Source organism: Streptomyces sp. NPDC058051, from assembly GCF_042885475.1.
GTDB lineage: Bacteria > Actinomycetota > Actinomycetes > Streptomycetales > Streptomycetaceae > Streptomyces.
This window is the reverse complement of the sequence record NZ_JBHVRW010000001.1, coordinates 634,388-690,616: the sequence shown is the minus strand read 5'-3', so window position 1 is coordinate 690,616 and position 56,229 is coordinate 634,388. Positions and strand designations below refer to the sequence as shown.

Below are 56,229 nucleotides of genomic sequence, written 5' to 3'. Positions count from 1 at the left end.
TGCTGACGGCCAGCGAGATGGCCGCGTCGGCACCCCCGAGCCGATGCGTCTCCTCGGCCACGTCCTGGACACGGGCGTCGATGACGTGGTCGGCGCCCAGTTCGCGGGCGAGGGCCAGCTTCTCGTCGGTGACGTCGACCGCGATCGTCTCGGCACCGAAGATCCGCGCATACTGCAGGGCGAGATGTCCCAGACCCCCGATGCCGGAGACGAGCGCGCGCGTGCCCGGGCGCGCGCCGGACAGTTTCACGGCCTTGTACGTGGTGACGCCGGCGCAGGACAGCGGTGCCGCGTCCAGTGGGTCGACACCGTCGGGCACCGGCACCACGTAGGTTCCGTGGGCGAGTGCGTACTCGGCATGGCTGCCGTCCACGGAGTAGCCGCTGTTCTGCTGCTCCAGGCAGAGCGTCTCCCAGCCTGAGACGCAGTAGTCGCAGTGTCCGCATGCCTCGCCGAGCCAGGGGATGGACACCCGGTCCCCGACCGCGAGACGTGTGACGTGTTCTCCGACGGCTTCGACGATGCCGATGCCCTCGTGTCCCGGCACGAACGGCGGGCTCGGCTTGACCGGCCAGTCACCTTGTGCGGCGTGAATGTCGGTGTGGCACAGACCGGAGGTCTCCATGCGCACGAGCACCTGGTGTCCGGCCGGCGTCGGCACCGGCCGCTCCTCGACCACGAGAGGCTCGGTGAAGCTGCGGACAACGGCGGCTTTCATGGATGACTCCTCCGCTTCGATCGGGCACGTCGGGCTGATCGGTCACCCCCGATGACACCTGAGGTGACAGAAGCCTCGAAACAGACTATTTCGAATGGCCGGATTCCGCTCCTTTGTGCGGCGTGTCCCGTGCCCGCTCCCGCCCCGTGTCCCGTGCCCTGTGTCCCGTGCCCGTTCCCGCCCCGTGTCCCGTGCCCGTGCCGCGTGTGCCGCATCCCGTGCCTCGCGCCCGGTTCCCACGCCTACGCCTGCACCGGCACCGGCACCTGCGCCCACTCACCGATGCCCGGTCGCCGGTCGCACGACCTGCGCGTGCGGCTACCCGCCCGCCCAGTCGCGCATGGCGGCCCGCGAGGAGAACGCGGCCACGTCCTTGTCGAGCGGATGGTCGGTGTACTGATGAATGCGCCAGGAAGCCTTGATCCTGGGCTCACCCGCGGTCACGTAATCAGCTATCCACAGACCGTCCCCCGCATAGGACGTGGTGTCGTGATGCAGCCAGAAATAGCGGTTGCAGTACAGCAGAACCCTGTTGTGGGGCCTCAGTCGCTTGACCTCGCGGATGAACTGGTCCTTCTCCGCATTGCTCGCGCGCGTGCCTTCCCCGTTCTCCTCCCAGTCCACAGCGAGCAGATCCCCCGCCTTCTCCGGGGCCTTGCTGACGAAGTACTTCGCCTGTGCCTGGATGTTGCCCGGCCAGAGGAAGTGGTAGAAGCCGACCACGCATTCCGCGTCCCTGGCTCGTTTGACCTGCGAGTCCAGATGCGGATTGACATACGAACGGCCCTCGGTCGCCTTGATGAAGACGAAGTCCAGTCCGGTCGTGTCGAAGGACGCCTGATGGGAGCTGACATCGACGCCATGCAGCATGGCACCGCCTCCAATGTGCTCGTTGATCCCTTTCTCTTTCTGTACGTGCCCGCAGTTGCCCGGTCCCATCCTCCGGGTGAACGGACGAATCGTTTTGCCATTACTCGGAATAGTCATCCACCGTGGGCAGTTGACGGAGCGACGAGAGCACGGCACGTACGACTGTCATCATCGAAGGGGCAGATCCATGAGAATCGGCATCGTCGGAGCGGGCAACATCGGCGGCAACCTCACGCGGCGCCTGACCGCGTTGGGCCATGACGTATCCGTCGCCAACTCGCGCGGCCCGCAGACCCTCACCGCACTCGCCGAGGAGACCGGGGCGACTCCGGTCACCGCCGCGGAGGCTGCTCGGGGAGCCCAGGTCGTTGTCGTCACCGTCCCGCTGAAGGCCGTACCCGCTCTGCCCTCCGGGTTCCTCGACGAGGCCGCGGAGGGTGCCGTTGTCATCGACACGGGCAACTACTACCCACAGCAGCGCGACGGTCGGATCGCCGCGATCGAGGACGGTCTGGCCGAGAGCCGGTGGACCGAGGGGCAGATCGGCCACCCGGTGGTCAAGGCGTTCAACGACACGTACGCGCAGGACATCCTCGACAACAGCCTCCCGAAGGGCACCCCCGGTCGTCAGGCCCTGCCTGTGGCCGGTGACGACGCCGCGGCCAAGCAGGTCGTACGCGACCTCATCGACGAACTCGGATTCGACACCGTGGACGCGGGTGGCATCGACGAGTCCTGGCGGCAGCAGCCCGGCACTCCCGTCTACAGCCTCCGGGGCGATGTCGAAGCCATTGCCAAGGCGCTCGCCGAAGCGTCTCCCGAGCGCACGGCGGAGTGGCGCGCCTGACGGACCGGGGCGTCGACAGCGGAAGGTTCACCGTGTCGCGGTGGCCGCCTGGGCCGGACCGTCGAGAAATCGCGGTCCGGCCCAGGCGGCCTTCGGCTCCGGCCCGCAGGCCACGCCTTTCATCCGCCGAGGTCGGTCGGTGTCGCGGGCGGCCCTCTCCACGGACCGCGGCTGCGTGAGGTCGACCTCGGCCAGAGCGTCGCGCGGATGCCGGATGCCGGATGCCAGATGCCAGATGCCAGATGCCGGCAAGTAAGCAAGGACGTCGTCTGCCGTGGTGCAGTCGCCGCGCGGAATCCGACGAGCGGATCGGTGCTACCGGACGTCTTCCGGTCGGGCCGGGAGGCTGTCCATGAACGAGCTGACGGAGAAGACTGCCCGCCCGGGGCCGGGCAGGCCGTAACCGGGAGGCGAGCTGAGCCCGTACTCCTCCATGGTCGCGCGATAGGCGTCCAGCAGGCGGATGTGGTACTCCAGCGGCGCCCCGTTCGGGTTGGTCTTCCCGAGCGGGGTGGTGGGCTCGGGGCACCAGGTGGTGAACCGAGGCGTGATGCCGTGCGACATGAAGTAGCGCAGGCCCTCGGTCGTCGATTCGATGGCCTCCTTCACCGTGGTGAAGCCGAAGGGCTCGGCCATCTCCACGCCCGCGACGAAATTGGGGATGACATTGCGGGGGCCGAAGACCTCCGCGGAGTCCAGGATGCGACGGTGCCACTCGTCGCGGCCCACGTAGCGCTCCTTGCCGGGGCAGTAGAGCTCGAACAGCCGGCGGTCCCACACCTCGTAGTTGGGGTGGTAGATCTGGACGCCGTAGTCGTGGAAACGCTGCACATCGGCCTTCGGCAGGGCCTGGGCCACGACCTTCCCGATCCAGCGACCGGGGAAGCGCTCCTCGATGGCCTTGGCGTACTGCCCGTAGAAATCGGCCTCGTCGCGGCCGCCGATGTGGGAGGTGATGGCACCGCCGGTGAGGGTGTAGGCGGTGGACGTCTTCGCGGTGTCGTACCTGTCGATGATGGCCAGCGCCTCCAGGACCTCCTCGACCGGCTTCACACCCGTGTACGGACGCCCGGCCGCCTTGTGCTGGCGCCAGTTGTGGTTGATGTCGCAGTACTGGCATTCCTCCTTCGCCCCGAAGTACTGGCAGACCCGGAAGACCGTGAGATAGATGAGATAGCCCCACTGGATGGTGGGTGCCACTTCCATCACGGACTTGCCGTTCTCCAGGGTGTGCCGGTAGTAGTCCGGCATGGGCGGCAGACCGACGTCGGAGATCCGCCTGCCGTCGAGGTACAGCCCGAGCACGCCGTCGTGGTCGGCCGCGACACGGTACGGAGACGCCGGGTTGACCCGCACCGACACGACGGTCCTGCGCAGTTCGTACGGACCTCCGGTGAGCACGATCTCCTCCGGGGGACGGCGGAGTGCGGCGGCGCCCAGCTCGGGAAGGGTTCCGTGGTCGAACGAGAAGATGAAGTACGACTTCGGCTTGACGTCACCTCCCTCGTTGTCACTGAGCGCGGACTCGTCGAACGCCATGCCGCCACGCAGCAGATCCTCCTTGATGACGGCTTCCCGGGGCACGTGCGGGAATCGCTCCATGAGGCTCTCGACCAGGCGGGTGCGGCTCCCGTCGGCGCGACTGTGGTCGGTGCGGCTGTGGTCGGTACTGCTGGACATGTGCGGGACTCCTCGGTCCGGTCGTCGACGGCGTTCCGGGAACGCCACCCTGGCCAACGAACCAAGGGCGTCGGCGGTGCCCGGCCGCACCGGCCGTTCACTCCGGTGCCAGGGTGCGTGGCCGCGCTGCCCGTGCCACGGTCCGTGCGGAGACTCACTTCCAGTGCGTGGGGCGGGTGAAAGAAGGCGGGAGTTTCGTCGCCGCGTCGCCCCTCGCGGCGTTGAGCTGGGCCTGGACGAGGAAAAGGCTTCCTGTCAGGTCCGCGCCTGCCAGGTCGGCGTCCCGGAAATCGGCCCCGATCACATCGGCCAGACGCAGATCGGCGCCCTTGAGATCCGCTGCTATGAGGTACGCGCCCCTCAGATCGGCCCCCCGCAGATCGGCGCCCCTCAGCCTGGCTCCGATGAGATCGGCGCCGCGATGGTCGCGCTTCTTCCCTCGGGGCGCCGTCGCTCGTACGAGTTCGCTGGTACGGAGCAGGAGGGCGGCCACGTCGTCGCGATGCGCGGCCACGTCCAGGTCCGTGAACGCGTGTGCCGGCAGACGGGTGAGGCGATCCGTTTCGTCGCGGGAGCTACGGATCTCGCCGTGCAGGGAGCGCGCCGGTTCCAGGGACAGTGCTTCGGTGAGGTACCAGAGCAGTTCGTGGAGCTGTCGCATGACCGGGAACACCTGGAACATCTGCCGGGCGGTGTGCGGGGCCCGACGCCAGTCCTGCCCGTCGAAGGTCTCGTGAGAGACCTTCTGGCCGGCTCCGAAGCAGTCGTACACGGTGCAGCCGGGGAATCCCCGGGTCCGCAGCTCGGTGTGGACGGCACAGCGGAAGTCCTCCCGCAGATTGCGGCAGGGCTCACCGGCACCCTTGTTGATCGCGAAGTCCGCGGACCGGGTCAGCGAAAGTGCGACGCAGCACAGTCCGAAACAGTTCGCGCAGTCGGCGCGCAGCGAGGCACGGTCGGTACCGGGTCCTAGGACGTGGTCGGGCACGGTGCGTGGATCCTCTGCGGTACGAAGCTGTCGGGCTGTCGGGCTGTCGGGCTGTCGGGCTGTCGGGCTGTCGGGCTGTCGGGCTGTCGGGCTGTCGGGCTGTCGGGCTGTCGGGCTGTCGGGCTGTCAACCCTATCGGGGCGCGTCACCCGTACGCGCCGATTTCGTGATCGCTCCAGGACGCCGCAGCCGCCGTAACGTCCGTTTCGCCCTGTTCCCTTGGCGAAAAGAGCGCCTCTTCATGCGTGTACGTACATCGTCTGCCGCCTCGTCCTCCTCCGGGTTCCCACAGGCCCGGCTCATTCGCAGGCTGGTCGTCGCCGTTCTCCTTCCGCTGCTCACCGTGGCGGGCGGCGCCCTGTTCGCGCCCGGGACGGCGATCGCCACCCCCGCCGCCGGGCTGCCGGGCACCATCGCGCATGCGGCCGTGTCCGGTCCGGACACCCCGTGCGCCAGCAGCGATCCGGTGGTCTGCTCGATCCGCGAGATGAATCCGCAGGAGTGGGCGGAAGCGCGCGAGGTACGGATCCGCTATCACCAACTGCTCGACTCCATGGAGCGCGTCGAGGACCGGATGCGCGCCGAAGGCCGTTCCGACGAGGAGATCGCCCGCGTGCTGGTCACCCTGCGCAACGAGGCCAAGGACATCACTCGCGCGGGTATGTCTCCGGAGGCCGTGCAGGCTCTGGAGGAACGCAACATGGCGAAGTACGGCAATCCGCTGGGCCCGACGGCCGACCAGCAGTTCGCCAAGTACGGCAGCTGGGCGGCGGTCGTCGACGCGGCGACCCGCAGCAATGCCGCGATCGACCGGGAACTGGGCCTGGAGCCGCGTCACTGATGTCCCCGACAGTGCTGCAGGACTACGACCGCCATGGCGCGGTGTGGGCGCTGGATCCGGCGTCCGGGCTGCTCACCCCGGCCTCCGGTCGTTGCCACGGTTTCGTCCACGTGCTGCCGCACAGCACCGGCACCGTTGCCGCCCTGTACGCGGACGATTCGGTGCTCTGGCTGCAGTACGGCGAACGCCGGTGGGACTGTGAAGAGGTGACCGTCCAGCATGTACAGCAGCCGGACGGCACCCGCGCCGTCACGGTCGACAGTCCCCCCGACGAGCCGTGGCAGGCGCACCTGCCCCCGCCGGACACCGGTCCGTTCGATCCGGCCTACGACTGGACGGACACCCTCGCGGACGACTTCTTCCTCTGGGTCGGCGAGCGACTGGCCGACGCGCCGCGGCGGGCCCTCCTGCGCGCCCACTTCCTCCGGGGCTTCGACCCTGTGTGACGACGCGGCCGGCGGACCGCACGCCCACCGGGCCGGGGGGTCCGAGGCGGTCCGTAAGGCATGCGCGCAATGATGGTGGTTATTACATCTTTGTTGGAGGTGGCCATGGACGCGACGCATGCACCGGTGGACGGCATCCCTGCCCGGCGGGTGCTCACGGATCCGGCCGGCCTTGCCCGGTATCAGCACGACGAGGCCGAATGGGCTCCCTACGGAACGCCGCTGGCCGTGGTGCGTCCGCAGAGCGCCGAAGAGGTGCGGGACGTGGTCCGGCACTGTGTGGCCCATCGCATTCCGCTGGTGCCGCGCGGTGCGGGCACCGGCCTGTCAGGTGGGGCGAACGCCGTCGACGGGGCGATTGTCCTGTCGTTCGAGGACATGAACCGCATCGTCCACATCGACAGCGCGGAGCGGCTGGCCGTCGTCCAGCCCGGAGTGGTCAACGATGATCTGCGGGCGGCCTGCGCGGAGCACGGACTCTGGTACCCGCCGGACCCGGCGAGCTCGCCCTGGTCGACGATCGGCGGGAACGTCGCGACCAACGCCGGCGGCATGTGCTGCGTCAAGTACGGCGTGACACGCGACTACGTGCTCGCTCTCGACGTGGTCAACGGGCTCGGCGAGGTCGTGTCTCTCGGCCGGCGCACTGCCAAGGGCGTCGCGGGATACGACCTGGCAGGACTGATGGTCGGGTCCGAGGGCACCCTTGGCGTGATCACGGAGATCACCGTGCGGCTGCGCCCGGCGCGGCCGCAGGAGCGGACCGTGGCGGGGTACTTCTCGTCCGTGGTCGCGGCCGGAGAGGCGGTGAGCGCCGTGACCGCGTCGGGCGTGATCCCCTCGGCGCTCGAACTGGTCGACCGTCACTGCCTCGCCGCCGTCGACGCATGGAAGAAGATGGGGCTTTCCGCCGACGCGGACGTGGTGCTGCTCGGCCGGGTGGACACGCCTGGTGCCGAGGGGGACGCCGAGGCCGAACTCGTGCGGGACTGCTTCGAACAGGCGGGCGCGACGTGGGCGGCGGTCTCCACGGATCAGCAGGAGGCCGATGCGCTGTTCCAGGCGCGGCGGCTGGCCTACCCGGCGCTGGAACGACTCGGTCCGGTGCTGACCGAGGACGTCTGCGTGCCGCGGACCGCGGTTCCCGAAATGCTGGCCAGGATCGAGAAGACGGCGGCCCGGCACGACATTCTGGTGGCCAATATCGCCCATGCCGGTGACGGCAACCTGCACCCGCTGATCATCACCCCACCGGGTGACGAAGCCGCTCGTGCGCGCGCCCAGTCGGCCTTCGAGGACATCCTCGACGACGCGATCTCCCTCGGCGGTACCGTGACCGGCGAGCACGGGGTGGGGCTGCTGAAGATGCGCGGCATGAACAAGGAACTGGGTTCCGCGGTGCTGGACATGCATCACGCGGTGAAAGCGGCGCTGGACCCGCACGGCATCCTCAACCCGGGCAAGGTACTCGGCCGGTCGCCGGCCGGTGGGGAGAGCGCTCCGAAGGCGTGACCAGGAAGCGGGGTGCGGTCGGTCCGCCCCACCTGTCCGTGGCGGTCGATGCCCTGTGCCCGGGTCTTTGCCCTGTGCCCGGGTCTTTGCCCTGTGCCCGGGTCTTTGCCCTGTGCCCGGGTCGTTGTCAGTGGGACGACGCACACTGGCAGCAGTACGGCACGGGCGGAGGGGACGCTGATGGACACCGAGCGCGAGTCCGGGTTCGAACCGGCCACCGGGGACGGTCCGGCGCCCCCGGCGGCGGACGGGCAGCGTGCCGCCTCGGTTCGGACGGCGTTCGAGGGGATGCTGCAGATCCGGCGGCTGACGAACACCGGGCACGCGACACCGGAGCGCGTGCCCGCCCCGTGGGAGAGGCATCGTCCGGTGCGGGCCGTCGCCCTGGCCCTGGAGGCGTCGGGCGTGACCGCTTCGGCCGTGGAGGGGTCCGGCCTGCGTACGGCGACCGGATACCGCGTGGCGCAGGGCGAGGCGTCGGTCAGCGTCAGGGTGGAGTGGGTCGGTCCGCCGGGGAGCGGGGCCGCACGTGCGGAGGAGGACGAGCTGGCCCGGTGCGCGGCTGTGCTGCGGGAGTGGGGCTGGACGGTGCTGGCCTACCGCGGACCGCGTCGCAGACGATTCCTTGAGGTCGAGCCACCGGCCGGTGCCCGACAGCCGAACGGAGGCCGGTGATCTCGCACGCGCCGCTGTGCGGGAGCGTTGTCAGACCCATGGGCGATGCTGGTGGATCCGACACCTCTGACCGGGAGATGCTGAGATGCGCAACGACGAACTCGCCGCGGCCCAGGCGTACGTCCGACTGCTGGAGGCCACTCGCGCCGCGCTCGCAGAACCTGATGACGGCCCCTTGTACGTACCGCTCCTCGCCTCACCGATGGCGGAGGCCGATGGCGCGCTGGAGCGGGCGGGGTTCTGTGGCAACGAATCCCGGTTCTTCGCTCTCGTGTGCGCGCTCCAGCCGAGCATGTCCGGCAGCGGTCACTGAACGAGCCTGTGGAGCGGCACCGGTTGCGGTGTGTTCCCTCGCCGGGCGGCCTGGTGGAGCGTCCCCGCCCAGCGGTCTGTGGGCGGACGGGCGGGCAGGCTGCAAGGCCGCTGTCATCGCGCCGGTCCTCTTCACCTCGTCGCTCCGATGCGTCACCATGCACTGGACGAGCCGGCGCACCGAGCGCTCTCAGGGCGACCCGGAGCGCTCCCGGTGTCTGTCGGCCCGCACGGAAGTCGCGCACGCCCCGCAGCCATCCCCCCTCCCTCGACACCTCGCCCCGGCGGGTGCATTGATTCACCCGGGAAGTAATTCATCACCGGACGACGCGACCTCCGCATGACCAGGAAGCTTTGGCCAGAGCTGACCCGTGATCGAATGAAACGATTCACACCCGTCCGGACACCCCCCGGTGAATGACGAAGGAAGGAAACCCATGACCGATCTCTCCCCCGCCGTGCTCGACAGCGCGCTCACCCGCCGTATCACGCGTCGCCGTACCCGGGTCGGTCTGGTCTCCGGTGGACTCGGCGCGTACTGGCCGCAGTTCCCCGGCCTTCTCGACCAGTTACGGGAATCCGCGCGCTTCGTGACCGCCCGGTTCGAGGAGATGGACTGCGAGGTCGTCGACGCCGGCTTCATCTCCGACCCGCAGGAGGCCGCCGGCGCGGCCGAGCGCCTGCGAAGCGCGGACTGCGACATCGTGGTCACCTTCCTGACGACGTACCTCACCGCCTCGATGGTCCTGCCGATCGCCCAGCGCACCCACACACCGATACTCGTCATCGATCTCCAGCCGACGGAGGCGATGGACCACCCGAACACCGACACCGGCACGTGGCTGGCGTACTGCGGGCAGTGCCCGCTGCCGGAGGTCGCCAATGCGTTCCGGCGCAGCGGCATTCCCTTCCGCTCCGTCTCCGGCCATCTGCGCGACGAGAACGCGTGGAACCGGATCCGCCGCTGGATCTCCGCCGCACAGGTGCGCGGCGCGCTGCGCCACGGCCGGCACGGGTTGATGGGCCACCTCTACCCCGGGATGCTCGACGTATCCACCGATATGACGCTGGTCTCCTCCCAGTTCGGCGGGCATGTGGAGGTGATCGAATTCGACGACCTGCGGGTCCGGGTAGCGGCCGTGACGGACGAGGAGACCGCCGGACGTGTCGCACTCGCGCGTACGCTCTTCACTCTCGACTCCTCCGTCGACGAGGACGATCTCGCCTGGGCCGCCCGTGTGTCGGTCGGGCTGGAACGCCTCGTCGAGGACTTCCGGCTCGACAGCCTCGCCTACTACCACCGGGGGCTGGAGGGCGAGGTCCACGAGCGGCTCGGCGCGGGCATGATCCTCGGTGCGTCGCTGCTGACCGCCCGCGGCATCCCCATGGCCGGGGAGTACGAGCTGCGCACCAGCCTCGCCATGCTGATCGCCGACACCATCGGCGCCGGCGGCTCGTTCACCGAGTTCCAGGCTCTCAACTTCCGCGACCGGGTCGTGGAGATGGGCCACGACGGCCCTGCCCACCTCGCGATCAGCGCACGGGATCCCCTGCTGCGCGGACTGGGCGTGTACCACGGAAAACGCGGCTGGGGCGTCAGTGTCGAGTTCGACGTCAGGCATGGTCCGGTCACCACGTTCGGCCTCGGTCAGGAAGCGGATGGCACCTTCACGTTCATCGCATCCGAGGGAGAAGTCGTCCCGGGGCCCCTGTTGGAGATCGGCAACACCACCTCGCGTGTCGACTTCGGCTTCGACCCCGGCGAGTGGACCGACGCCTGGTCGGCGACCGGCGTCGGTCACCACTGGACTCTCTGCACCGGCCACCGCGCCAAGGACTTCAAGGCGGCAGCGGACCTGCTCCGGATCCCGTTCCGTGCCGTCACCGGCCCCGACGACCTCTGAATCGGCCGGGGATTCCGGTCCGCCCGACTCCGTCCGGATCCCCTTCCCGTCCCCCTCCCCCTCCTCGTCCTCGTCTTCGTCCCGTTCCCGTTCCCGTTCCCGTTCCCGTCAGTCAGTCAGTCAGTCGGGAGACGGGAGCGAGGCCGAGTTCCCGGTCGCCCAGCGGTGCGAAGAAGCGCGCCACGTCGGCGTCGGTGACCTCGGCCAGATCCGCCGGAATCCACCGCGGGCTGCGGTCCTTGTCGATGATCTGGGCCCGCACACCTTCCACCAGGTCGGGCCTGGTGAAGGCGGTGCACGAAGTCCGGTACTCCTGATCGAGCGCCGCCTCCAGGCTGTCGAGCCGTCGGGATCTGCGCAGGGCGGCGAGCGTCACCTTGAGGGCGGTGGGCGACTGGGCGGCGATCGTCTCGGCTGCCTGCTTGGCCGCCGGCACACCGCTGTCGTCGAGACGGTCGAGGATCTCCTCGACGGAGTCGGCCCGGTAGCAGGAATCGATCCACTCGCGGTGCGCCGCCAGTGCACCGCTCGGCGCGGGTGAGGAGTGGCGCCGTACCGTCTCCTCGATCTCGGCAGCCGTACCGCAGCCCGCGAGCGCGGTGGTGAGCTCGGCGAGGCGCTGCGACGGCACGAAGTGGTCGGCGAGCCCGCACAGCAGGGCGTCGGCCGCGCCGACCGCGTCCGCCGTCAGTGCCAGGTGGGTGCCGAGCTCGCCGGGCGCGGATCCGAGCAGGTACGTCCCGCCCACGTCAGGGACGAAACCGATGCCGGTCTCGGGCATGGCGACACGGGAGCGTTCGGTGACCACGCGCACGTCGCCGTGGGCCGAGACGCCGACGCCCCCGCCCATCACGATGCCGTCCATGATCGCGACATACGGCTTGGGAAATCGGGCGATTCGCGCGTTGAGCCGGTACTCGTCACGCCAGAAGTCCATGGATGCACTGCCGCCCGCGCGGGCGTCGTCATGGATCCAACGGATGTCGCCGCCTGCGCAGAGGCCGCGCTCTCCGGCTCCCGTGATCAGGACCGCGGTGACGGCGTCGTCGGCCGCGGCCTCGGCCAGCGCCTCGTCGATGCGAAGCACCATGGCGTGGTTGAGCGCGTTGAGGGCGCGCGGGCGGTTGAGCGTGATGTGACGGACGCGCCCCTCGGTGTGCAGCAGGACGGATTCGTCGTGGTTCATGGTTGCGCTCCGGTCAGCCCCTGTGCCGTATCGCCCGCCGGTCACGGACGAACTTCCGCCGCCATTCTGCGGGGCGCGCCCCGGGCTCGGGCAGCAGGGGTGCCGAGGCGGGGCGGATCGGCGCTCGGCCCCGCCTTCTGCCGGGTGTCATCTGTGGCGGCCTGCCGGAACCGGTTCGACAATTGATACATCGAGACGGGGTGCACTGCAGCCCCGCCGCCCACGCCGGACGATCTCCGACGGAGCAGGAATGACCGATCACGACCAGCAGCGAGGCGCCCCCTCCCTGCCCCGCCCGCTGATCGACGTGCCCCATGGCGGCGAGACAGCGACGGCGCAGCGACTCGCCCTGAATCGGACCGGCAGTTTCGCGTGGGATCTGGACGCCCACACGCTGGACATCGACGACGCGGGCCTGCTGGTCCTCGGGCTGGATCCGTCGACTTTCGACTCACGTCCCGAGGCACTGCTGAAGCGGCTGGAGCCCGTGGAGCGCGCCCGGCTGCACGAGGCGATCGACGAGGCGATCAGGGATGGCCACAGCTCGTACAGCGTTCATCTCAGCGTGCCGGTCGACGAACGCCCGGACCAGTGGACCCATCTCCAGGCACGGATTCTGCGCGACGACGACGGACGGGCGCGCCAGGTGGTCGGGGTGGTCCGGGACGCGACGGCGGAAGTCGTTCACTCGTCCTTCATGCTGAACACGGAAAGACGTCGGCAGCGCCACACCAGCATCGTTGAACAAACGACGAGTGCGTTGTCCCGTGCGGTGACCGTGGACGATGTGACCGCGGCGCTCACCGGGCCGGGTGGAGTGGAACGGCTCGGCGCGGACGGCCTCGCGCTCGCTCTGGTCGACGACGCCTCACTGAGCCTCATCGCCCTCGGCGGCAATCCGCTGGAGGCACTCGACGAGCTCGGATCTGCGGGCCTTGACCGGAACTATCCCCTGGCCGACACACTTCTCAGCGGGCGCCCCCGGTTCCTGTCCTCGGTCCCGGAACTCATCCGCCGCTACCCTGCGCTGGCCCGCTACGCGGGACGGCTGGAGTTCAGCGCGGCCGCCTATCTGCCGCTCATCGCCCAGGCGCGCACCCTCGGCACCCTGGCCCTCTTCTACCGTGGGGACACGGCTTTCGACGCTGATGAGCGCAACCTCTGCCTTGGCCTGGCCGCCATCGTGGCCCAGTCCCTCCAGCGGGCGAAGCTCTTCGACGAGGAGCGCGAATTCGCCACCGGTCTCCAGGCGACCATGCTGCCGCGGCGGATCCAGGAGGTCGAAGGCGGCGAGCTGGCCGTGCGCTATCACGCGGCGTGGAGCGGACGCCAGGTCGGGGGTGACTGGTACGACGTGATCCCGCTGCCGATGAACCGCTTCGGCATCGTCGTGGGCGATGTGCAGGGCCATGACACGCATGCCGCCGCCATCATGGGCCAGTTGCGGATCGCCCTGCGCGCCTACGCAGGCGAGGGACACCCCCCGTCGACCGTGCTGGCGCGGGCCTCGCGCTTCCTCGCCGAACTGGACACGGAACGGTTCGCGACGTGCACGTACGCTCAGGTCGATCTCGCCTCCGGGACGGTGCGTGCGGTGCGCGCCGGGCACTTCGGGCCTCTGATCCGGCACATGGACGGCCGGGTCGGCAACCCTCAGGTGCGGGGTGGCCTGCCGCTGGGCATTTCGACCGACTTCGAGAACGAGGAGTTTCCGGAGACCCGTCTCGACCTGCTCCCGGGCGAAACTCTTGTCCTGTACACCGACGGACTGGTGGAAGAGCCGGGGGCCGATGTGGACACGGGGGTGCAGACTCTGATCGACGAGATCGGCGCGGGGCCCGCAGGTGCTGAGGACCTCGCCGATCATCTGTCGAACCGGCTCTGGGAGCGCTGGGGCTCGGGGGACGATGTCGCACTCCTGGTGCTGCGACGCAGCCCTGAATCCGGTTCCCCCCGGGCTCCGCGGCTGCATCAGTACATCCATCAGGCGGACCCTGAGGGGCTGTCCGACGCACGTACCATCGTTCGCCAGGCCCTGACCGACTGGGACTTGGCCGATTTCGCCGACGACGCCGAACTGGTGACCGACGAACTGTTGGTGAATGTGCTTCTGCATACGGAAGGCGGGGCGATTCTCACGCTGGAAATGCTGCCGGAGCCCGTCCGCCGGGTCCGGCTGTCGGTGCAGGATCTCTCCAGTGTCTGGCCGAGACGCCGCAACCCGGGTGAGACCGCGACCTCGGGCCGAGGACTGCTGCTCCTGGACGCCGTCGCCGGCCGCTGGGGCATCGAGCCCCGCGGTGAGGGGAAGGCCGTCTGGTGCGAGATCGGGCCGCCTGCGCCGTCCTGCTCCGCTCCCCCTCCACCCCCGGAGCGGAAGAAGCCGCAGCAGGCGTGAGAAGCACGGAGGGGGTGTCGCCCCCAGCGGTGCGGCACCCCCTCGACGGGTAGTCCTGACACGTTGTTGTGCCAGGACCACCGCGCCACGTCAGTGCTGTGCGGTACGACGCTTGCGCACGGACCACATGATGCCGCCGCCGGCCAGCAGAACGGCGACAGCCGCCCCGCCGATGATCGGGGTGGCGGACGAGGAGCCCGTCTCGGCGAGGTCAGGCGAGCTGGGGCTCGGAGTGGCCGCGGCGGGCGCGGACTCCGAAGCCGCCTCACTGGGCGTCGCGTCCTCGGCGGGCGCCTCCGACGAGGGCGCCGAAGACGGCGTTTCCTCGGACGGCTCGGGCGACGGGGTGGTGCTCTCGCACACCGGCGCCTTCTTGGTCTCGTCGCGCGAGAAGTTGTCGCCGTCCCCGGCCTTGACGACGAGGCGAACCGTCAGTTCCTTGTCGTGCTGGGGAAGTTCGAGCTTCTTGTGGAACTCCTTGCCGAAGTTCTCGGCGGGCAGGAGGTCCTGGCCGTCGACAGTCACGGTCACCTGGTTGGTGACGTTGCTGTTGTAGGCGGTCAGATCGAGGCTCACCTCGGTGCAGGTCACGGCCCAGGTGGGGGTGTGAGCTGCGGCCGTGCCGGCGGAGAGGACCGTGCCGGTCAGGCCGACCACCGCTGCGGCCGCGAGCGTTCCCGCGGCGCGCAGCGATCTCCTGGGTATGGTCATGAAATTCTTCCTCCGCATAGGTTTCGTCGCCTGGATGGCGGTGGGGCGCAGATTACTGCGCCTCACAACTACGCGCGCAACCGCCCCACGAAACATAGAAGTCACAACGGAACCCACATCACCACTGGTTGGGACATGGCGGACAGGTCGGACTCTCACAGGGGGCGATACATGATGTGCAGTCCGACGAATCCGTGTTTCGGATGCTCGAACCCCTCGGGAAGGGTTCCCAGGACTTCGAATCCGAGCGAGCGGTAGAGCCGGACAGCGTGGGTGTTCGTCTCCACCACGGCGTTGAACTGCATCGCCCGGAACCCCGACGAACGAGCCCAGTCCAGCGTGTACGCGCACAGCGCCCTGCCCACGCCCTGCCCCGAATGCCGGGGGTCGACCATGTAGCTGGCACTGGCGATGTGTGAGCCGTTGCCCAGGTGGTTGTTGTTCATCTTCGCCGTGCCGAGGACGATTCCCTCGTCGTCGACCGCGACCACCGTGCGATTCGGTGACGTGAGGAGCCACCAGGAGCGGGCATCGTCCTCCCCGAGGTGGAGCGGGTAGGTGAAGGTCTCGCCCGCGGCGACGATCTCGTGGAAGAACGGCCAGATGGCGGGCCAGTCTTCAGCAGTGGCTTCCCTGATCAGCATGTCGGCCAGGATGACGGCACGGGCCTCCCCCGCACGAGCTGTTTACCGACGGGGCCGCCGGGAGGAGCGCCTCCGCAGACCGAGCCGGGCGAGCAGCCCGACCGCGGCTTCGGGCGCCGCTGTCGGCACAGGCCGAGGACCGGGTGCCGGATCATGCACCGGGGCCCCATCCCGTACGGGCACGAAGGCTGGCGCGGCCTCGGGCACCGCGGCGGAACCGAACCCCTGGACAGGGCCGCGGTCCTGGGCGGACACGGAGGACCCACCAGGACCGGGAACCGGCGGGGACTCGCGCCCCGCATCCCGTTCGGCCTCGGATTCCTGCCCGGCCCCGCCTCCGGCATCGGTGCGCGGGCGCGGCTCGTCGCCCGGACGCGGGGCCGGCCTGGTCTCCCGCGCGGTGTCCAGCGCCGTGATCAGGCCGACCCTCCGCCACAGCATCTCGTCCGGCTCGTCGGCCCGCATCAGTCGCTCAGCGGTCTCTCTGGCCGTGGCCGATCCCGTTGGCCCGAAGGCCGGTTCGGGCCGGATCCTGGCGAGGTGGACGCGCTCGTACGGATCGTCGACCACTTCTGCCAACTGCACCGGATCCAGCGTCTCCGCGAGTACCGCCGCGCGGGCCCAGGGGTCCTCCGTGAGGCTCAGCAGCCGTTCGACCCGGCGCGAGCGCCAGGCACGCGCACGGCTGTCGGCGCCTCCCTCCAATCGGCTGCGCACCCAGGCCGGGCTCCTGCCCACCAGGAGCTCGGGTTCCCGGGCGGCGAACCCGGACAGCTCCTGCGCGAGATACAGCCACACCACCGCTCGGTACCGGTTGAGGTAGAAGGTGATCGGTGTGAGGCACCCCGCCCGGGCCAGCTTGGTGAAGCGGTCCGGACTGATCCCGAGCAGGACGGCTCCTTCCGCCGTGCCGACCGTGCGCACCCGCTCCCGCAGCGTCTCCGGGAACCCGCCTTGCGTCCTCAGCCGGTCGAGCTCCTCCCGGCACACCCTCGGCCTGCCGCTGCCCGGCTGCACCACCACGTGGACCAGACCTACATGCACGGCGATGGCGAACTCGCCTCGTTTCAGGCGCAGTTCCTGTGCTGCCGTGCCGACGGCCATGGTGTCGGCCGCCTGCGGGCGCACAGCTCCGGTCACAGTCATGATGTTCTCCCCCGCGAGATTCGATTACTCTCTGTGAACACCGTAATGCGGGAGAGCCCTCGCCCGCCCGGCCTGTGGAAAACTTCCACGACCGGGACGGGACGAGTCAGGCCACGTCACGTCAGGTGATTTCCCCTTCGCTCTCCACCGCGCGCGCAGCGACGCCGAGATGCTCTCCGACCCGGTTCACGAGCAGCGTCATCTCGTACGCGACGTGACCGACGTCGGCCTCGGCCGCACTCAGTACGCACAGGCAGCTGCCGTCCCCCGCGGCCGTCACGAAGAGGAGTGCCTCGTCGAACTCCACCATGGTCTGCCGCGCCCTGCCCGCCCGGAAGTGACGTCCCGATCCACGGGCGAGGCTGTGCAGTCCGGACGAGACCGCGGCAAGATGCTCCGCGTCCTCGCGCGCCAGACTCGTGCTCGCTCCGGTCACCAGTCCGTCGTTGGACAGCACCAACGCGTGGTGGATGTGCTCGACCCTGCTCGTGAGGTCGTCAAGGAGCCAGTCGAGTTCCTTGTTCAGCGCCATGTCCCCGCTCCTCCCCGCTCATACGTTCCCCGTGCCCCACGTTTCGCGTAAGCCTCGCGCACTGGTCACGTACGGGCAAGCACTCCTCGGTCATGTGGCCGGGTCACGGCCCTTCGGCGTCTCCTGGACACGCACCGCCGTGCGCGTCTGCCGCGCCCGATGGTGTGCGCACAGGTCGCCCGTGAGGCCATGGGCCCGTGGAGGGCTGCGCTCCGGCGCCTACACTGGGTACTTCGGGTGCGAGAAACGGCCCATGCGGACAGGGAGAGCGAGAGTGTCGACAGCTGCCGACGACGGAATCGGGGATCCGCCCGCGGAGGTACTGGCGGAGGCCGCTGCTGCGTTCGGTCTGCTGGCGACGCCGGCGCGGCTGCACATCGTGTGGGCCCTGTCGCAGGGCGAAAGCGATGTGACCGGGCTCGCGGACCGGGTGGGCGGCACCCTTCCTTCGGTGAGCCAGCATCTGACAAAGCTGAAACTGGCCGGTCTCGTGAGGTCCCGCCGCGAAGGCCGCCGGCAGGTGTACCTGGTCGACGATCCCGACGTGGTGACCGTCGTCCGGCTGATGGTCGGCCAGCTCGCCGCACGCGCCGGACACGCTCCGGCGCACCCCGTACGCCTCCATGAGCTCGGTGCCTGAGAGCAGTGCCGCCGCAGGTACCGGCAGCACCGATCCCGACCCGTCGCCCACCGCCGTCGTCATACCGCTGGGAGGCGCGGCGGCCGGCCTGAGCGCGGCGTCCGAGACCGGTCCGCACGCTTCACCGGGTGTGCCGCCGACCTCCTTGCAGGTGCTCCGCTCGTTGGACAGCGGGCCGCGCGGGCTGCTGGAGGCACAGGCGGAGGAACGACTTGCGCGGCTCGGCGAGAACACGCTGCCCGCCTGGCGACGCGTCTCCTGGCCCCGCCGCTTCCTGCGCAGTCTCCGGGATCCGTTCACGACGGTGCTCCTGTGTCTGAGTCTGGTATCGGCAACGGTGGCCTCCTGGGGCACGGCGTCCGTGACACTGGTGCTCGTGGTCGTCAGCTGTCTGTTGCGTTCCACGGAGGAACACCGGGCCGACCGTTCGACGGCCGCGCTCCGGCAGCTGGTGGCGACGACCGCTACCGTGCTGCGCCGCACCGGCCCGGACGCCGCGCCGCGTGCGCGCGAGGTGCCGGTCGGCGAGCTGGTGCCGGGCGATGTGATCAGACTCGGCCCGGGAGACCTCGTGCCCGCCGATGTGCGCCTGCTGCGCGCGAGCGGCCTGTCCGTACATCAGTCGGCTCTCACGGGTGAGACGGCGCCCGTCGCCAAAGAGCCCGTCGATACTCCGGGTCAGCACGGCACCGCCGACGTCGGGGCCGGCCCGTTCGGGCGGCCCGAGCTGTGTTTCCAGGGCAGCAGCGTGGCGTCGGGCAGCGGCACCGCGGTGGTGACGGCCACGGGTGCCGACACCCGGTTCGCCGCCGCGTACGACAGCTCGGCGCGCCACCGGGGCGCGAGCGCCTTCGACCGTTCGGTACAGGGGATCTCCTGGACTCTGATCCGGTTCATGCTGCTCACCCCGCCCCTGGTGCTGATGGCCAACGCGGCGCTGCGCGGCCGCGGCCTGGAGACGCTGCCGTTCGCCGTCGCGGTGGCGGTCGGGCTGACCCCGGAGATGCTGCCGGTGATCGTCACCACGGCACTGGCCAGAGGTGCCTCACTGCTTGCCCGGGACCACGGGGTGATCGTCAAAAGGCTGCCCGCTCTGCACGACCTCGGCGCGATCGATGTGCTGTGTCTGGACAAGACCGGAACCCTCACACAGGACCGTCCGGTCGTCGACCGGACGCTGAACTCGATGGGCCGAGCCGATCCGGAAGCACTGCGCTGGGCCGCGGTCAACGCCCTGTGGACGCTGCAGCTCGCCGATCTGCCCGCCGCCGACGCACTCGACGAAGCGGTTCTGGACGCCGCCGAGGAGCGGGACGAGGCGCTGTCCTCGTACGAGGGAGTGGCCGCCCTGCCGTTCGACCCGGTGCGGCGCCTCTCCACCGCGGTCGTCCGCACCCCCGGAAGGCTCGGCGTCCACACCCTCGTCACGAAGGGCGCGGTCGAGGCGGTACTGGACCGGTGCACCATGGACGATGCCGAACGCGACCGTCTGCGAGCCCTGGCCGCCCGCGAGGCCACCCACGGTCTGCGGCTGCTCGCAGTGGCCCGGACCGAGCGGCCCGCCCGGCTCGGTGCGTATACGACGGCCGACGAGCGGGGGATGGCATTCCTCGGTTTCGTCGCTCTGCGGGACGCTCTCACGCCGAGCGCCGCGCAGGCACTGACCGTGCTGGAGGACCGGGGCGTCCCCGTGAAGGTTCTCACCGGCGACGATCCGGGGACCGTCGCCCGCGCCTGCCGGGATCTGGGCCTCGATCCGGGCGACGTGGTCTCCGCGGATCGGATCGACGCGCTGTCGGACGGACAGCTCGCACAGGTCGCGGACCGGACGACCGTCTTCGCCCGCTGCACGCCCGAGCACAAGGCCCGGATCGTCTCCGCGCTGCGTACCTCCGGACACACCACCGGGTTCCTCGGCGACGGCGTCAACGACCTGCCTGCGATGCACGCGGCCGATGTGGGCATCTGCCCGCGCAACGCGGTCGACGTGGCGCGGGAGACGGCCGACGTGGTGCTCGCGGAGAAGGACCTCGCGGCCATCGAGCACGCGATCACGGCAGGCCGGCGGTCCAGCGGCAACATCGCCACATATCTGCGCATCACGCTCTCGTCGAACCTCGGCAACGTCATCGCGATGCTCGCCGCAGGGCTGATGCTGCCGTTCCTGCCGATGCTCCCGGCACAGGTCCTGGTGCAGAACCTGTGCTTCGACGTGGCGCAGCTCGCTTTCGCGTTCGACCGGCCGGCGGCTGCGGTGCTGCGGCGGCCCACGGTACTGCGCCCGCGCGACTTCCTCCGCTTCATCACGGGGTTCGGTCTGCTGAACGCCGCGGCGGACCTGGCGACGTTCGCCGTGCTGGCCTGCGCATTGCACGGGTCGGCGACGTCGGTCGGGCAGGAGGCCTTCCACTCCGGCTGGTTCACCGAGAACCTGCTCACCCAGGCTCTGGTGATGCTGCTGCTCCGCACGGGCCGCAGCACCGCCGAGGGGCACAGTGGCGGTCCACTGCGGGCGGCCGCGTCCGGTCTGGCGGTGGTCGGCCTGCTCCTGCCACTCACCCCGCTCGGTTCGCTGCTCGGCATGAGCACGCTGCCACCGCTCTATTACCTGTTGCTTGCGACGGTGCTCGCCCTGTACGCATACGGGCTGAAGGCTGCCCGTGCCCGCTACGAACGGAAGTGGAGATCCTCATGACCCCGTCGCGCGCCGTCCAGGCGGATTCCGCCACCGGTACCGTCGTCGACCAGGGGCAGGGGATACGTGCCCGCCGCGCCACTGACGACGACGTGCCCGCGCTGGTACGGCTGCGGGGTCTGATGCTGGCCGACATGGGGATGGAGACGGGCGGCCCGGACGCCCCGTGGCGGGCGGCCTGCGCGCAGTGGTTCACCGAGCGGCTGCACCGCCCCGCCACGTTCGCCGCGTTCCTGGTCGACGATCCGGAGCTCGGCACCGTGTCCAGTGCGGTCGGGACCTGTGAGGTGCGTGCGCCCGGTCCGTCGAATCCCGCCGGACTGCACGGGCATGTGTCCAATGTCAGTACCGATCCCCGTCGGCGCCGCCGTGGGCATGCCCGTGTCTGTCTCGATGCCCTGCTGACCTGGTTCCGCGAGGAGGCCCACGTCATGGTGGTCGATCTGAACGCCACCGTGGACGGCGCCGCGCTGTACGAGTCGTACGGCTTCGCAGCCCCCCGCCATCCGGCGCTTCAGCTCCGGACGGAGCGTACGCAGCGCTGAACACCGCCTCCCGTCCGGGCGCGGATCAGCCGTACGAGAGGTCCGCGCACGGGTCGTCGTCCGCCGACCGCGCGCCGTCGGCGACGGTGGACGGCACGGCTGAGGGGGCCGGGGTGTCGGGTGCCATCGACGGGTTCTGGGCGTAGGAACTGCCGAGGATCACCCGGACTCCGGCGGTGTCGGACGCCACTGCCCGAGCTCCGGCGAACAGTCGGGCGGTGGTCTCGGCCTTGTCGCGCAGCCCCGGTCCGTACTCGATGACGGTCGAGGCCTGGTCCTGGCTGCTCGCCGTGGCCGTGGTGGTGACAGTGAAGCCCCGGGCGCGCAGCAGTTCGGTCGCTCGGGCCGCCAGCCCCGTGACCGTGGTGCCGTTGTACACGGCGACGCTGATGCCCGCGCCGGAGACCGGGGCGGGGGCGGAGGGCGAGGCCGGGTCGCTCGCCCTCGCGTCGCCCTCGGTCGTTCCCTTGCCGCTGGCGTCCTGGCCGTCGACCGTGCGGTCGGCCTTCAGCGCGGCCCAGAGCGCGCCGGCGTCCGGTTCGACGATGGCGACGCGCGAGCCCTCGTAACGCCAGGGAACAGTGACGAACTTGGTGTTGTGCAGGTCGATGTTCTTCATCGACAGGGCGAACGAGAGGAGCTTGTCGGCCGAACCGAGCCCGGGGTCGACGGTCATCGCGTCGGTGGCCGCGTCGGCGAGGGGCAGCAGTTTCGTGGGGTTCAGCCCCCGGGACTTGACCTTCTTGATGAGCGCGGCCACGAATGCCTGCTGGCGCTTGATGCGCCCTATGTCCGAGCCGTCACCGATGCCGTGCCGGAGCCGGACGTAGTCGAGTGCCCGCTGCCCGGAGACGGTCTGCGGGCCCTTCGCGAAGATCCGGGCGCCTCGTGTGGGCCGCTTCGGGCTGAGGTCGCGCTGGTAGATGTCCTGGGGCAGACACACCGTGACCCCTCCGACGGCCGAGGTCAGGGCGGAGAATCCGGCGAAGTCGACGACGACGGTGTGGTCGACGCGCAGGCCAGTGAGCTGTTCGACGGTGTTCTGGGTGCAGGCCGGGTTTCCCTCGGCTGTCTCCCCGACCGAGAACGCCCCGTTGAACATCGCGTTGCGCTGCGGAGCGGTCCACTGTCCGTCCGGCATCTTGCAGGCCGGAATGTCCACCAGGGAGTCACGGGGGATGGACACGGCGACCGCGTGTTTGTGGTCGGCGTACACGTGGAGAAGGAACGCGGTGTCGGAGCGCCCCACCGCACCGGTGCCGCCACCCAGCTCGCTGTTGCTTCCCGAGCGCGAGTCCGATCCGATGACCAGGACGTTCTGTCCCTTCGACGAGCCTGGTGGCCGGTCACCGGAGATTCCGTCCGCGCTGAAGGTGTCGATGCTGCCGTTCAGCTTGAGGTAGACCCACCCGACGCCCGCGACGAGCAGCACGAGGAACGACAGCCCGAACACGGCTGTCCGCCGCAGTCGGCCGCCCCTTCGCCTGCTCGCTGCCGTCTTGTGACTTCCTGCCATCGGCCACCCCGTCCGTCCGTCTTCCACGATGGAAGACGTGCTCCGCCACCTCATGGTTGTACAGTTGCGCAATGTAGCAAGTATCGCTGTTCGAGTGGATCACCGGACCTGCCCACAGCCAGCCTGAAGCACGGTCTGCGGACGCCGAGCGGAAACACCGATCAAAACACCGAAATGAAGGGCGGGACTACATGTTGCGCAACGGCCTGGAGCCCTGGCACCTGCTGATCGTGGCGATTGTGGTGATCGTGCTGTTCGGCTCGAAGAAGCTGCCGGACACGGCCCGCGCCCTGGGCAAGTCCCTGCGGATCCTGAAGAGCGAGACGAAGGCACTGAAGGAGACGGACGTGAGCCCCGGTACCGAACCGACTCACGCGCGTGAGACACAGGCCCACTTGTAGGCGCCGCAGCCCTCGCCCTTCACTTCAAGGATTGCGCAAGCATGGGAACCATGGGCGAGGCGCCGTCGTTCACCCGGGTAGCGGCCGTTGACGCGCTGCTCACCGATTCGCTGAACCACAGGATCAATGGAGGAAAGTTCATGGGTGTGACCCTGGCCAAGGGCGGCAACGTCTCCTTGTCGAAGGAGGCGCCCGGCCTGACCGCGGTAACGGTCGGCCTGGGCTGGGACGTCCGGACGACGACAGGCGCGGATCATGACCTGGACGCGAGCGCGCTGCTGTGCTCGGAGGCCGGCAAGGTCCTCTCCGACCTGCACTTCGTCTTCTACAACAACCTGACGAGCCCTGACGGTTCGGTCCAGCACACCGGCGACAACCTGACCGGTGAGGGCGAGGGGGACGACGAATCCATCAATGTGGACCTGGCGGTCGTCCCGGCGGATGTCGCCAAGATCGTCTTCCCGGTCTCCATTCATGACGCGCAGAGCCGCGGTCAGAGTTTCGGCCAGGTCCGCAACGCGTTCATCCGCGTGGTGAACCGGGCGAACGGCATCGAGCTGGCCCGTTACGACCTCAGCGAGGACGCCTCGACCGAGACCGCCATGGTCTTCGGCGAGCTGTACCGGCACGGCGCGGAGTGGAAGTTCCGTGCGGTCGGACAGGGTTACGCCTCCGGCCTGGCCGGTATCGCGTCCGACTACGGGGTCAACGTCTGACCCCGAAAATCCGTACGGGCGTTGAGCTCGGGCTCTCTCCCCTGCCCCCATGCGACAGGGGAGAGAACCGCCCCGCGGGCAGCCCGGCCCTGTCGGCGAAACACCCCTACAGAGCGCTCAACCCGCTGATCCCCTCGCGACGGATGCGTGCCGTCCGACAGTTGTACAGACGTACGGGGCAGCTGACGCGCGCCCGGTCGACGCGACGTTGTCCGGCAGCGGCGTCGATGGGGGCGCAGCTCACTCCGTGCACGGGCCGCTACTCAGCTCCCTCCGTGCCCGGGTAGCGGCTCAGCTCTGTTCCACTCCGGTGGCGCGTACGCGATCATGCCTGTATGACCGACCACCCCACCCACGTCCAGGACTTCTTCACGGCCCGTGCCGCGGACTGGGACAGCAGGTTTCCCGACGACGGGCCCGCCTACGCCGCCGCCGTCGATTCCCTCGCGCTGCGCTCCGGCGACGCGGTACTTGACGCCGGCTGCGGCACCGGACGGGCACTGCCCGCCCTGCGCGCTGCCGTGGGGCCGCGGGGAACGGTCCTGGGTGCGGATCTCACAGCGGCCATGCTGGAGTCGGCGGTACGGGCCGGACGAGACCGGAGCGGATCGCTGCTCCTCACCGATGTCGCCCGTCTGCCCCTGCGGTCGCGGTCGCTCGACGCGGTGTTCGCGGCCGGGCTGATCTCCCATCTGTCGCGTCCCGGACCGGACCTGGCGGAGCTGGCCCGAGTGGTGCGGCCCGGGGGGCGGCTGGCCGTCTTCCATCCGATCGGGCGCGCCGCCCTGGCCGCGCGCCACGGCCGCCATCTCACGGACGACGACCTGCGGGCCGAGAACAACCTCCGTCCGCTGCTCGCACGTTCGGGCTGGCGGCTCGACGCGTACACCGATGAGGACAACCGCTTCCTCGCCCTGGCCGTACGGGTGCCCTGACCAGCCGTCCCTCTCCCCGTCGCGCTCAGTCGGCCGGAGCGTCGGGGCGCGGTCGGTGCGGAACCGGGCAGCCGCGGATGCCCGGAGTGGGGAACGTACCGAGTGCGGATATCTCGTAGCCGTCCGGATACCCCTTGATCTCCGGGTTCTGCCGTGCATAGTGCGGTGTCGGGCGCGGCGGCAGCAGTCGCACGGCTCGTGCTCTCAGACGCAGAGCACCGCGGGTGAGGTGACGGGCGACGGAGCCGGGGCGTTCGTATCGGAAGGCACCCAGCAGTGTGTCGTCGAGGAGAGCGAGGGCAACCTTCCGCGCGACGGGAGCGAAAGGGCGCGGATACCAGGAGCCCATCAGGTCGAGGGTGGCATCGGAGACACGCCGGCCCCCCTCGTCCCAGCCGAAGTGCTCGGCCTCGTAGCTGTCGAGGGTGCGTTCGAAGTCCTCGTACGTCTCCGGCAGGTCCTTGATACCCATGTGCGCGCCCAGGGTCCGGTAATAGGCGGCGCACGCCCGTAATTCGTGGTCGGACAGTCTGCGCCAGCCGTAGCTGTCGAGCCAACGCTTCGGCGTGACGACGAAGGTGCACAGCACATAGCGCATGTCGTCGTTACTGATGTCGTAGCTGCGATGCATCTGATTGATCCGGCGGACGGCCGTACGCCCCGGGTCGCTCTCGAAGCCGTGCTCCACCACCGTGTCGAGAAGCAGGGCGGTGTCGTCGTACCGCTTCTGCGAACGCTCCGTGAGTTCGGCTGTCTCCGCCAGGAGCCGGCCGATGCTGGGCACGGCGTAGGTGCGGTACAGGGCCAGTTCGAGAGCGCGGGTGATGTCCCAGGGGAACTCGTAGGTGGCCGTGATCCGGTAGATCCGCAGAAAGTCCCGTTCCGGATCGAGACGCTGAATCTCCCTCAGCCTGTCGTACCGTCTCACCGCGCTTCCCCCTTGCCTCGGCCGGACTTCCACTCTACGGCTGCGGGGAAGACCGTCAGTGCGTGAGCGTACGTCGCGCTCTCGTGGTTCCTTCTGAAGGGCGGTCTCGCCCTCATCACGCGGGCCCGGACGCGTCGCGTCGGACAGTCGCGCGGACACCGCTCGGCCTGCCCGCCGACTGACAAGTACTGACAAGTGGTGTCTGCGCGGACGGTGGCCCCACGTCCTGGGCCTGTCCGGTCCCGGAGGCGTCCACGGTCGGGGGATCGTCTCCCCTTGTCAGGGCCTCGACGAGTGGGTTACCGACTCGTTAGGGTGCGCCGACGGACAACCATGCCGGACGAGGAGGGTGCTGTGGCCGGGACGAGCGACGCGGTCGCCGACGACGACGCGCTGTATGTGCTGACCGCGGTGCTGCTGACACCGGCGCAGTTCCCGAGTGTGCTCGGTGACGACTACCCCGCCGCGTGCGGGGCGCTCGCCCTCGAACCGTACGCCGAGGGGTACGGGCTGGTCCTCGGCCAGGACGGCAGCGGTGCGCGGTGGACCGTCGTCGTCGAGGACGTGTCGCTGGTCGCCGTCGCGATCGCGGCCTGGGACTGCGGAATGGAGTACGACCTCTCCCCCGACGACCGCTCGGTGGTCTGCGCGTTGCCCGGCTGGCCCCTCGCGGTGGGGGTCGCCGCTCCGGGTGTGGCCGCCCCGCACGATCCGCTGCCCGACCCGGAGGCCGAGGGCATCGACCGGGCGCCGCTGGCCCCTCCCGACACGGAAGCGTGGGGGCCCGCCCAACGACGCATGGGTGCGGACGAAATAGCACACCAGTGGGCGGCCTGGCGCGAGCAGATCGACGACGAGACGGCCTTCGTCGGTCCGGGCAGCATGCAGGGCGCCCGGGGCGGGACCGGCGACGGCATCGTCACGGCCGAGAAGGGCGAGGCGGGCGACGGGACCGGGACCGCCGACGAGAACGGCGGGGCGGGCGACGGGACCGCGGACGAGGGTGGGCTCAGGGCCGGAGCCGAGAGCGCGCCTGGGGCCGGCGGCGAGGTCGAATCCGGCTCCGCGGCGGCCGGACATGCGGACGGAAACGCGGCGGCCGGACATGCGGACGGAAACGCGGCGGCCGGACGTGCGAACGGGGACGGGGCGGCCGGTGTCGGCGGCGAAGCCACGAGCCATGGGCCCGACGCCCTCCCCGGGAACCCCGCGGCACAATCACCCTCCGGGGCGCACCCCGGCGTACGGCGGGCGCTCTCGGAAGCCCGTGCCTATGTGGACACCGCGCCGCCGCCCGGGCGTGTCAGGTCCTCCTTCGCCACCGGCGACGCCCGCATGCTGCGTGCCGACGGCCCCGGCTGGTCACTGGTCGCCAGGACGGACGACATCGCCTTCGTTCTGCTGGACGAGGAACCGGGCGAGGTGTTGCCGGTCGGGCGCGGCAAGGAACTGCCCGGCTTGCTGAAGGCGCTGAACGAGCTGGCCGTACGACCGGTCTGACCGAGACTCCCGGAGCGGTGCTTGACCGTGACTCCCGCGTGCGCGTCTCCCCCACGCCGACCCCGGCCGGCGGGGGGACGCTCTTCCGGTTCGGTGGGTGAACGCATAGGCCTCGTTCCTGCTCGCCGTCCGCACTCCCTCGCTCCCGGGAATCCCCGTCGGCACTCCCCCGCTCCCGGGAACTCCTGCCGGCTCTCGCTCCCGGGAATCCCCTCGGCGCCGCCGCCATACGGTCAGCGGCCACCTATTTCCTTGCGGGTGATCCGACGGAGCCTGCGGCGCTGCCCCGGGTCCAGCAGCAGATAGGCCACCGCCGGCACTCCGACCAGGACCAGCAACGACAGCCAGAAGCCGATGATCGGCATGAGGATGATCGCCACGACGACTCCCCCGATGGCGATCTTTGCACTGTTCGACATCGTCCACGCCTCCTTCGCGGCCCGAAGCCGCTCCTGTTGTGAGAACGCCTGCGCCCGCCCGTCGGTTCCAGCCGGCACCAGGCTTCGTCCGGTCCAGGACGCCTCGTACGTCCGCAGGCGTCCTGGTCCGGTCGACCGACGTGCTCGTCCGGTCCACAGACGTGCTCGTCCGGAGGGCCGGCGTCCTCGTCCGTCTTCGGATGCTCTCGTCCCGACGGCCGACGTCCTCACCTCAGAGGTTCGCCGACTTTGTGCATGTGCTGCAGTGCTTGCCGGTAGGACTCGATCAGTCCGGTCTCCGTGTACGGCATGCCGAGCGCTTCGCAGTGGGCACGCACCATGGGCTGTGCCAGGCGCAGATGCGGGCGCGGCATGCTGGGGAAGAGATGGTGTTCGATCTGGTAATTGAGTCCGCCGAGGAACCAGTCGGTGAGGACGCCGCCGCGTACGTTGCGCGAGGTGAGGACCTGGCGCCGGAGGTGACCCCAGCGCTCGCCGTCGGGGTCGGGCATTTCCATGCCCTTGTGGTTCGGCGCGAAGGCCAGGCCCAGGTGGAGACCGAACAGCGCATGGTGCACCAGCCCGAAGACGACGGCCTTCCCCGGAGACATGACAGTGAGCAGCAGCGTCGCGTAGAGGCCGAGGTGGGCGACGAGGAGCAGTGCCGAGAGCGCGCGCTCCCGGACGGGCTGCTGCCGCAGGTACTGGAAGCCGGAGATCTTGAGCGCGATGCCTTCGAGAAGCAGCATCGGGAAGAACAGTCCCGCCTGGTTGCGGGTGAGCCACCGGGCGAAGCCCTCACGCTGGGCCGCCTGCTTCTGAGTCCACACGAGGGCGCCGACGCCGACGTCCGGGTCCTTGTCGATGTGGTTCGGATTGGCGTGGTGGCGTACGTGCTTGTCGTTCCACCATGCCTCGTTCATCCCGAGCAGCAGATTGCCGTGGACGAGGCCGATGGCACGACTCACTCGGCGGTCGCCGGTTATCTGGGCGTGTCCGGCGTCGTGTCCGACGAAAGCGGAACGGGACCAGAAGATCGCCAGGGGCGGTGCGAGCAGCAGGGTCCACCAGGTGTTGCCGAGAAGGAACATGCCGGTGAGCACGGCACCCAGCGCGATCAGGTTGGTGGCGATGCCTCTCGTGTACCAGCCGGTGCGCCTCTCCAGGAGTCCCTGCCCCTTGACCGCGCGCAGGAGGGGCGCGAAGTCGCTTCCCTGGCCCCGGGCGTCATCCGGGACGCCGGCACCCACAGCACTTTCCGCACCGTCACGGGTGCCCTCCTCGACGGTTGCTACGGACTGCGGCATGAGGTCTCCGGTCTCTGAAAGGCAGCGCTGACCTGTAGAAACGTATGGTGACCAGCGGTGCGGCAGCCATGGCGCCACCACCCGGCGTCTCCGGGGGGAAGCCCCCTGCCCCGAAGGGGGTGCTGGCTACACCCCCGCAGGCGGCACACCGGCGTCCCCCGGCGGCCACGTGGGGCGGCCCCGCTGATGGGGCGGCCTCGCTGTCCGAAAGTGGGCCGGATCACGGCAGTTCCGCTCACGGGGGCGCGCGGTGGTGGAGTACCCTCAGCCACTCGATCCAACTAGTCAAATTTGAGGAATTCGGCATCGCTGTGCACAGTCTCCCTGCGGCAACGCTCTCCGAGATCACCGCACTCTCCGGCTGCTCCGTGGTGTTTCTGCCCGCGGACCCTTCCCGAGCCGGCCGTATCGCCTTCTGGCATCCCGACGGCAGCAGTCCGCCCTACGCTCCCGGTTCCGTCGAGGAGCTGATCGTCGTCGGCTCCGACGCGCGGCCGTACGCCGTACCCGCGCTGTTCCTTCCGGTGCGGGACGCCCTGCCCGTCCTGACGCGGGCTCGGACCTCGGCGCATGCCTCCGGTGCCGCGGCCTTCTGGGGCGCCGCCGCGCTCCTCGCACTGCAACTCGCCGCCCGTGGACTGCTGTTGCCGGGGCTCAGCGCCACCGATCACGATGCCTGGCGAGCCGGGCCCTTGACCGCGGACGATCAGCTGAGGATCCGTACGCTGGCTGCTTCGATGCCACCGTCGGCCCACGCCGTGCCGCTCGACGCGGCCGCGCGGCCCGTGCTGCTGCCCGAACCGGAACAGTTGCTGCGCGCGTTCCTCGACGCGGTGGCGGACGGTCTGCCCCGCACCCCTGCTGCGGCCTTCGCCACCGGCGGCCCGGCGTTCGCCGTCGACGCACCCCAGCATCTGCCCGGACAACGGGCCTGGGCCACCGATGTCGCGGCCGGACACGATGCGGGCGTCCGGCTCTCGCTGCGGGTCGAGGCCTCCGGGCTGACGGCCCCGGACGAAGGGGCACAGTCCACTGGCGGGCCGTCCTTCCGCGTCGTGGTGCAGATCCACAGCGTCAGCGATCCTGCACTGGTCGCCGATGCCTTCGACGTCTGGGCGGGAACCGCCGCCGCTTTCGGCCCCCGGACCCGGATGGATGCCTTGTTGGCGTTGCGTCGGGCCGTCCGCGCCTGGCCCGCACTGGCCCCGCTGTTGTCGGCCGCGGTTCCCGACTCCATCGAACCGGCCGACGAGGAGCTCGGCGAACTCCTCGGCCCCTCCGGACGTGCGCTCGCCGCGGCGGGAGTCCAGGTCCACTGGCCCAGGCAACTGGCCCGTAAGCTCACCGCGCGTGCGGTGATCGGCCCGCCCGACGACACCGCGAGCCAGGAGTCCCAGGGGCTCGCGGGCGTCGGATCGGACATCGCACCGCTCCTGTCGGCCGACGCGCTGCTGACGTTCAACTGGCGGTTCGCCCTGGGCGACGAGAAGCTCAGCCGTGCCGAGCTGGACCGCCTCGCCGAAGCCAACCGGCCGGTGGTGCGGCTGCGCGGCCAGTGGGTGCTGATCGACCCCGAAGAGGCCCGGCGGGCCCGGCGGACCCAGGACCGCAAGGTCACTCCGATCGACGCGCTCGGAGCCGTACTGACCGGTTCCACCGAGGTCGACGGCCACCGGGTCGACGTCCACGCGACCGGCTGGCTGGAGCAACTGCGCCACCGGCTGGCCGACCGGGACTCCGGCGGGGAACGGAGCGAGCAGCAGACCGTGGAACAGCCACCGGCCCTCGCCGCGACCCTGCGCGACTACCAACTGCGCGGCCTGGACTGGCTGCACACGATGACGTCGCTCGGCCTCGGTGGCTGTCTCGCCGACGACATGGGGCTCGGCAAGACCATCACACTGATCGCGCTGCATCTGCACCGGCAGAGCATCGAATCGGCCGCCGGGCCGACGCTCGTGGTCTGTCCGACGTCGCTCATGGGCAACTGGCAGCGGGAGATCGAGAGGTTCGCGCCCGGCACGCCGGTACGCCGCTTCCACGGCGGATCGCGCACCCTGGGCGGCCTGGAGCCGGGCGAGTTCGTTCTCACCACGTACGGCACGATGCGGCTCGACGCGCCGAAGCTCGCGGACATCCGCTGGGGCATGGTGGTCGCCGACGAGGCGCAGCACGTCAAGAACCCTTACTCGGCCACGGCCAAGCAGTTGCGGACGATCGGCGCACGGGCACGGGTCGCGCTCACCGGCACACCCGTGGAGAACAACCTGTCCGAGCTGTGGGCCATCCTCGACTGGACGACGCCCGGCCTCCTGGGCCGGCTCGGCACCTTCCGCACCCGCTACGCGCGAACCGCGGAGGGCGGCGACCCGGCGGCGGCCGAGCGGCTCTCCGCACTGGTGCGCCCGTTCCTGCTGCGACGGCGCAAGTCGGATCCCGGCATCGCTCCCGAACTGCCGCCCAAGACGGAGACGGACCGCGCGGTGTCCCTGACAGCGGAACAGACGGGCCTGTACGAAGCGGTGGTGCGGGAGACGCTGGAGGCGATCTCCGGGGCCGACGGCTTCGCCCGGCGCGGCCTGGTCGTGAAGCTGCTGACGGCGCTCAAACAGATCTGCAACCATCCGGCGCAGTACCTCAAGGAGACGGAGCCACGGATCGAGGACCGTTCGGGAAAGGTGGAGCTGCTGGACGAACTGCTCGACACGATCCTGGCCGAGGGTGCGAGTGTGCTGGTGTTCACCCAGTACGTCCAGATGGCACGGCTGCTCGAACAGCATCTGACGGCGCGCGGGGTACGCACACAGTTCCTGCACGGCGGTACACCCGTGACGAAGCGGGAGGAAATGGTGAACCGGTTCCAGGCGGGCGAGGCCCCGGTCTTCCTCTTGTCGTTGAAAGCGGCCGGTACCGGACTCAACCTCACCCGGGCCGGCCATGTCGTGCACTTCGACCGGTGGTGGAATCCGGCGGTGGAGGCCCAGGCGACCGACCGCGCCTACCGGATCGGACAGACCCAGCCGGTACAGGTGCACCGGCTGATCGCCGAGGGAACCGTCGAGGACCGGATCGCCGACATGCTGGCCCGCAAGCAGGGGTTGGCCGACGCGGTGCTCGGCTCCGGCGAGGCGGCGCTGACGGAACTGACGGATGCGGAACTGGCCGATCTGGTGGAGCTGCGAGGGGGCACACGATGAGCGACGCGTACGACGGCGACGACGGCCGTGAAGCGTACGAGGGCGACGGAAGCAGCGCCCCGGCGCGGGTGCCGGAACGCACGTTCCCCGCGCTGCCGCCCGCGCCCGGCCGGGGCTTCGCGGAGTCCTGGTGGGGCAGGGCTTGGCTGAAGGCCCTGGAGGACACCGCGCTGGACGGCAAACAGCTCAAGAAGGGCCGTGCGTTCGCCCGCGAGGGGCGCGTCGGTGCGGTCTCCGTACGGCCCGGCCGGATCACGGCGGTCGTCCGTGACCGCGACTCGTCCCCGTACCGCAGTGACGTGCTGCTTCAGGAGCTGAGCGAGTCGGAGTGGGATCGGTTCCTCGACATGGCCGTCGAGCGGACCGGGCACATCGCGGCACTTCTCGACCGCGAGCTGCCTCCGCATCTGGTGGAGGACGCGGCCGCGGCCGGACTGGAACTGCTGCCGGGGATCGGCGCCCTGGAGCCGGAGTGCACCTGTGAGGCATGGGACCACTGCCCGCACACCGCCGCGCTGTGCTATCAGGTGGCGCGGCTGCTGGACCAGGATCCGTTCGTCCTTCTTCTCATGCGCGGGCGCGGCGAGCGGCAACTGCTGGACGAACTCCAGGAGCGCATCGTGACCCGGGCCGAGGAGCACGCACCGGGCGGTCCCGCTGCCACCCGCGACGTGTCCGGCGCCTCGGGCGCGGAGGCCGAGGTCCGCGGCGTGCGGGCGGACGAGGCATTCGCCACGCGGGACATCCTGCCCCCGCTGCCCGCTCCCCCGCCGCTGCCGCCGGAGCCGGGCCCGGCGCCGTCGCTGGAGACGGAGGCCGGACCGGAACCCGGCGTCGACCCGGCGGTCCTGGAGATGCTGGCGACGGACAGCGCGGCCCGCGCCCACCGGATGCTGGCGCAGGCGCTGTCTCCCGGTCATGAACAGCAGCCGCTGCCGACCGGTTTGACGCCGCAGCAGGATGCCGTACGGCTGGTCGCCGACGCCCGGCCCGCCGCCTGGATCGCGACACGGCTGGCCGCCGGATCGGGGCGGCCACGAGCCGGACTCGACGCTGCGGTGCGTGCCTGGCAGTACGGCGGGCCGGCCGCGCTCACCGTGCTCGACGAGGAATGGACGCCGGATCCCGAGACCCTGGCCACGGCCCGGGCGCGGCTCGCGGAGGCATGGGAGGAGGGCGAGCAGCCCCACCTCCGGTCGGCGGGCAACCGCTGGACGGCGGTCGACGGCGATGTACAGCTCCGGTACGGGCGCGACGGGCGCTGGTGGCCGTACCGCAAGGAGAGCGGACGCTGGATGCCGGCGGGTCCGGCGGACGAGGATCCGGCGGCGGCATTCGGAAGCTCGCACGTGTCGGACGGCTGAGAAAACCGCTGGTGACGACCGCTCAGCGGCGAACGGGCGGTGGCCGGACACGACGTCCGCGCCGCCCGTCGTCGCGCTCCGTCCCCTCGTCGTCCCTCGATGCCACCGGCCCCGCCGCCCCCTCGTCGCACGACTGACTCCGTCTCCGCACCCAGCTTCTCCAAATGCCCCGATACCTGGGCCGGAGCGGTCCGCGGCCGTGGTCCGGTGCCTCCATCACCCGCCCACCCAGGGCGATTTCGAACTCCTGCCGTCTTCCGCCACCCGTTCGGCGCCCGTACGGTAGGGCGCGCGAGACGAGCGACCGTCCAGCGGAGAACACCTTCCGGTCATCGGACAAAGGGGAGCCACAGGGTGTCGGGGGATTCGAGCAGCGAACTGTCGTGCTCCGGGGAGGACCTGGTGTCCGGTGTCCGCGAGTTGCCCTTTCCCGCCCCGCAGACCGGTCCCTTCCACATGGTCGGTGCGGAGCACGGCGACACCGTCGGCGCGCATCTCGTATCCGTTGAGACGGCCGGGGACTCGGGTGCCTCGACGACCGCACCTCGTCGCCGCGGGGTGGCAGTGGATGCCCGCAGGCGGACCTCGTCGCCGTCTCCACCACTGCCTGCGCGAGACCGCACCGCTGACGCCCAAGCCCCGACCCCATCCCCCACACAGGAGTTCCCATGCACCGCAGAAGGATTCTTCAGGGCGCCGCCGCGACGGCGGCTGCCGCGCTGATTCCCGCCTCCACCCGCGCCGCGGCTTCCACGGTGGCAGGCGACACGGACTATCCGCTCGCCCACTGGGCACCGGCGTCCACGTCCAACTACACGGCGTCGACCCGCCCCTCCGCCTATCCGGTCCAATACGTGATCATCCATGTCACGCAGGAGACGTTCTCGGAGACGCTCGGGATCTTCCAGAACCCCGCGAAGCAGGTCTCCGCCCACTACGTGGTGCGCTCGGCGGACGGCTATGTCGCCCAGTGCGTCCGGGAACAGAACGTCGCCTGGCATGCGGGCAACTGGGACTACAACACGCGCAGCATCGGTATCGAGCACGAGGGCTGGGTGGATCAGCCCTCGTACTTCACGAACGCCATGTACGAGCAGTCGGCGCTGCTCACCGCCTCGGTCTGCGACCGGTACGGCATACCCAAGGACCGTGCCCACATCCTCGGCCATGTCCAGGTCCCCGGAACCGACCACACCGATCCGGGGTCCTCGTGGGACTGGGTGCGCTACATCCGCCTCGTCAATCTCTACTCGGCCGGCTGACGCACCGCCCCTCACCGCCTCGTCCCGTTGCTCCCCGCACCGCGGTTGTCGCAGACGTCGACTGCGGCCACGATGGGGCGTGCACGACACTCCTGGACGGGAGGGTGAGTTGACGGACCCCTGGGTGGCCCTGGAAGCCGATACGGATCCCGGTGCGCGGCTTGGCGAACTGCGGCGCGCACACGAGGTGTTCACCACCGCCGGACGGCTGGAGCGGCCGGTCCGGTCGGTGGTCGGCGAGTCGTGGCGGCGCTCGGTGCGGGCCCGGGTCAGCCCGGACGGTGCGGCGCTGGTCGAGCTGGGCGCGGACGAACTGGGCCCGTACCGCGACGGGCATCCGCTGGCACCCGCCATGCCACTGATCCGTGAGCTGATGAGCGCCTACGCGACGGACGGCGAACATCTCCTCGCGGTGTGCGACGCGCACGGCAGACTGCTGTGGGTCGAAGGGCACCCGGCGCCCCTGCGGGCGGCGGGCCGGATGAACTTCGTGGAGGGTGCCCGCTGGGCCGAGTCCGCAGCCGGGACGAACGCACCGGGCACGGCCATCGCCGTGGACCGCCCGGTGCAGGTCTTCGCCGCCGAGCACTTCTTGCGGCCGGTCCAGCGCTGGACCTGCGCGGCGGCGCCACTCCACGACCCGCACACGGGGCGGGTCCTGGGGGCCGTGGACATCACCGGCGGAGACCGTCTCGCGCATCCGCACAGTCTGGCGTTCGTGCAGGCGGTGGCACGCGCCGCCGAATCGCAGCTCGCGCTGCTCGCACCCCCGCCGGACGGGGAGACCGTGCGGCTCAGCGCCCTCGGCCGGGACGAGGCGCTGCTCGTCGCGAGAGGCCGCACGATCCGGCTCAGCCGACGGCACAGCGAGATCCTGGTGACGCTGGCCCGCCGCCCCGAGGGCCTCAGCGGCGACGAACTCCTCGTCGACCTGTACGAGGACGAGTCGGTGACTCCGGTGACACTACGGGCCGAACTCTCCCGGCTGCGGCGGCTGCTCGGCCCCGAACTCCTCCTGTCCCGCCCCTACCGGCTCGCCGGGCCGGTCGACGCCGATTTCGACACGGTGGCACGCCGACTGGGCTCCGGCGCGGTGGCCGCGGCGCTCAGCGCCTACGCGGGTCCACTGCTGCCCGGCTCGCAGGCACCGTCCGTCATCCGGCTGCGGCGCCACCTCGACGAGCAGCTGCGGGCGGCACTCATCGCGCGCGGCGACCCGGGGCTCCTGGCCGACTGGGCGTACAGCCCCTGGGGCGAGCACGATCTTCCGGTCTGGCGGGCGCTCGCCGCCGCCGTCCCCGCCGGACAGCGTCCCGCCCTCCTCGCCAGGGCCCGGACGCTGGACTCCGAACAGCGATGACCACTCCCCCGGCGCGCACGCAACGGGGTTGCAACGTCGCCCCGGATACTCTCGCGCCGAGGGCCGTCCAAGGGCGGGCGGCACCGGATCCGGGAGGCCACAGAGATGACCCGTTACGCTGCGCCGGGCACCGAGGGCGCCATCGTCTCGTACGAGTCGCGCTACGACCACTGGATCGGCGGCGCGTACGTCCCGCCGGCCCGGGGCCAGTACTTCGAGAACCCCAGCCCCGTCAACGGCCGCCCCTTCACCGAGATCGCCCGGGGCACTGCGGAGGACGTCGAGCGGGCCCTGGACGCGGCACACGCGGCAGCCCCCGCCTGGGGAGCGACCGCGGCGGGCGACCGCGCCTCGGTCCTCAACAGGATCGCCGACCGGATGGAGGAACATCTGGAGGAGCTGGCGGTCGCCGAGAGCTGGGACAACGGGAAACCGGTACGCGAGACCCTGGCCGCCGACATCCCTCTGGCCATCGACCACTTCCGCTACTTCGCCGGCGCGCTGCGCGCCCAGGAGGGCTCGCTCAGCGAAATCGACGACGACACGATCGCGTACCACTTCCACGAGCCGCTGGGCGTCGTCGCGCAGATCATCCCGTGGAACTTCCCCATCCTGATGGCGACATGGAAGCTGGCTCCGGCGCTGGCGGCGGGCAACGCCGTGGTTCTCAAACCGGCCGAACAGACCCCGGCCTCCATCCACGTGTGGCTGAAGCTGGTGGCCGACCTCCTGCCGCCCGGCGTCGTCAACATCGTCAACGGCTTCGGCGCGGAGGCCGGCAAGCCTCTGGCGTCCAGCCCGCGCGTCGCGAAGATCGCCTTCACGGGTGAGACCACCACGGGGCGGCTGATCATGCAGTACGCCTCCGAGAACATCAAGCCGGTGACGCTCGAACTGGGCGGCAAGTCACCCAACATCTTCTTCGACGACGTGTGGAACGCGGACGACGATTTCCGCGACAAGGCCCTCGAAGGCTTCACCATGTTCGCCCTCAACCAGGGCGAGGTCTGCACCTGCCCGTCACGCGCGCTCATCCAGCGCGGACACTACGGCGAATTCCTGGAGGCCGGAATCGCCCGCACCGAAAAGATCAACCCTGGCCACCCGCTGGACACCGACACGATGATCGGTGCGCAGGCCTCCAACGACCAGCTCCAGAAGATCCTTTCGTACCTGGACATCGGCCAGCAGGAGGGGGCGAAAATCCTCACCGGCGGTCAGCGGATCGAGTACGACGGGGAACTGGCGGGCGGCTACTACGTCCAGCCGACCGTCTTCGAGGGCGACAACCGCATGCGCGTCTTCCAGGAGGAGATCTTCGGCCCGGTCGTGGCGGTCACGTCGTTCTCCGACTTCGACGACGCGATCAGCACGGCGAACGACACGCTGTACGGCCTCGGCGCGGGCGTGTGGACCCGCAACATCAACACCGCGTACCGGGCGGGCCGTGCCATCCAGGCGGGCAGGGTCTGGACGAACTGCTATCACGCGTACCCGGCCCACGCCGCCTTCGGCGGATACAAGCAGTCAGGGATCGGCCGCGAGAACCACAAGATGATGCTGGAGCACTACCAGCAGACGAAGAACCTTCTGGTGTCGTACTCGCCGAAGAAACTGGGCTTCTTCTAGACGCCAAAAAGGGCGCCTGACCAGGTGTTTCACCTGTCAGGCGCCCGGAGCAGTGAAGCGACCAGGTCCGGAGGAAAGGTGACACCCAGTTCCTCTTGCGCTGCCACAATCTCCTCATCTCCCACGGGCGGCTGAAGCGTGGCGAAAGTGCGAGGCGCGTGCTCGCGCAGCCACGCGTCGATGCGGTTCCATGAGTCCTGGACCAGGTCTGCTGTCATAGGGCTGCCCCTGGAGTCAGACACTGACAGCTTGATCGTCGCTCACCGGCCCTGCCCGCCGTGTTTTGCGTTCAGTCCGGCCAAATCGAGTGTGACTCTTGTCCCGGCTCACCAAGCCGTCGACACCGGATGCTCCCGTCGCCAACTCACGCGCTCACTCGCGAAGCGAAGCGCTCAGTCACAATCACCCGATCGGTGGCCAACTCGAAGAAGCTCAGTGATCCACTGGGTACTGGCTAACGAAATGAGCCGCGAGCTCACAGGAGAATCCACCCCACCTGGCGAATCGAGACCGGCGAATCAGTCAACACGCCATGAACGCTGATCAGATGCCCTCTCACGCCGACGACGCGGCATACCCACCCCCTGCCCCCTGGTGGGCGTTCCCGCCCGATTTCCGGCTACTCGGTCCGGGCTACGGCAACTGTAGGCGGGGTCCGGGAGGCGCTGAGGGCGGGCACCATTCCCGCGGCGGCGGTTACCAGGAGGAGGGTGGTGAAGACCGCCGCGAGCTCCCCGGCCGGCACGCTGAACGGGGCGCTCGTCCGGGCGACACGGATCATCAGCCAGGAGTAGGGCATAGCGAGGGCCAGACCGAGGACTCCGCCCAGTACGCCGTAGAGCGCGCATTCCGCCGTGACCATGCGGTGCACGGCCGCTCCGCTGAGCCCCAGGGCCCGCAACAACCCGAACTCTCGCTTGCGTTCGACGACGGTGAGACTTGCCGTGGTCGCGACTCCGACGACCGCCACCAGAACGGTCAGCCCCAGGACCATGATCACCGTCGTGGCCATCGTCTGCAGGTCGTCCGACTCTCCGGCCTGCCTGGCGGAGTCCTCGGCGATGACGCGGCCGTCGCCGCGCTCCGGGCCGGTCAACGTGTCGGTGACGGCCCGCTGTGCGTGTATCCGCCCCTGAGCGCCGTCTTCCGAGGCGTTGGCGGTCACCTTGGTGGGCGCTGCGGCCACTCCCATACGGGTGAGATCTGCGGCGGGGACGAAGAAGTTCCCTCCGTAGGGGCCGGCGCCGGGCAGTGTCGCCGCCACGATGAGGTGCACGGGGCGGCTCTTGAACTTCAGCGTCACGCGGTCGCCCGCTTGGACCCCGAGCCGGTGGGCGTTGTCCGCGTCCACGACGACGTGGGAGGGTTCGAGAGGGTCGAGGGAGCCGGTGCGGGCGGTCAGGCGGACGCCGGAGCGGACGGTGCCCAGGTCGAGGTCGGAGATCGTCGCGCTGTGGGCGCTGTCGATGACCTCCGCTGTGCGGAACGCGCTCACGCCGGTCAGTTCGGGGTGAGAAGACAGATCGGCGGCCAGCGACCGGTCCAGTGACTCGCTGTCTCTCCCGTACAGGAGGAAGTCAGCGGGTGCCTCTACCGCCTGCCGGTACCGCTCGTAGGCTTGCAAGGAGGCAAGGCAGGTCAGAGTCGAGCCGACCAGACAGACGCCGAGGGCCACGACGACCGAGACCGAGGCCGCCCTGCCCGGCGCACCCCCGACGCCCGCGACCGCGAGGCGCCCGGCCGCACCGGTGCGGCGCAGTGGCACGGCGACGGCCGCCAGCACTGGCCGGACCAGACGGGGGCCGAGGGCGATCAGCGCCAGGAAGGCCAGCCCGCCCGAGAGCACCACGACGGTCAGCGCCGTGAACCGGTCGTACTGCGTGTCGCCCGGCTGGGGCAGCCCGTCGTACTGCTGCCAGGCGAGCAGCGCGGCGCCGGCCGCGCACAGCAGGCCCAGCAGGGTCCGTCCGATGCCGCTCACCGCGCTCTCCTCGGACGCCGCGCTGCGCAGGGCTTGCATCGGGGAGACCCGTGAGACGGTCAGAGACGGGGCCAGGACCGCCAGGATCGCCAGGAGGCCGGTGCCGAGAATGGTGAGAACGGCCTCCGTCAGCGGGACGTGGGAGGGGGCGAACAGGTCGTGCCCGAACCGCCCGGCGACCGGAGGGATGAGGTGACCGCAGCCCCAGGCCGCCAGCACACCGGTCGTGCCGGCCAGCAGGCCGACCACCGCCCCTTCGACGACGAGCGCGGCGGCGAGCCGTCGCGGGGTCGCCCCGATGGCGCGTAGCAGCGCCAGCTGGCGTACGCGCCGTGCGAAGACTATGCGGAAGGTGGAGGTCGCGACGAGAACGGCCGCGCCGACGGCGACGGCGAGGAAGACGGTGACCAGCTCCAGGGTGTCCTTCGCCTCCGACACCGCCTCACGGGCCTCCTCCTCCCGCACCTCGTCCCCGGGCCGTACCTGAGCTCCGGGCACAGCCTGCCGGATCCGCTCCGTCAGCTCCGACGACACGGAACCGGCCGCGGAGGACGCGGTGTCGGCGCGGATGTCGATGCGGGAGTAGCCCGACACGCCGAGCAGCGCGCCGAGTTGGGCGCCGGGGGCGTACCCCGTGGGCTCCGCGTCGGTCGTGGCGGTGCTGCGGACGATGCCGCTGACCTCGACCGGCACCCGTCGGGTGCCTTCGCCGTCGGCTTCGGGCTGCAGCAGGGTGAGCGACGATCCCGGGGCCAGATCGTATTCCTTCGCGGCCTGGGTGTTGACGGCGAGCCGGCCCGGGCCGGAGGGGTACGTGCCGTTGAGCAGCCGGACTTCCGCCAAGGCGCCGGTGCCCGGGTCCGCGGACAGATCGAGGTAGCGTTCGACGGCGCTGCCGGCCAGCGGGCTGCCGCCGTCCATCCGGCCGACGGCCTCGGTGACTCCGGGCGTCTTCCGGACCTCGCGGAGGCGGGCCTCGCCGATGTCCTCACCGTCGTCGCCGGGCAGGACCACCAGTGACACCGCTTCGGGTGTTCCGCGGAACTTCTCGACGACGGTCGCGGTGATGATCTCCTGGGCCATGACGGCCCCGAAGACGACGAATGCCGCGATCAGCAGCGACAGTCCGGTCGCCGCGAACCGTCCGGGCCGCCTCAAGAGTTCCGCCACCTGGGAGCCCAGGACGGTCGCACGCCACGGCGTCCTCATCACCGCCTCCCCATGACATCGGTGGCCAGTGCGGCGGCCTGCCCGGAGGGGGCGGCGTGCTCGTCCTTCACGACACGACCGTCCGCGAGGGTCAGCACCCGGTCCGCGTAATGCGCGGCGACGGGGTCGTGGGTGACCATCACGACCGACTGGCCGAGGTCGTCGACGGACCGGCGCAGCATGGTGAGGACTTCGGCTCCGGCCCGGGAGTCGAGGTTGCCGGTGGGTTCGTCGGCGAAGACCACCGCCGGCCGGGCCACCAGCGCCCGGGCCACCGCGACCCGCTGCTGCTGGCCCCCGGACAGCTCGGCAGGGCGGTGCGACACCCGGTGGGCGATGCCGAGGACTTCGCAGAGATGGTTCACCAGCTCGCGGTCCGGGCGCCCGCCGGACATGGTGACGGGCAGCACGATGTTCTCGTAGGCCGTCAGCTGCGGCAACAGGTTGAACGACTGAAAGACGAACCCGATCCGTTCCCGGCGCACCCGGGTCAACTGCCGGTCGGACAACCCGGTGATCTCCGTTCCGTCCAGGACGATGCTTCCGGAGGTGACGGTGTCGAGTCCGGCGGCGCAGTGCATCAGGGTCGACTTCCCCGACCCGGAGGGGCCGACGACGGCGGTGAACCGGGCGCGCTGGACACCGACGGACACCTCGTCGAGGGCCCGCACCTCGGCGGTGCCCTGACGGTACGTCTTGACCAAGGCGGTGGCAGTAATGACGTCGTCCGGTGTGTGGCCGCGGGCGGTGTGGAGAGCCATGGGTCGGTTCTCGCAATCCGGGTCAGGAGCCGAGCGGCGGCATGGAGAGGGTGACGCCGGAATCCGAGCAGTGTCCCCGCGTGTCCTCCTGGAGGTTCTTCACGTCCTTCGTGGACGGCGCTTCGGGGGACTTCTTGGCGGTCTCCAGCGCCCACCCCTCGTACTGGGAGATCTTGGCTCCGAGGTAGCCGTCCTTCATCTGCGCGCGGCGCATGTCGCCGGTTTCCTTCCACCACTTCTCCGCGTCCGGTACGGGGCCGGTGGAGATCGCCTCGGCCTCGGTGATGATGCGCTGCGCCAACCGGCAGTCCTCGGCGGACGCCTGGCTGAGCTCGTTGCGGTCCTGCCACCAGTACCCCGCCCCGGCGGCCAGGGCCGCGGCGATCACGGCCGTGACCGCGCCGATGACGAGGCGGTTCCGCTTGCGATTCTGCGTGGTGGGCGTGGTGTTCATCGGGTCCTCCAGTGTGTTCTCGGCCGCGTTCGGCGACAGTGAGAAGTCTGGAGTTCGGCGGCCCGCCGGGCATCGGCCACGAATCTGAGATCGCACGCGGCGGATCTGCAACGCCTGACGAGGTTGCTCCTGCGCCTCCAGGGGCAGAACCCGGCGGCGCTCCTGCACTCTCAGGGGGAGGGACGGACGAGCCCCGACTCGTAGGCGAACGCGACGGCCTGGGCACGGTCCCGCAGGTGCAGCTTCGCCATGAGGTTGCCCAGGTGCGTTTTCACCGTGGCCTGCGCGACATACAGGTCCGTCGCGATCTCGGCGTTGGACAGTCCCCGGGCGACCAGGGCGAGCACGTCCCGCTCGCGCGCGGTGAGGACGTCGAGCCGTTCGGCCTGTCCGTTCGCCGGTCCCAGCCGGTCGGAGACCCGGTCGAGGAGCAGCCGGGTGATACGCGGCGCCACCACCGACTCACCCGCGGCCAGGACCCGGATGGCGTTCACGACCTCCGTGGCGGGAGCGTTCTTCAGCAGGAAGCCGCCCGCTCCGCTGCGCAGCGCAGCGAACGCGTCCTCGTCGTTGTCGAAGGTGGTCAGCACCAGCACCCCGGGCGGATCGTCCATCCGCATCAGCTGCTCCGTGGCCTGGATGCCGTCCATGACGGGCATGCGGATGTCCATGATGACGACGTCCGCCTCGACCTTTCGCAGCAGGTCGAGGGCGTCCGCCCCGTTCTCCGCCTCACCCACGACCTCGATGTCGTCCTGACCGGCCAACACCATGGAGAAACCGGCCCGGATCAGCGGCTGGTCGTCCACCACGGCCACCCGGATCGGCCTGCCTGCCTGCGTCATCACTTCGTCCTTGTCGGAATCGAGGCACGTACGTGCCATCCGCTGCCGAGCCGGGGGCCGGCCTCGAAGCTGCCGCCGGCGAACTCCACCCGCTCCCGCATCCCCACGAGTCCGTTCCCTCCGGAGTGCCCACCGACGCCGCTGCCGACGAGGGTGCCCGCTCCGTCGTCGATAACGCTGATCAGCAGAGTGTCCTGCTCCTCACGGAGCCGGATGTCGACCCCGGCCCCGGCTCCGGCGTGGCGGAGCACGTTCGTGAGGCACTCCTGGACGATACGGAAGGCCGTCATCTCCTCCGCCGGCGACAGCCGTCCTTCGCCGACCTCGACCGACACGTCCACGGTCAGCCCGGCGGTCCGTGCGCGTTCGGCGACAACCTGGATCTCGTCGAGGCTGACCAGGCGCCGTGGCGGGCCGCTGTCGGCGGAGTCCGGGTTTCCCTCGCGCAGCACCCGGACGATGCGATGCATGTCGTCGATCGCGTCCCGGCCCGTGGCGGCAATCGTCTTCAGCGCGGACTGCGCCATGTCCGGCGACTTCCGCAGCACGCACTCGGCGCCGTCGGCCTGAAGGATCATCACGGCCAGGCTGTGCGCCACCACGTCGTGCAGTTCACGGGCGATCTCGGCCCGCTCCCGGGCCGCGGCCAGCCGGACTCGCTGCTCCTGTTCCCGCTCGACGTGCCGGGCGCGGGCCGCCTGGCTCTCGGCGTAGAGGCGCCGCGTGTGCAGGGCGAAGGCCGTCAGCCAGACCGTCAGCGTCAGTCCCCAGAAGATCAGGAGCGTTTCGAGATCGACGAACGGCTCGATGCCGAGAGCCGGCACCCCCACCGTCCCGGCCGCCGTTGCCAGCAGCACCACGGCGCCCGCGAGATACGGCATCCAGGTCGTCCGGGAATGATGGATGACCGACATCATGGCGAACAGCACGGCCACGTCGTACGAGGCCGGCGCCGACGCCAGCGGAAAGTCGGGCAGTCCGTACAGGACGAACTGGACAACGCTCAGCGCCAGGACGACTGCCATCACCGTGCTGGGGAACCGTCTGCGGGCCAGCAGGCACAGTGCCATCAGCCCGCCCAGGAGCAGGTCGTACTCAGCGCCGTAGTACTCCGCTGCCACCAGGACCACCAGCGCGACACCCATGTCGCAGGCCCGGGCGACGGCACGTCCGTACCGACCGGACAGCGCCATCCAGGCCGACGAGACCGGGACCGTCCTCCCCTCAACCAACCCTCGTGCCTCTCTCCTCCGGCAAAAGCGCAACCGCGTGGCCTGCGGCACAAGTGCCTTCGGGCCGCGAGGACTTCGCGATGAGGGCGATACCCTCACGCGTCCATACTGCCTCAGCGCGCGACCGGCGTGCCGCACAGCGGCGCCGGACGTCTCAGGGACCGAGGGCACCCGGCGTCGGCGACGATTCAGCGGTTGCGGCGCACGAACGCGCCCACCACGTGGCACGGGTGTCCGACGGCGGGTGGATACCGATTGCGCGAGGTTTTGGCGGAGGACGAGTTCGTCATTCCGCCACGATCTTGCCCAAAGCCCTTCTAAGATCGCTGGCAAGGCGGTTCTCCGCATCTCTATGTACTCCCCCACGAGCAGGGCGTCAGGCCCTTCTGAACGCTGAGAGCAGGAGATGACATCTACGAATGAACAAGCGAAGGGAGCCGCGCCCGAGCCACGTCGGCGACGGCCGGGCGCGCTCCGTCGCCGCACCGTCGGCTGCCTGGCCGCGCTCTCCCTGGGAATCGGTAGCGGCTCGTTAGCCGTCGCGCCTGCGGCGCACTCGCAGGCGGGGGACGGATCGGTGACGGTCCGGGTGATCCGGGCGGTGGACAACAGTGGCGTGTGGAAACCCGCGCTGGAACCCGGCATCGCGGGCGTCAAGGTGACCCTCACCGACGACGCCGGGACGGGTATCGAGGGAGTCACGGCGGCCGACGGCACCGTGACACTGGCCCCCGAGTCGGACGGGACCACCAGCGGCAAGTACCGGGTGCAGGTGGTGAATCCGAAGCCGGGTGTGCTGTTCCCGGCCTTCGCCTCGCGCCAGGGACTGGACGGCGCACCCGACCAGTTGAGCAGCAATGAGGAGTTCGTCGACCTCTCCGACGAGAAGAGCGTGACGTACACCACCGGGCTGTGGAGTCCCGGTGACTACTGTCAGAAGAACGCACCGTTGGTGACGACCTGTCAGCCCACTACGCGCGAGGGCGGGACTCAGCGCACGCTGGTCTCCTTCCCGTACGACGCGCGCGGCCAGGACGGCGTCGACGTCAATGTCACGAACATCGCCACCAACGCCGAGACCGGCACGCTGTTCGGCATCGCGTGGGACAAGGCCGAGCAACGGGTCTTCTCCTCGGCGCTGGCCAAGCGCACCACGGACTACGGTCCGGGTGGCGCCGGGGGCATCTATGTGACCGATCCCGCGCAGAAGAAGACCACCCTGTTCACCGTTGTCCCGGACGCGGGGACGACGGCGCACGGCTCGGGTACTGACGACGCCTTCCTCACCGTGCCGGGCAAGGAGAGCCTGGGCGGCATCAAGATCACCGATGACGGCAAGGACCTGTTCGTCGTCAACCTCAACAACCGCAAGCTCTACCGCTATGACGCCACGGTGGCGACCGCGGCGACGCCGAAGGCCGTCTACGCGATCCCGGACCCGGGCTGTCCGGCGGCGGCGGACTGGCGCCCCTTCGGCCTGGGGATGCAGGACGGCACCGGCTACCTCGGCGGGGTCTGCTCGGGCGAGTCCACCGGGAAGGCCTCGGACCTGCGCGCGGTGGTTCTGCCCTTCGACCTGGGCACCGGCACCTTCCAGAAAGCCGTGCTGAACCAGCCGCTGGACTACCCGCGCGGCTCGACGGTCGGCGCCGGCCCGTGCGACGGCGCGGGCTGGTTCCCGTGGACGAGCACCTACCCGGTCTCGCAGGACGGCCGGCCGTGTGGCAACTCCACCATCGCCCAACCCGAACCGGAGTTGGGCGAGATCGCCTTCGAGACCGACGGCTCGATGCTGCTGGCTTTCCGCGACCGCTTCGGCGACCGCGCGCCGGCCGGTCCCACGCCGAACTCCGCCGCCATCGTCATGTCGGGCGGTGACCTGAACAAAGCCTGCCCGGCGGACGGCACGTATGTGATGGACACCAACAACGGCTGCGGGCTTTCCCCTCGGGGCACCCGGTTCTTCGACACCAGCTGGGGTGGTCACCGCAACACGGCATTCGCCGGCATGGCGCTCTCCAAGGCCGAGAACACCATCGCGACCTCCGCATTCGACCCCAACCACACCGCCCTCGGGTACGGCACGTCGTTCCTCCGGCGCGATGGCACGCAGGACCCGGAGTTCGGCCTGCGCCTCAACCCGCCGGACACCGTGGCCCCGTTCGGCAAGGGCGCCTCGATGGGCGACCTGGAGGTGCTCTGCGACCAGGCCCCGCTCCAGATCGGCAACCGGGTCTGGTACGACCCCGAGCGCAAGGGCATCCAGAACCCGGGGCAGCGGCCGGTCGTGGGCGCGACCGTCAACCTGTACGACGAGTCGGGCAAGCTCGTGGGCACGACCGAGACGACGGCGCGTGGCGAATACTACTTCGACGACTCCAATGTCACCGGCGGCCTGAAGCCGAGGACCAAGTACACCATCCGCCTCGACAAACCGGCCGACTACGCCAAGGGCGGCCCGCTTTACCAGTGGGTGCCAACGGACGCGGATGTCGGCGACAACCACTTCATCGACTCCAAGGGAATCGTCCCACGCGACGCGAAGTTCCCGGAGCGGGCACTGACCACCGGCGGGCCCGGGGAGAATGACCACACCTACGACTTCGGTTTCCGGCAACAGGAAGGCGTGCTGCGCCTGGTCAAGCACGACCAGGACGGCAAGCCGCTGGCGAAGGCGAAGTTCCAGCTGTGGAAGGAGACGAATGGTTCCGACGGCTTGCAGGCCACCGGGACGGAACCGGACACGCCGGTCGACAAGCCCTGCCTGACCGGGACCGACGGCATCTGCCAGGGCGCCGGCGCGCCGGGGACGTACTACTGGCAGGAGGTCAGCCCGCCCGATGGGTACGCCGTGCCCGACGTGGCGGTGTTCGGGCCGCTGGTACTGACCTCCGACAACCTTGACGAAGGGGTCTCGGTGACCGCGGTCAACCAGCGGCTGCCCGGCCCCGCTCCGACGCCGACACCGGGCAAACCGGGTTCGCCGGGGGCTCCAGGCGCCCCGGGTGCACCGGGTGCACAGGGCCACGCGTCCAACTCGGGCCTGGCGTCCACCGGCATGAGCCAGGCGGTTCTGCTGGCCCTGGCCGGCTGCGCCGCGCTCACCGCCCTCGGCGGGGCTCTGGTCGTACTGATGCGCAGGCGAAGGGCACAGCACCGCTGGGCCGTGTCCGACACATAGCGCCGTCCGCCCGGAGGGCGGGGCCGGCGGTGTCCGGCGCGTGCGATCGCAAGGCGGAGGGTCGTCCTCGTAGTGGGCCTACTCGGACGATCCTGACAACGCAGCGAGCGTGCGTGTCAGGCGCCGCCGGGCAGGCGGGATTCGTCAGACACAGCCTGAAGGGCTGTCCCGAAGCGGGGCGACCGGCACCGGTGACCCACCGGGCCGGACTGGGCGGGTTCGCGGACCAGCGGTTCGCGAACCCGCTCTCCTGTGTGACCGACCGACGAGAGAAGGCGACCGCATGGCTCGGAAGAGAAAGACCAACGGCCGTACGCCGCGTCGGGCCCTCTGGCTGAGAACACTGATCGCGATCACGGCGTGCGGTGTCGCAGTGGGCGGCCTGGCCGCCTACCGGACCTTCTCCGACGACACCGCCACCGAACGGCCGGTGACGACGGAGGAGGCGTCCAGGCTGGCGCTGTCGCGGCTGAATCTGTACCAGGCCAGTCCCGTGACGGTGACCCTCACCGCCACCGAGGGCGGCGGAGTGGCGGTGCGGGTCAAGGGGGTCGTGGACTACCGAACCCACCGGGCCGTGGGGAGCTACCAGGTCACCGGATCCTCCGCGACCTCCGGACCCGCCACCGGGCAACTCGACCACGGCCTGATCGTCTGGGACACCGGCGGCCTCGGCCTGGCCCCTGCGCCCAAGGGAGACAACAGCCCGGCCTGGCAACAGGCCGAGCACATCCCGCGCTCGGGCTGGTCCGCGCGCTCCTACACGACCGATCCCCTGGACGCCGGGCTCCAACTGCTGATCGGGCTCGGCGCGAACCGCCCCGACAACCCGCTGTTGCTCGCACAGTCCGGGGCTCGCCGACTGGGGCGCGACCGCATCGACGGCCGCAGCTACGACCGGTTCGCCGGGCCGCGAGCCCAGGGCGCCACGCCCGGTGCGGGGCCTGACGGCGGACGTTCGCCGCTGACGTACTGGATCGACGGCGACGGCGGCCTCCGGCGGGTGACGATGCGGATCTCGGGCCTGGGAACCCCGACCACCCTGGAGTTCTCCGGACGCGACGCCCGCGCGAAGCTCCCCGAGGCGCCATGGGCCACCAGCTGACACCTCCGTGCCGATGCGCCCCGGCTACGGTTGCCGACGCCCCTCCTTGGCCCACCCTTCGGGGCGGCACGGTGAACGGGGACCGAGTCCACCGCAACATCGTGCTCAGCGCGAGTGCGGCACGGCGTCCACGTCCTTCGGGAGCGGGTACGCGGCCGCGTCGACGGCCCCGGGCAGGCCGGTCGCCGGGCTGCCCGGGGCCGTCGGGTCCGGCATGGACGGCTGGGCGGGCGGGGCCGTCACCTGGCTGAACGGGACGCCGGGCGGCGCCTGCACCGGCGCGGTCCGGCCGGTGGGCAGCGCGCCCCGGCCGCGATGGCCACAGCCCGCGCGACCCTCCAGGCCGTTCGGGCTCTGGGTGTCGGGCCGGTTGCCCGCGAAACAGTTGCCGGGGTCGGCCGAGGCCAGCACGAGGTCGATGCCGTTGCCGGTGGCGCGGTTGCCCTCGACGCGATTGCCGCTCGCCGGATGCCCCGGCGGGTCGGTGACAATTACCCCGGCCGCCCGGTTGCCCCGGACCAGATTGCGCTGGACACGGTTCTCCGTGCCGCCGCCGATGCCGATGCCGATACCGAAGCCCCCGTCCGCCTGCTCGGGCGTGTCGGCGGCGTTGTTGTCGGCGACCACGTTGCCCACGATCACCGCGCCGTGCTGCGGGGCGAGGGCCTCCAGGTCATTGGAGTTGACCGTGACGCCGACCCGGTTGCGGGAAACGCGGTTACCCAGCACCGACAGGCCGTCCGAGGCATTGGTCAGTTCGATGCCGACCGCGTTGCGCTCCACCGTGTTGCCACGGACGACGGTGCCGCAGGGCTTGCACTGGCCGACGTAGATGCCCGAGTCGGCGTGCCCGGAGGCGTAGGAGTCCTCGATCACCCCGTCGCGCGCGTCAAAGGCGTAGATGCCGTACAGACCGTTGTTGTACGACGTCACCCGGGTCGCACGGAAGCCCCGGACGGGAGGGAAGCGGGAGGTGTCCAGCGGGTCGTAGGCGGAGCCGCCGGCGCCGCGCTGCTGCAACCGCTCGTCGGTGACGCCGGTGAACAGCACACCGTTGGCGAGGTAGCCGTGCACGGTGAGGTTCTCGACCACCGAGCCGGCGCCGGTCACGGTGATGCCGTTGGCCAGACGCACACCGCCGTCGAAGACCACCGCGTTGCGGTCCGTTCCGCGCAGCACCACGCGGGGCCTGGTGACGCGCACGCTCTCCCGGTACACACCCGGGCCCACCAGCACCGTCTCACCCTCACGAGCGACGTCCACGGCCTGCTGCACCGAGCGGAAGTCCTGCGGAACGCGCAACACGCTCCCCGCCGGATGCCGCGCATCGGCCGATGTCGACCCCGTACCGGAGCACCCGGTGGCCACCATCGCGACCAAGACGACCAGCACCGACAGACACAGCGCCGCCCGGAACACCGCCACCGAAACCGCCGTACGCGCCAACATGCCTTCTGCAGACAGGATTTGCATGGCAGTTGTTTTATCGTCTCCAATAGGCGTATGCCCACTGAACAGGGAAATGCGCAGGATTCATCGAGCCCCGCGGCAACCCATGTCGGGCGGCGCCGGGCACTGCTCGCCGGCGGAGCGGTGCTCGCCGCCGGGATCGGCGCGGCGGCCGACGAACTGGCGAGAGACGGCCGGACAGCCGGCCGTGCCACCGCCGGCGCACCGCCGGCCGAGACCGCGATCCTCTTCCACGGCGCTCGGCAGGCGGGTGTCACGGCGCCCCAGCAACCGGCGACGCATCTGCTCTCCCTCGACCTCCCTCAAACCTCCGCCGCCACCGGCCGGAAGATCCTGCGCAGCGTCCTCGACACGCTGACCCTCACGCTCGCCACCGCGGCCTCCGACGCCCCGTCGGACCCGCGACTCCAGGGCGGCGGCGCGACCCGGCTCACCTCCCTGGTCGGCATCGGCCCCGCCCTCGCCACCCGCCTCGAACTCAACGTCCCCGCTTCCCTTGGCATGTTGCCGCCCTTCCCCGGCGACCGCCTCGACCCGCACCGCAGCAACGGCGATCTTCTGATCCAACTGTGCGCAGCCGACCGCTGGACCCTCACCATCGTCTCCGAACTCGTCGGCAGGGCCGCGCACGCCGCCGGCGCCGTGCCGCGCTGGACCCAGTCCGGCTTCCTGCCCCTCATGCCTCCGGGCACCACCCCTCGCAACCTGTTCGGCTCCAAGGACGGCATCGCCAACCCCGATCACGCGGCGGCCGAGCAGTGGATCTGGGGCCCGCCCGGAGCCCACCGGAACGGCACCGTTCTCGTCTACCGCAGGATCCGCATGGACGTCACCGGCTTCGCGGCCCTCCCCGAGGGCGAGCACGACCGAGTGATCGGCCGCCGCGCCCGCGACGGCGTCCCCCTCAGCGGCACCGCCGAGCATGACGAGCCGGACATCTACGCCAAGAACCCCGACGGTTCCTACGTCATCCCCGCCACCGCCCATGTGCGTCTCGCCAGCCCCCGCTTCGACGCCGGCGCCCGTATGCTCCGCCGCAGCTACAGCTACGACGACGGCCCGACCGACCGCGGCCTCCTCTTCTGCGCCTTCATGCGCGACCCCGCCCAGTTCACCCGCGTCCAGAACCGCCTGGCCGCCCGCGACGCCCTCACCCCCTTCCTCCAACATCGCGCCTCGGCCGTGGCCTACGTCCTGCCCGGCACCGCACCCGCCGGGACTCTCGGCGAACAGCTCTGGACATGAAGCCCGCCTCACTCCCCCTCTCCTCGGCCACATGAGCGACCAGGCGGCCGTATAGCAGGCCAGTACGATGTGGCGACGCGCCGCCACATCGAGGAGATGCAGCGCACAGCGAAGTCGATCGCGCAGGCACTGGAGCCGATCGCCGCGGTCATCGATCGTCCGCCCCGACAGCCGCTCAGCGCGTTCATCGAGGGGCGTGAGCTGGACGTGCGGACAGCAGACTTCGACGCGGCGGCCGCACGACGTCTGGACGAAGCGACTGAGGCGTTCCTCAAGGTCGCTACGGCTTGAGGAGGCGCATGGCGCAAGGAACCGGGAGGAGTTGCCACCACGGCGGGCCGGTCAGCCCGCCGCGGGAGTCCCGGGCCCGTAGGCGTGCAGGAAGGTATCGACCGCGGCGTCGGCCAGCTCGCGCAGCTCCGCGGAACCGAGCCTGCGGGTTCCGAGCCGCGAGCGGACCTCCAGCGGGCCGGTGATCAGGGCGAGGAGCTGCTCGGCCGCGAGTGCGGGGTCACAGGGCCGCAGCCGCCCCGAGACCGTGAGCCGGGCGAGCCGGTCCGCGAGAGCCTCGCTGATCCGCAGCGAGGTGCAGCCCTGGACGATCTCGATGAGGTCCGGGAACCTGGCGACCTGCGCGTAGGTCAGCCAGCGCAGCGAGCGGGAGCGCTTGTCGCAACAGGAGCGGGCGAGGCGCAGGGAGACCTCGGAGAGCGCCGCGCGCAGATCGTCGCCGGGTGAGCGCAGCCGGTCGAGCACCTCGATGTTCTTCTGCATCACGGCCTCCGCCTCCGCCGTGAGGCTGGCCCGGAAGAGCGTTTCCTTGTCCGTGAAGTGGTTGTAGACCGTCGGCTTGGCGACGCCCGCCTGCTCCGCGATCTCCTGCACCAGAGCCTGCGCGTAGCCGTGTTCGGCGAAGACATCGAACGCCGCACCGAGGATCGCGTTCCGCTTGTCGATGCGCCCCCGCGGGCGCGTCTTCGCTGCTGGTGCCGCCGCTGATGTCATGCCCCCAGGGTAACCGCCCACCTCGCCGAGTGAACCCGCGGATACAGATTTCCTGAACCGTCCGTTTCGTTCCTCATGAGGTTGCTAGATTGAACCTGCCGGTTCAATTCGAAGGCGCTGACGTCAGTGGACACCAGGAGATGACCATGACCAACCCTCTGGAAGACAAGCTTGATTCGGCCTTACGCCGGACGATCGGTGTGATCCTCGTCGGCGGGATCATGGGCATCCTCGACAGCTCCATGGCCGCCGTCGCGGTGGACACCCTGTCCACCAGGTTCGATGCCTCGATCACCGCGACAGGCTGGGTCTCCACCGGCTACCTGCTGGCACTGACCGTGACGATCCCCGTCACGGCCTGGGCCGTCGACAAGGTCGGCGGCAAGAAGCTGTGGTTGTCCGGCCTGGTGCTGTTCATGGTCGGCTCCGTCGCCTCCGGTCTCGCCTGGAACATCGGCAGCCTCATCGCCTTCCGCGTCTTCCAGGGCTTCGGCGCCGGGCTCCTTGATCCCCTGATGCTCACGCTGCTCGCACGCGCCGCGGGCCCGGCCCGGATCGGCAGGGTGATGGGGGTGATGGGCATCGTCAGCTCGACCGGGCCGGTGCTCGGCCCGATCGTCGGCGGTGTCATCCTGCAGGGCCTCGACTGGCGCTGGATGTTCTTCGTGAACGTACCGATCGTGATCGCTGCCTTCCTCCTCGCCCGCCGTAGCCTGCCCGCCGACTCCCCCGACGAGCAGGCGTCTGTCGGCAAGCTCGACGTGGTCGGCGTCGCGCTCATGGGCCCGGGCGTCGCCGTCGGTGTGCTCGCACTGTCGGAAGTCGCGCTCCGCGGCACGTTCACCACCTGGCAGGTGCTGCTTCCGTTGGCTGCCGCCGTCGTCCTGCTGGCCGGTTACGCGGTGCACGCCCTTCGGGGACGCAAGACGCCACCGCTGATCGACCTGCGGCTGTTCACGCGCGGCAGCTTCACCGCGAGCGTCGTCGCCGCGGCCATTCTGGGCATCGCCACGTTCGCGAGCATCTTCGTGATCCCGCTCTACTACCAGCAGGTGCGCGGCACCGGCGTGTTCGAGGCCGGACTCCGGCTCGCCCCGTTCGGCGTCGGATCCGCGCTGGTCATGCCGCTGGCGGGCCGGCTGTCCGACCGCTGGGGCTCACGCAATCTCGCGATGACGGGTGCCGTGATCGCGCTCCTCAGCTCGCTGGCGTTCTCCCGGTTCGACGCCGACACCGGCCAGTTCTGGCCGCTGCTCGCCGCGTTCACGCTCGGCATCGGCACGGGTTCGGCCGGAGCGCCCGTCATCGGTTCCGTGTACCGGACGCTGCCGCCGGCGCTCGTCCCGCAGGGCAGTTCGGTGCTCTACATGCTCAATCAGCTCGGTGCCTCCCTGGGCATCGCCCTCGTGGCCCTGCTCATGCAGAACGCGGGCGCCGACCGTCCCGTCGCCGGGTTCCAGCACGCCTACGTGGCCGTCATCGCGGCACTTGTCGTCATGATCGTCGCGACCTTCTTCATCCCGGGGAAGCCCACTCCCCCGCCCGCGCCGCCCGCCGGGCCGGACGACGCCGAGGTCCCCCCGGCAGCCGCCCAGGTCGGTGGCGAACAGTCCGCCAGGTGAGCGATGGCGTGCCGGCCCGCGTCCACGGCATCGACGCCGGTCGGCACGTCATGACAGGACAGCCCGAATGGAAGGTGATGCCCCTTGTCCGAGCGGTGGATCGACATCCTCCTCGCCCCGGAACGCGACCGGCTGTCCGTCACGGAGGTCTGCCGACGCAACGGAATCTCCCGCAAGACCTTCTACGTCCACCGCGACCGGTTCCTCGCCCTGCGTCCGGGCGGACTCGCCCCTCGTTCGCGCAAGCCATTGAACTCCCCGCTGCAAACGGCACGTTCGACGGGGAAACTCATCGTGCGCATCCGTGACGCGCGCCGCGTGGGGCGCCCGCCGCATCCGCAACGAACTGGTGCGGCAGGGCGTCTCGCCCGTGCCGGCCGTGTCGACGGTGCACGCGATCCTGCGCCGACACGTCCTGCTGACGGCCGTGGATGACACGGGCGCCGCGCGGAAGTGTGCGCGGGCCTGATCCCGCCGCGGCAGTGCAGGCAGCGCGATCTGCACTTCCAGGCGGGCGAGTTGCTGGCCGACGCAATGATGAGCGCCGTAGCCGAAGGCTAGATGCGCCACCGGTTTGCGCCGGACGTCGATCCGGTCGGGATCGTCGGGCACCAGATCGGAGCCGTGGTTGGCGGAGAGCGTCGACAGGACGCCCCGCTCCCCCTCCTTCACGGTCTGCCCATCGAGGTCCTGATCCAGATCGGTGTCCGAGGGTTCACACTGGGCGGGAGGAGAGGGCCGCCGCCGGGTCGGTCCCCGCTGCGGCGAGCAGCCTGCGGGCCGTGCGTACGCGGCCGGCGGAGTTCCAGCCGACGACGCCGACGAGCCCCCCGGCCACCTCGGCGTGGGCGACGATCCGGCGACTGTCGAGCGCCCCTTCGACGATCCGGACCGAGGACCGCGCGGAGACGGACGCGAAGACCTGGATGCGCACCTGATACTGGTCGGATCAGAAGTAAGGGACCGGCCGGCAGCGGACGGTGTCGCCGCCGAGGATGTCCGCTGCTCCGCAGCCCGTCGCCGTCGTGTACGGGCGCGGTCCCGGGGAACCCGATGATGTCGGCGTGCTCGGCGGCCGGGCGCAGCACGCGGCGGCCCCGTCCGGCGATCATCGGCGGCGGTCCCTGTGGCTGGTCCGGCGGCGGGGTGGGCCCGGCGCGGCCGGGTCCACAGTGAACGAACGCATGAGGTAAGAAGGCATCCGTGACCGAACCGCCGCAGACCGCCACCCAGCACGCGTTCATCGCCCTCGCACCGCCCGACGATGCGAAGAACGAGCTGGCGCAGGCACTGAGCCCAGCCTACGCCGCCTATCCCTACCTGCGCTGGAACCGCATCGAGGACTGGCACATCACCCTGGCCTTCCTGGGCGAGCTGCCGGTGCAGGCCGTCCACCGGCTTCGTTCACCCCTCGCCGACCTGGCGGCTGCCCGCCCCTCTCTCGAACTGGCACTCCTCGGTGGCGGACACTTCGACGAGCGAGTCCTGTGGAGCGGCGTCGAGGGCGATCTCGACCAACTGCACGAGCTGGCCCAAGCCGTACGGGCGCGGATCAGGGACTGCGGCGTCGCCTTCGCCGAACGTCCGCTGCGCCCCCACCTCACGCTGGCCCGCGCTCGCCGCTACGACAACGCGTCCGTAACGGCGGCAGCCGCCTGCCTCGACGGCTTCACCGGACGCCCTTGGCAGACCGAACGCCTCCACCTGGTCGGCAGCACGGTGAGAGACCACCCAGGCCCGCGTAGCTATCAGGACATCGACGCATGGTCCCTCGTCACTGGGCAAAGGCATCCCGACCCGAAACCGCCACAGACTGCTGTGCATGAGCACCAGGACGGCTCGGGCCCCACGATGATGCCCGCTCAGCCCCACGCGCCCTGACCCCGCTCAGACGGTTACCCCGCCGGTCAGGAGGCGGGTCGGCACATGCTCCTCTGGTTACAGATGCACGCCCCGGGCAACCAGCCGCGCACGACGGCCGCCGTCGACCTGCTCCGGCGAGATCCGTTGTGCAGTTGCCCCGGAGAACATGCGCCATTTCAAACCCCGGGCCTCGCACACCGACGCCGGCGATGCCACTGCTCCTCAGGGGCTCACGTTCGGCGTCGGCCGGCGTGCGACACCAAGGTCGGACACCTGACCGCCGAGGTGAGCCGTCTCCACTCCCCTGTCACCGATGGTGCCGGCGCTGTCATCCGCAGTGTCCACCAGCGCGGGTACGAGGTTGCCCTGCCGCGTGGAGGAGTGCGGGGCGATGCGTCGTACTCCAGTTGGAGGTCCGCCGGTTCACCTGCC

Annotated in this window: 48 protein-coding genes and 3 pseudogenes (2 of these 51 only partly in view); 28 read left to right on the top strand and 23 right to left on the bottom strand. The window is 70.2% G+C overall.

The features are described 5' to 3' along the window. Positions 1-718, bottom strand: the 5' portion of a protein-coding gene (gene adhP / locus ACFVUT_RS02905; RefSeq protein ID WP_389643201.1) for an alcohol dehydrogenase AdhP. Its footprint begins 296 nt before the window's first position; only the first 718 of its 1,014 coding nucleotides appear in the window; it begins with the start codon at positions 716-718; the stop codon falls past the left edge of the window. A gap of 318 nt (positions 719-1,036) precedes the next feature. Beyond that, positions 1,037-1,588, bottom strand: coding sequence for a GH25 family lysozyme (locus ACFVUT_RS02900; protein WP_389643199.1), 552 nt, complete (start codon positions 1,586-1,588; stop codon positions 1,037-1,039). Between ACFVUT_RS02900 and ACFVUT_RS02895 the strand changes: the two genes are divergently transcribed. After that, a complete protein-coding gene (locus tag ACFVUT_RS02895; protein WP_389643196.1) occupies positions 1,587-2,435 on the top strand; it encodes an NAD(P)-binding domain-containing protein in 849 nt (282 codons plus the stop codon). The genes ACFVUT_RS02900 and ACFVUT_RS02895 overlap by 2 nt on opposite strands. Before the next feature lie 315 nt (positions 2,436-2,750). On the opposite strand, the gene ACFVUT_RS02890 is transcribed toward ACFVUT_RS02895, so the two are convergent. Continuing rightward, on the bottom strand, positions 2,751-4,115 hold the full coding sequence (locus ACFVUT_RS02890) for a radical SAM protein (RefSeq protein ID WP_389643193.1): 1,365 nt from the start codon (positions 4,113-4,115) through the stop codon (positions 2,751-2,753). 154 nt (positions 4,116-4,269) lie between these two features. Further along, positions 4,270-5,103 (bottom strand): pentapeptide repeat-containing protein, encoded by an 834-nt coding sequence (locus ACFVUT_RS02885; protein ID WP_389643190.1) that lies wholly within the window; start codon positions 5,101-5,103, stop codon positions 4,270-4,272. Between the two features lie 241 nt (positions 5,104-5,344). Here ACFVUT_RS02885 and ACFVUT_RS02880 point away from each other — a divergent pair, with 241 nt between their 5' ends. The 6 genes from ACFVUT_RS02880 to ACFVUT_RS02855 all read left to right on the top strand — a co-directional run bounded on the left by ACFVUT_RS02880 (position 5,345) and on the right by ACFVUT_RS02855 (position 10,793). After that, entirely contained in the window at positions 5,345-5,944 is a 600-nt protein-coding gene (locus ACFVUT_RS02880) for a hypothetical protein (protein WP_389643187.1), read from the top strand. Then, the gene (locus ACFVUT_RS02875) at positions 5,944-6,390 is read left to right on the top strand and encodes a hypothetical protein (protein ID WP_389643184.1); all 447 of its coding nucleotides are present in this window, start codon (positions 5,944-5,946) and stop codon (positions 6,388-6,390) included. Before ACFVUT_RS02880 ends, ACFVUT_RS02875 begins: the two co-directional genes overlap by 1 nt. 105 nt (positions 6,391-6,495) lie before the next feature. Continuing rightward, positions 6,496-7,902: an FAD-binding oxidoreductase gene (locus ACFVUT_RS02870; RefSeq protein WP_389643181.1), complete on the top strand. Its 1,407-nt coding sequence runs from the start codon at positions 6,496-6,498 to the stop codon at positions 7,900-7,902. Between the two features lie 180 nt (positions 7,903-8,082). Continuing rightward, positions 8,083-8,577 (top strand): hypothetical protein, encoded by a 495-nt coding sequence (locus ACFVUT_RS02865; RefSeq protein WP_389643179.1) that lies wholly within the window; start codon positions 8,083-8,085, stop codon positions 8,575-8,577. 85 nt (positions 8,578-8,662) lie between these two features. Next, positions 8,663-8,890, top strand: coding sequence for a hypothetical protein (locus ACFVUT_RS02860; protein ID WP_389643177.1), 228 nt, complete (start codon positions 8,663-8,665; stop codon positions 8,888-8,890). A 436-nt stretch (positions 8,891-9,326) separates the two neighbouring features. Then, the gene (locus ACFVUT_RS02855) at positions 9,327-10,793 is read left to right on the top strand and encodes an arabinose isomerase (RefSeq protein WP_389643174.1); all 1,467 of its coding nucleotides are present in this window, start codon (positions 9,327-9,329) and stop codon (positions 10,791-10,793) included. A 112-nt stretch (positions 10,794-10,905) separates the two neighbouring features. On the opposite strand, the gene ACFVUT_RS02850 is transcribed toward ACFVUT_RS02855, so the two are convergent. Then, complete coding sequence (locus ACFVUT_RS02850) at positions 10,906-11,979, bottom strand: enoyl-CoA hydratase/isomerase family protein (protein WP_389643172.1); 1,074 nt, start codon at positions 11,977-11,979, stop codon at positions 10,906-10,908. A gap of 250 nt (positions 11,980-12,229) precedes the next feature. On the opposite strand from ACFVUT_RS02850, the gene ACFVUT_RS02845 reads away from it, so the two are divergent. Then, a complete protein-coding gene (locus ACFVUT_RS02845) occupies positions 12,230-14,377 on the top strand; it encodes a SpoIIE family protein phosphatase (protein ID WP_389643170.1) in 2,148 nt (715 codons plus the stop codon). Between the two features lie 90 nt (positions 14,378-14,467). On the opposite strand, the gene ACFVUT_RS02840 is transcribed toward ACFVUT_RS02845, so the two are convergent. From ACFVUT_RS02840 to ACFVUT_RS02825, 4 genes are all read right to left on the bottom strand, one after another. After that, positions 14,468-15,088, bottom strand: a complete 621-nt coding sequence (locus ACFVUT_RS02840) for an LAETG motif-containing sortase-dependent surface protein (protein WP_389643168.1) — start codon at positions 15,086-15,088, stop codon at positions 14,468-14,470. Between the two features lie 155 nt (positions 15,089-15,243). After that, on the bottom strand, positions 15,244-15,732 hold the full coding sequence (locus tag ACFVUT_RS02835) for a GNAT family N-acetyltransferase (RefSeq protein WP_389643167.1): 489 nt from the start codon (positions 15,730-15,732) through the stop codon (positions 15,244-15,246). Between the two features lie 42 nt (positions 15,733-15,774). After that, positions 15,775-16,878 (bottom strand): DUF6397 family protein, encoded by a 1,104-nt coding sequence (locus tag ACFVUT_RS02830; protein ID WP_389643164.1) that lies wholly within the window; start codon positions 16,876-16,878, stop codon positions 15,775-15,777. A gap of 121 nt (positions 16,879-16,999) precedes the next feature. Continuing rightward, entirely contained in the window at positions 17,000-17,410 is a 411-nt protein-coding gene (locus tag ACFVUT_RS02825; RefSeq protein WP_389643161.1) for a roadblock/LC7 domain-containing protein, read from the bottom strand. Between the two features lie 274 nt (positions 17,411-17,684). On the opposite strand from ACFVUT_RS02825, the gene ACFVUT_RS02820 reads away from it, so the two are divergent. The 3 genes from ACFVUT_RS02820 to ACFVUT_RS02810 are packed head-to-tail and all read left to right on the top strand — an operon-like array spanning position 17,685 to position 21,290. Further along, the gene (locus ACFVUT_RS02820; protein ID WP_389643158.1) at positions 17,685-18,050 is read left to right on the top strand and encodes an ArsR/SmtB family transcription factor; all 366 of its coding nucleotides are present in this window, start codon (positions 17,685-17,687) and stop codon (positions 18,048-18,050) included. After that, a complete protein-coding gene (gene mgtA, locus ACFVUT_RS02815) occupies positions 18,034-20,745 on the top strand; it encodes a magnesium-translocating P-type ATPase (protein ID WP_389643155.1) in 2,712 nt (903 codons plus the stop codon). The genes ACFVUT_RS02820 and mgtA overlap by 17 nt, the downstream gene beginning before the upstream one ends. Beyond that, positions 20,742-21,290 carry a GNAT family N-acetyltransferase gene (locus tag ACFVUT_RS02810; protein ID WP_389643151.1) on the top strand — a complete coding sequence of 183 codons (549 nt, stop codon included), beginning with the start codon at positions 20,742-20,744 and terminating at the stop codon, positions 21,288-21,290. Before mgtA ends, ACFVUT_RS02810 begins: the two co-directional genes overlap by 4 nt. Before the next feature lie 25 nt (positions 21,291-21,315). Here ACFVUT_RS02810 and ACFVUT_RS02805 read toward each other — a convergent pair whose 3' ends face one another. After that, the gene (locus ACFVUT_RS02805) at positions 21,316-22,806 is read right to left on the bottom strand and encodes an LCP family protein (RefSeq protein WP_389643148.1); all 1,491 of its coding nucleotides are present in this window, start codon (positions 22,804-22,806) and stop codon (positions 21,316-21,318) included. A gap of 191 nt (positions 22,807-22,997) precedes the next feature. On the opposite strand from ACFVUT_RS02805, the gene tatA reads away from it, so the two are divergent. From tatA to ACFVUT_RS02790, 3 genes are all read left to right on the top strand, one after another. Continuing rightward, positions 22,998-23,207, top strand: a complete 210-nt coding sequence (gene tatA / locus ACFVUT_RS02800; RefSeq protein ID WP_389643145.1) for a Sec-independent protein translocase subunit TatA — start codon at positions 22,998-23,000, stop codon at positions 23,205-23,207. 140 nt (positions 23,208-23,347) lie between these two features. Then, positions 23,348-23,923: a TerD family protein gene (locus ACFVUT_RS02795; protein ID WP_389643619.1), complete on the top strand. Its 576-nt coding sequence runs from the start codon at positions 23,348-23,350 to the stop codon at positions 23,921-23,923. Between the two features lie 335 nt (positions 23,924-24,258). Next, positions 24,259-24,858 carry a class I SAM-dependent methyltransferase gene (locus tag ACFVUT_RS02790; protein ID WP_389643142.1) on the top strand — a complete coding sequence of 200 codons (600 nt, stop codon included), beginning with the start codon at positions 24,259-24,261 and terminating at the stop codon, positions 24,856-24,858. A gap of 25 nt (positions 24,859-24,883) precedes the next feature. Here ACFVUT_RS02790 and ACFVUT_RS02785 read toward each other — a convergent pair whose 3' ends face one another. Further along, positions 24,884-25,786 carry an oxygenase MpaB family protein gene (locus ACFVUT_RS02785; protein ID WP_389643139.1) on the bottom strand — a complete coding sequence of 301 codons (903 nt, stop codon included), beginning with the start codon at positions 25,784-25,786 and terminating at the stop codon, positions 24,884-24,886. 354 nt (positions 25,787-26,140) lie between these two features. On the opposite strand from ACFVUT_RS02785, the gene ACFVUT_RS02780 reads away from it, so the two are divergent. Beyond that, positions 26,141-27,286, top strand: coding sequence for a hypothetical protein (locus ACFVUT_RS02780; RefSeq protein WP_389643136.1), 1,146 nt, complete (start codon positions 26,141-26,143; stop codon positions 27,284-27,286). A 233-nt stretch (positions 27,287-27,519) separates the two neighbouring features. Here ACFVUT_RS02780 and ACFVUT_RS02775 read toward each other — a convergent pair whose 3' ends face one another. Beyond that, positions 27,520-27,705 (bottom strand): hypothetical protein, encoded by a 186-nt coding sequence (locus ACFVUT_RS02775; RefSeq protein WP_389643133.1) that lies wholly within the window; start codon positions 27,703-27,705, stop codon positions 27,520-27,522. 227 nt (positions 27,706-27,932) lie between these two features. Further along, a complete protein-coding gene (locus tag ACFVUT_RS02770) occupies positions 27,933-29,012 on the bottom strand; it encodes a fatty acid desaturase family protein (protein ID WP_389643130.1) in 1,080 nt (359 codons plus the stop codon). 311 nt (positions 29,013-29,323) lie between these two features. Here ACFVUT_RS02770 and ACFVUT_RS02765 point away from each other — a divergent pair, with 311 nt between their 5' ends. From ACFVUT_RS02765 to ACFVUT_RS02745, 5 genes are all read left to right on the top strand, one after another. Beyond that, positions 29,324-32,209, top strand: coding sequence for a DEAD/DEAH box helicase (locus ACFVUT_RS02765; RefSeq protein WP_389643128.1), 2,886 nt, complete (start codon positions 29,324-29,326; stop codon positions 32,207-32,209). After that, a complete protein-coding gene (locus tag ACFVUT_RS02760) occupies positions 32,206-33,573 on the top strand; it encodes an SWF or SNF family helicase (protein ID WP_389643125.1) in 1,368 nt (455 codons plus the stop codon). The genes ACFVUT_RS02765 and ACFVUT_RS02760 overlap by 4 nt, the downstream gene beginning before the upstream one ends. Before the next feature lie 668 nt (positions 33,574-34,241). Further along, positions 34,242-34,835: an N-acetylmuramoyl-L-alanine amidase gene (locus ACFVUT_RS02755; RefSeq protein WP_389643122.1), complete on the top strand. Its 594-nt coding sequence runs from the start codon at positions 34,242-34,244 to the stop codon at positions 34,833-34,835. Positions 34,836-34,944: 109 nt separating this feature from the next. Continuing rightward, positions 34,945-36,195: a GAF domain-containing protein gene (locus ACFVUT_RS02750; RefSeq protein WP_389643119.1), complete on the top strand. Its 1,251-nt coding sequence runs from the start codon at positions 34,945-34,947 to the stop codon at positions 36,193-36,195. A 105-nt stretch (positions 36,196-36,300) separates the two neighbouring features. Continuing rightward, positions 36,301-37,824 carry an aldehyde dehydrogenase family protein gene (locus ACFVUT_RS02745; protein ID WP_389643116.1) on the top strand — a complete coding sequence of 508 codons (1,524 nt, stop codon included), beginning with the start codon at positions 36,301-36,303 and terminating at the stop codon, positions 37,822-37,824. A gap of 619 nt (positions 37,825-38,443) precedes the next feature. On the opposite strand, the gene ACFVUT_RS02740 is transcribed toward ACFVUT_RS02745, so the two are convergent. The 5 genes from ACFVUT_RS02740 to ACFVUT_RS02720 form a co-directional block, all read right to left on the bottom strand. Beyond that, entirely contained in the window at positions 38,444-41,014 is a 2,571-nt protein-coding gene (locus tag ACFVUT_RS02740; RefSeq protein ID WP_389643113.1) for an FtsX-like permease family protein, read from the bottom strand. Further along, positions 41,014-41,775 carry an ABC transporter ATP-binding protein gene (locus tag ACFVUT_RS02735; RefSeq protein WP_389643110.1) on the bottom strand — a complete coding sequence of 254 codons (762 nt, stop codon included), beginning with the start codon at positions 41,773-41,775 and terminating at the stop codon, positions 41,014-41,016. The genes ACFVUT_RS02740 and ACFVUT_RS02735 overlap by 1 nt, the downstream gene beginning before the upstream one ends. 22 nt (positions 41,776-41,797) lie before the next feature. Beyond that, positions 41,798-42,229 carry a hypothetical protein gene (locus ACFVUT_RS02730; protein ID WP_389643108.1) on the bottom strand — a complete coding sequence of 144 codons (432 nt, stop codon included), beginning with the start codon at positions 42,227-42,229 and terminating at the stop codon, positions 41,798-41,800. A gap of 170 nt (positions 42,230-42,399) precedes the next feature. Next, positions 42,400-43,074, bottom strand: coding sequence for a response regulator (locus tag ACFVUT_RS02725; RefSeq protein ID WP_389643106.1), 675 nt, complete (start codon positions 43,072-43,074; stop codon positions 42,400-42,402). Continuing rightward, positions 43,074-44,267 (bottom strand): histidine kinase, encoded by a 1,194-nt coding sequence (locus ACFVUT_RS02720; RefSeq protein ID WP_389643103.1) that lies wholly within the window; start codon positions 44,265-44,267, stop codon positions 43,074-43,076. Before ACFVUT_RS02720 ends, ACFVUT_RS02725 begins: the two co-directional genes overlap by 1 nt. Positions 44,268-44,712: 445 nt before the next feature. On the opposite strand from ACFVUT_RS02720, the gene ACFVUT_RS02715 reads away from it, so the two are divergent. Both ACFVUT_RS02715 and ACFVUT_RS02710 read left to right on the top strand, forming a co-directional pair. Further along, positions 44,713-47,487 carry an SdrD B-like domain-containing protein gene (locus ACFVUT_RS02715; RefSeq protein WP_389643100.1) on the top strand — a complete coding sequence of 925 codons (2,775 nt, stop codon included), beginning with the start codon at positions 44,713-44,715 and terminating at the stop codon, positions 47,485-47,487. A 283-nt stretch (positions 47,488-47,770) separates the two neighbouring features. Further along, positions 47,771-48,592, top strand: a complete 822-nt coding sequence (locus ACFVUT_RS02710; protein ID WP_389643097.1) for a hypothetical protein — start codon at positions 47,771-47,773, stop codon at positions 48,590-48,592. 105 nt (positions 48,593-48,697) lie between these two features. On the opposite strand, the gene ACFVUT_RS02705 is transcribed toward ACFVUT_RS02710, so the two are convergent. After that, complete coding sequence (locus tag ACFVUT_RS02705) at positions 48,698-50,065, bottom strand: nitrous oxide reductase family maturation protein NosD (RefSeq protein ID WP_389643095.1); 1,368 nt, start codon at positions 50,063-50,065, stop codon at positions 48,698-48,700. Between the two features lie 30 nt (positions 50,066-50,095). On the opposite strand from ACFVUT_RS02705, the gene ACFVUT_RS02700 reads away from it, so the two are divergent. After that, on the top strand, positions 50,096-51,307 hold the full coding sequence (locus ACFVUT_RS02700; RefSeq protein ID WP_389643093.1) for a Dyp-type peroxidase: 1,212 nt from the start codon (positions 50,096-50,098) through the stop codon (positions 51,305-51,307). 96 nt (positions 51,308-51,403) lie between these two features. Beyond that, positions 51,404-51,598 (top strand): hypothetical protein, encoded by a 195-nt coding sequence (locus ACFVUT_RS02695; protein WP_389643090.1) that lies wholly within the window; start codon positions 51,404-51,406, stop codon positions 51,596-51,598. A 51-nt stretch (positions 51,599-51,649) separates the two neighbouring features. Here the strand turns inward: ACFVUT_RS02695 and ACFVUT_RS02690 are convergent, their stop codons facing one another. Then, on the bottom strand, positions 51,650-52,312 hold the full coding sequence (locus ACFVUT_RS02690) for a TetR/AcrR family transcriptional regulator (RefSeq protein ID WP_389643087.1): 663 nt from the start codon (positions 52,310-52,312) through the stop codon (positions 51,650-51,652). A 146-nt stretch (positions 52,313-52,458) separates the two neighbouring features. Between ACFVUT_RS02690 and ACFVUT_RS02685 the strand changes: the two genes are divergently transcribed. The 3 genes and pseudogenes from ACFVUT_RS02685 (at position 52,459) to ACFVUT_RS02675 (ending at position 54,403) form a co-directional block, all read left to right on the top strand. Beyond that, positions 52,459-53,934 carry a DHA2 family efflux MFS transporter permease subunit gene (locus ACFVUT_RS02685; protein ID WP_389643084.1) on the top strand — a complete coding sequence of 492 codons (1,476 nt, stop codon included), beginning with the start codon at positions 52,459-52,461 and terminating at the stop codon, positions 53,932-53,934. An 84-nt stretch (positions 53,935-54,018) separates the two neighbouring features. Then, a pseudogene (locus tag ACFVUT_RS02680) lies at positions 54,019-54,189 on the top strand (helix-turn-helix domain-containing protein); the annotation flags it as partial. A gap of 49 nt (positions 54,190-54,238) precedes the next feature. Further along, entirely contained in the window at positions 54,239-54,403 is a 165-nt protein-coding gene (locus tag ACFVUT_RS02675; protein ID WP_389643646.1) for a hypothetical protein, read from the top strand. Between the two features lie 26 nt (positions 54,404-54,429). Here the strand turns inward: ACFVUT_RS02675 and ACFVUT_RS02670 are convergent. Together ACFVUT_RS02670 and ACFVUT_RS02665 are read right to left on the bottom strand one after the other, a co-directional pair. Continuing rightward, positions 54,430-54,504 (bottom strand): annotated as a pseudogene (locus ACFVUT_RS02670) (cytochrome P450); the annotation flags it as partial. Positions 54,505-54,649: 145 nt separating this feature from the next. After that, positions 54,650-54,871, bottom strand: a pseudogene (locus ACFVUT_RS02665) (NAD(P)/FAD-dependent oxidoreductase); the annotation flags it as partial. A gap of 266 nt (positions 54,872-55,137) precedes the next feature. Here ACFVUT_RS02665 and thpR point away from each other — a divergent pair. After that, positions 55,138-55,815 (top strand): RNA 2',3'-cyclic phosphodiesterase, encoded by a 678-nt coding sequence (gene thpR / locus ACFVUT_RS02660; protein WP_389643081.1) that lies wholly within the window; start codon positions 55,138-55,140, stop codon positions 55,813-55,815. 405 nt (positions 55,816-56,220) lie between these two features. On the opposite strand, the gene ACFVUT_RS02655 is transcribed toward thpR, so the two are convergent. Continuing rightward, positions 56,221-56,229, bottom strand: partial view of a hypothetical protein gene (locus ACFVUT_RS02655; RefSeq protein WP_389643078.1) — the 3' end only. 252 nt of this gene lie beyond the right edge of the window; the window shows 9 of its 261 coding nt (coding positions 253-261); its start codon lies beyond the right edge, outside the window; it ends in the stop codon at positions 56,221-56,223.

Excerpts from the sequence above, each read along its gene's own strand:
- ACFVUT_RS02895 (WP_389643196.1), top strand. The coding sequence starts at position 1,587 with ATGGCACCGCCTCCAATGTGCTCGTTGATCCCTTTCTCTTTCTGTACG.
- ACFVUT_RS02900 (WP_389643199.1), bottom strand. The coding sequence starts at position 1,588 with ATGCTGCATGGCGTCGATGTCAGCTCCCATCAGGCGTCCTTCGACACG.
- ACFVUT_RS02890 (WP_389643193.1), bottom strand. The coding sequence starts at position 4,115 with ATGTCCAGCAGTACCGACCACAGCCGCACCGACCACAGTCGCGCCGAC.
- ACFVUT_RS02880 (WP_389643187.1), top strand. The coding sequence starts at position 5,345 with ATGCGTGTACGTACATCGTCTGCCGCCTCGTCCTCCTCCGGGTTCCCA.
- ACFVUT_RS02875 (WP_389643184.1), top strand. The coding sequence starts at position 5,944 with ATGTCCCCGACAGTGCTGCAGGACTACGACCGCCATGGCGCGGTGTGG.
- ACFVUT_RS02870 (WP_389643181.1), top strand. The coding sequence starts at position 6,496 with ATGGACGCGACGCATGCACCGGTGGACGGCATCCCTGCCCGGCGGGTG.
- ACFVUT_RS02865 (WP_389643179.1), top strand. The coding sequence starts at position 8,083 with ATGGACACCGAGCGCGAGTCCGGGTTCGAACCGGCCACCGGGGACGGT.
- ACFVUT_RS02860 (WP_389643177.1), top strand. The coding sequence starts at position 8,663 with ATGCGCAACGACGAACTCGCCGCGGCCCAGGCGTACGTCCGACTGCTG.
- ACFVUT_RS02855 (WP_389643174.1), top strand. The coding sequence starts at position 9,327 with ATGACCGATCTCTCCCCCGCCGTGCTCGACAGCGCGCTCACCCGCCGT.
- ACFVUT_RS02850 (WP_389643172.1), bottom strand. The coding sequence starts at position 11,979 with ATGAACCACGACGAATCCGTCCTGCTGCACACCGAGGGGCGCGTCCGT.
- ACFVUT_RS02845 (WP_389643170.1), top strand. The coding sequence starts at position 12,230 with ATGACCGATCACGACCAGCAGCGAGGCGCCCCCTCCCTGCCCCGCCCG.
- ACFVUT_RS02840 (WP_389643168.1), bottom strand. The coding sequence starts at position 15,088 with ATGACCATACCCAGGAGATCGCTGCGCGCCGCGGGAACGCTCGCGGCC.
- ACFVUT_RS02835 (WP_389643167.1), bottom strand. The coding sequence starts at position 15,732 with ATGCTGATCAGGGAAGCCACTGCTGAAGACTGGCCCGCCATCTGGCCG.
- ACFVUT_RS02830 (WP_389643164.1), bottom strand. The coding sequence starts at position 16,878 with ATGACTGTGACCGGAGCTGTGCGCCCGCAGGCGGCCGACACCATGGCC.
- ACFVUT_RS02825 (WP_389643161.1), bottom strand. The coding sequence starts at position 17,410 with ATGGCGCTGAACAAGGAACTCGACTGGCTCCTTGACGACCTCACGAGC.
- mgtA (WP_389643155.1), top strand. The coding sequence starts at position 18,034 with ATGAGCTCGGTGCCTGAGAGCAGTGCCGCCGCAGGTACCGGCAGCACC.
- ACFVUT_RS02810 (WP_389643151.1), top strand. The coding sequence starts at position 20,742 with ATGACCCCGTCGCGCGCCGTCCAGGCGGATTCCGCCACCGGTACCGTC.
- ACFVUT_RS02805 (WP_389643148.1), bottom strand. The coding sequence starts at position 22,806 with ATGGCAGGAAGTCACAAGACGGCAGCGAGCAGGCGAAGGGGCGGCCGA.
- tatA (WP_389643145.1), top strand. The coding sequence starts at position 22,998 with ATGTTGCGCAACGGCCTGGAGCCCTGGCACCTGCTGATCGTGGCGATT.
- ACFVUT_RS02795 (WP_389643619.1), top strand. The coding sequence starts at position 23,348 with ATGGGTGTGACCCTGGCCAAGGGCGGCAACGTCTCCTTGTCGAAGGAG.
- ACFVUT_RS02790 (WP_389643142.1), top strand. The coding sequence starts at position 24,259 with ATGACCGACCACCCCACCCACGTCCAGGACTTCTTCACGGCCCGTGCC.
- ACFVUT_RS02775 (WP_389643133.1), bottom strand. The coding sequence starts at position 27,705 with ATGTCGAACAGTGCAAAGATCGCCATCGGGGGAGTCGTCGTGGCGATC.
- ACFVUT_RS02770 (WP_389643130.1), bottom strand. The coding sequence starts at position 29,012 with ATGCCGCAGTCCGTAGCAACCGTCGAGGAGGGCACCCGTGACGGTGCG.
- ACFVUT_RS02760 (WP_389643125.1), top strand. The coding sequence starts at position 32,206 with ATGAGCGACGCGTACGACGGCGACGACGGCCGTGAAGCGTACGAGGGC.
- ACFVUT_RS02755 (WP_389643122.1), top strand. The coding sequence starts at position 34,242 with ATGCACCGCAGAAGGATTCTTCAGGGCGCCGCCGCGACGGCGGCTGCC.
- ACFVUT_RS02745 (WP_389643116.1), top strand. The coding sequence starts at position 36,301 with ATGACCCGTTACGCTGCGCCGGGCACCGAGGGCGCCATCGTCTCGTAC.
- ACFVUT_RS02740 (WP_389643113.1), bottom strand. The coding sequence starts at position 41,014 with ATGAGGACGCCGTGGCGTGCGACCGTCCTGGGCTCCCAGGTGGCGGAA.
- ACFVUT_RS02735 (WP_389643110.1), bottom strand. The coding sequence starts at position 41,775 with ATGGCTCTCCACACCGCCCGCGGCCACACACCGGACGACGTCATTACT.
- ACFVUT_RS02730 (WP_389643108.1), bottom strand. The coding sequence starts at position 42,229 with ATGAACACCACGCCCACCACGCAGAATCGCAAGCGGAACCGCCTCGTC.
- ACFVUT_RS02725 (WP_389643106.1), bottom strand. The coding sequence starts at position 43,074 with ATGACGCAGGCAGGCAGGCCGATCCGGGTGGCCGTGGTGGACGACCAG.
- ACFVUT_RS02720 (WP_389643103.1), bottom strand. The coding sequence starts at position 44,267 with ATGGCGCTGTCCGGTCGGTACGGACGTGCCGTCGCCCGGGCCTGCGAC.
- ACFVUT_RS02715 (WP_389643100.1), top strand. The coding sequence starts at position 44,713 with ATGACATCTACGAATGAACAAGCGAAGGGAGCCGCGCCCGAGCCACGT.
- ACFVUT_RS02710 (WP_389643097.1), top strand. The coding sequence starts at position 47,771 with ATGGCTCGGAAGAGAAAGACCAACGGCCGTACGCCGCGTCGGGCCCTC.
- ACFVUT_RS02705 (WP_389643095.1), bottom strand. The coding sequence starts at position 50,065 with ATGCAAATCCTGTCTGCAGAAGGCATGTTGGCGCGTACGGCGGTTTCG.
- ACFVUT_RS02700 (WP_389643093.1), top strand. The coding sequence starts at position 50,096 with ATGCCCACTGAACAGGGAAATGCGCAGGATTCATCGAGCCCCGCGGCA.
- ACFVUT_RS02695 (WP_389643090.1), top strand. The coding sequence starts at position 51,404 with ATGCAGCGCACAGCGAAGTCGATCGCGCAGGCACTGGAGCCGATCGCC.
- ACFVUT_RS02690 (WP_389643087.1), bottom strand. The coding sequence starts at position 52,312 with ATGACATCAGCGGCGGCACCAGCAGCGAAGACGCGCCCGCGGGGGCGC.
- ACFVUT_RS02685 (WP_389643084.1), top strand. The coding sequence starts at position 52,459 with ATGACCAACCCTCTGGAAGACAAGCTTGATTCGGCCTTACGCCGGACG.